This window comes from Cohnella cholangitidis (genome assembly GCF_014107495.1).
Classification (GTDB): domain Bacteria; phylum Bacillota; class Bacilli; order Paenibacillales; family Paenibacillaceae; genus Cohnella; species Cohnella cholangitidis.
In genome coordinates, this window is sequence record NZ_CP041969.1 from 4356273 (window position 1) to 4413943 (window position 57671).

Consider the following 57671-nt stretch of genomic DNA (forward strand, 5'->3'; position numbering starts at 1 on the left):
GCATGTTCGACAAGTATTTTCAGCAAATCGGCAGCGCCAGCGACGGGTCCCCCGCGGCGGGCAACGGCAAAAATTCCTCGTTGTATTTGTTATCTTGGTATACGGCGTGGGGCGGCGGATTAGGGTCCGGAGGCAATTGGGCTTGGCGGATCGGTTCTAGCCATGCGCACCAAGCTTACCAGAACCCGGTAGCGGCTTACGCGCTGGGAACGACGGAGGGCGGGCTTAATCCGACATCGGCGACCGGAAAATCGGATTGGAACATTTCCCTGACAAGGCAGTTGGAATTCTACAACTGGCTATTGTCCGCCGAGGGAGCGATCGGCGGAGGCGCAACGAACAGCTGGAACGGCAGCTATAGCGCTTATCCGTCGGGAGTCAGCACGTTCCACGGATTGGCATATCAGGAAAACCCGGTCTATCACGACCCCGGCTCGAACACCTGGTTCGGTTTCCAAGCATGGCCGATAGAACGGGTTGCGGAGATGTACTACATTTTAGCTTCCAGCGGCGACACGTCGTCGCAAAATTTCCTAATGGCCAAGAACGTCATCTCGAAATGGATCGATTGGGCGCTCGATTACACGTTCGTCGACCAACGGCCGGTTTCCGACGCAGACGGCTACTATTTGAATGCATCCGGCAGCCGGATTCTTGGCGGGCTCAATCCAGCCGTGGCTACCGTCGCGGCGCCGGGCGAGTTCTGGATTCCAAGCGGCCAAGAATGGACGGGGCAACCGGATAGCTGGAACAGCTTCTCGACCTTTACGGGCAATCCGAATTTCCATGTGATTACGAAGAGCCCGAGCCAAGATGTCGGCGTGCTGGGCAGTTACATTAAAGCTCTCTCTTTCTTCGCGGCGGGAACCAAAGCGGAAACGGGTAACTTTACGACCTTGGGCAATCAAGCCAAGACGACGGCCGACGGTCTTCTGGGCACGGCTTGGAACTATAACGACGGGATCGGAATCGCGATCGACGAGCAAAGGAGAGATTATAGCCGCTACTTCACGAAGGAAATTTACTTTCCGGCGGGGTGGAGCGGTACGTTCGGACAAGGCAACGCGATTCCAGGAACGGGAGGCATTCCGTCCGATCCGGCCAAAGGCGGCAACGGAACGTATATCAGCTATGCTCAGCTGCGTCCGAAAATCACGCAGGATCCGAAATGGTCTTATCTCACTAACCTTTATAACACATCCTTTAATCAGTCGACGCAAACGTGGGACAACGGAGTACCGACGTTCAAGTATCATCGGTTCTGGTCGCAGGTGGATATTGCCACGGCTTACGCGGAGTACGATCGTTTGCTTGGCTCCGGAACGACGACGCAGCCGACGGTACCGGCAGGCTTGACCGCCGCGGCCGGCAACGCTCAAGCGACGCTAAGCTGGACGGCGTCGAGCGGCGCTGCAAGTTACAACGTGAAACGCGCGACGACAAACGGCGGACCGTATGCGACCGTAGCGACGGGCGTAACCGGAACGAGCTACGCGGATACGGGATTGACGAACGGAACGACGTATTATTACGTCGTGAGCGCCGTGAACGCGGCGGGCGAGAGCGCGAACTCGGCGCAAGCAAGCGCGACTCCGATAGCCGTGCCGACGGTGCCGGCAGCTCCGACCGGGTTGACCGCGACGGGCGGCAACGCCCAAGTCGCATTAAGCTGGACGGCGTCGAGCGGCGCTGTAAGCTACAACGTGAAACGCGCGACGACAAACGGCGGGCCGTACGCGACCGTAGCGACGGGCGTAACCGGAACGAGTTACGCGGATACGGGGATTGACGAACGGAACGACGTATTATTACGTCGTGAGCGCCGTTAACGCGGCGGGCGAGAGCGCGAACTCGGCGCAAGCAAGCGCGACTCCGATAGCCGTGCCGACGGTGCCGGCAGCTCCGACCGGGTTGACCGCGACGGGCGGCAACGCCCAAGTCGCATTAAGCTGGACGGCGTCGAGCGGCGCTGTAAGCTACAACGTGAAACGCGCGACGACAAACGGCGGGCCGTACGCGACCGTAGCGACGGGCGTAACCGGAACGAGTTACGCGGATACGGGATTGACGAACGGAACGACGTATTATTACGTCGTGAGCGCCGTTAACGCGGCGGGCGAGAGCGCGAACTCGGCGCAAGCAAGCGCGACTCCGCAAAATGTCGGCGGCGGCAGCCTGGTGGCGCAGTATAAGGTCAACAATGCTAACCCGACCGACAATCAGATCATGGCGCAGTTTAACATTAAGAACAACGGTTCTTCGGCCGTAAGTTTAAGTACGCTCAAGCTTCGGTACTACTTCACCAAAGACAGCGCGAACGCTTCGCTCAGCTTTTGGTCCGATTGGGCTCAGATCGGAAACGGCAACGTGAGCGGCGCGTTCGTAACGATGGCTGCACCGACGACGGGAGCCGATACGTATTTGGAAATTTCTTTCTCCGCCGGCGCAGGCTCGATCGCGGCGAATGGGCAGAGCGGAGAAATCCAGGCTAGATTCGCCAAGAACGATTGGTCGAATTTCAACGAGGCGGGGGACTACTCCTACGACGGCACGAAAACCGCATTCGTCGATTGGAGCAAAGTGACTCTCTACCAGAACGGAACATTGGTATGGGGAACCGAGCCTTAACAGGAGCTCTATGAACGGAGATAAGGCCAAGGATCTCAACCGCCATTAATCGTTAAAGCCTTCAACTCCGCTATCGTGTAACGGAGTTGGAGGCTTTCACGTATTCGGCGGAAATTCGCGGGGATGGCACGGAAAGAAGTCATTAAAGTGCTAAGTCGGTCACCCCGGTAGATAGTTCGATTCCGCCCTCTTCTAATATAATGGATTTGAGGTCTGCCTTAATCCACTGCTTTAATGGCTGGACCCGCGAAAGGAGGGCGATAGGCAACTAGCGGAACCTTAGATAAACGAAGCGAGCGAAACACCGACTAATCACATCCGTTTCTGATTGGGACGGTTACGGAGAAGGAGGGAATGATGGAGTTTGCAGGATCGGAGAGCAGTTGGATATTGCCCATTCGGATTTCGATAAGAAGATGGCATATTCCCTTACCCGATCGTGATCGCAACCTACTGGAATATGCTCTATGCAATGCGTCCGACGAACTGATCAGGTACCCGTTATCGGGGGCGACGATGCGCGTCCGGCACGGGACGGCGGTTTTCCTATTCGGCTTGCCTACCTCCAATCCGTTGATAACCGGATTGGAGCATCGCTGCAGGCAATTGCAGAAGGTTGCCAAAACCTACTTGTACGCGGATGTAGAGATTGAGATCGGACAAACGGTGCCTATGCGGGAAGTTGCTCCGGATAAGTCGGACGAGTCTTTGGCGGAACAGGGACCCGAACGGGAGCGAATGTTGCTTTTGAGGCAAGCCCGTCGCTCCGACGATGCCTCTTTGCGCCAAATCTTAGACTATATCGAGGATCATTTGCAAGAGCAATTGACCAGAGAAGATATCGCTCAATTCGTACATTTCCATCCTTCGTATCTCTCGCGGTTTTTTCGCAAGAAAACCGGGTGGTCGCTCTCAGAGTACATCGTTCGTCAACGAATCGAGCACGCGAAGCTGATGCTTGCGCAATCGGATCTTCGTATCGGCCATATCATGAACCAACTAGGTTACGACAATCTATCCCATTTTACCCGCACCTTCAAGAAAATGACGGGATATACCCCTCTGCAATACCGCAACAAAAAGATTCATTAGAAGCAAAAGAAGCACCGCTTCCACGTTAAGTGGACGACGGTGCTTCTTTAAGTATGATCCAATGGTTATTCCATCAAGGCTAGAACGGCTTCCGAGCACTTGGCGGGGTGATATTCCGCGTTGCGCAGAGCGAGCAGCGTATCGCGGTGCTGGTAGGCCGCGTAAGGTTCCTGGATGAGGCGGAACCAGCGGTCGATCGTCTCGTTCGACTTCATCAGTTCTCCGAAGCCGTGGGTGACGAAGTATTCGGCATTCTCTTCTTCTTGACCGGGAATCGGCTCGTAGAACAGCATCGGAATTCCTTTGGCCATCCCTTCCGTGCAGGTCATTCCGCCCGGTTTGGTGACAAGCAGATCGGAGACGTCCATGAGCTTGCTGATTTCCTTCGTATAGCCGATGACATGGATGTTCGGATGCTGGAAGCGCGCGTCGGAGAGCAGCTTATCTTTGGCTTTCTCGTTGTTCCCCATGCAGAGGATGAGCTGAATCCGATCCGCGTAAGCCGCCATGTACTCTACTAACTCTTCGCCGTATAAAAGACCCCAACCGCCGCCCATAATGAGGACGGTGGGCATATCTTTGAGTTGAAACTGGGCTAGAATTTCGGCCCTGTCGTGCGGATGCCAGAAGTTCGGGTGGACGGGGATCCCGGTCACCTCGATGGAAGTAGGCGGAACGCGCGCGCGATCAATTTATTCCGGACGGCAGGCGTACTGACCAAATAGGTGTTCACTTCGGGGTTCGTCCACGTCGCATGGGCATCGTAATCGGTTATAAGCGTATACAAAGGAACATCCAAGCCTAGCCTTTTTAATCGGCTTACGACGGCGTTAGGAATAGGATGGGTGCAGACGATGGAATCCGGCTTCAGTTGCCGGACGACATCCGATACTTGATTGTAGAATAACCGGTGCAACGCGAACTGCGTCATTCGGTTTAAGGATTTATGATAGCCGCTTCGGTACATTCTACCGACCAGCTTAGGCTGTTTGCTTACGGTTTTACGGTAGGCGGACAAGATCAAGGGGCCTATAATAGGATTAAGAAAGGTGCCCAACTCAATGACGCGCGTCTGAATTCGCGGCGATAACTGGCGTAATCCGACTGCGAGGGCATAAGCGGCTTGGGTATGTCCTGTACCGAAACCTTCGGAAAGCAGCAGAACTCGTTTTTTACGCATAAGAAATAATCCTCCACTTTTCCTACTTCCATATTACGCTGAAGCGGGATTTGGAACAAGTGGTACAATGAGAAGAATCATGTTGAAGGAGGAATCGGCGCGAATGAGCGAACTTAACGCGGTGCCGGAAATTGTAAGAATAAACTATAAGACAGGGGAATATGTCGGAGAAGCTATCGACCGAGATGAACGGAGAGCCTTGGTTAAGGTGCTTGCCGTACTGCAGCATCCAACGCAAGGGGACCTGCACAGTTCCTATGATCCGGATGCGGTTATGTTCCATGAACGCAAAGCTCTTTCTTATACGGAGAAGGTGTGGGTACCTATACAGACCGTTCAGCCTTACAAGGGAGCGATACCCGATTACCGGGAGTCGTTGCGCACGGCTTACGGCAACGAACGAGAGCGAATCGATCGCTTAAAGCGATGGTCTGAGCTCTGTTTAGAGAAGCTGGAAAGCTTGCGGAAAGATTACGGTATGTAAAGCTACAACTAAAGTAACGAAAATACTGCGGTATTCGACCGCATCTTAGTCCAATGGACCTAAGATGCGGTTATTTTGTGTCGATCTGAGCAGTTTTTTCGGTTTCCATCTTCAGGAATCTGCTCCCGAAGCCGTTATATAAGTAGAGTGTTCAAAAGAATATTGCCCATGGAGGATCCGCTTAAAAATGAAAATGTGGAGTAAAACAGCGAAACATCAAGCACAGTCGTCCCGTCCAAGCAACATTTATAATCGCATTCTCTCGATGGTGTTGGTAGTTTCCTTAATGGTCGGCGCGTTCGGCGCGGTCGCTTCCGCGGCGGACGAAACGGTAAATTCCGTTTATATTACCCCTGAAACGCAAACCGAAAAGTTATATGTAGACGATAATTCCATTGCCTTAAATGCTTACGCGAACATTTCCGGAATATCCGCGGCCAGGAACGTAACGGAAGACGCGACATGGTCTTCCACTTCTTCATCGGTTAAGGTCGTTAAAGGCGTCGTCACCGCGACTGGCGCCGTTTCGTCGGCGACGATTACCGCGAAATACAAAGAAAAGTCGGATACGTTCTACGTAACCGCCGAATATGCATACGACGAAGTGAAATTGAAAATTTCCTCGGCCGACGCTTCGGACAAGATGGACGTCAATATGGGATCGGATTTGGTATTCGCGGCAAGCGGGATCAAGACCGGCGTTGACGAGAACATTACGACGGTTTCCTCAACCCAATGGACGACGTCCAATTCCTCGGTGGCGACGGTTACCGCGGGAACGGTGAAATTGCTAGGTACGGGAACGGCTACAATCACGGTCAAGAGCAAAGGAAAATCGGATTCGATCGTCCTTACGGTTAAGACGCCTTACAAAGAGATTGATATCAGGGATAAAGATTTAAAAGCGCTTCCTAACGGCCCGATCGAAATGTACGTCGGGGATGAGGATAAGAGCCTGACTGCCGTTCCGACATACATAGACGGAGCATCGGGTTCGGGAAATATCACGGATGACGCGACTTGGACGAGCTCCAGCGCATCCATCGTCAAAGTAAGCGACAAGGGCGTATTGACGGCGGTCGGATCGGGCAGCGCCGTTATCACAGCCAAGCGCTTTGGCGTATCGGATTCCGTTACCGTCATCATCAGAACGGAATACGAAGCGCTTAAAGTGACTCCCGAAAAGGCGATCAACGTAACGTTATACGGCGCGAAAGTCGAACTAACGGCAACGGCGAGCAGCGGGAAAGAACCGAACAAGCCGGTTACGAGCTTAGCCGAGTGGAAAATCGCGGATGCCGACCAGTTGGTTGCCGTGATCGAGAAAGTCGGCGATAAAGTATACGCCGTGCCGAAAGGCACGGGAACGGCGCAAATCACCGTCTCCTACTTGGGATTAACGAAAACCATTTCGATTACGGTATCGCCAACGATCACGACAGTCGAGATCGAGAAGGATTCGCTCGACGTATTCGTAGACGACAACGCTACGCTTCCGACTGTCAAAGGCAAGACGGTCGCGGGAGATTTGAAAGATATCGGCAAATTCGTGGAATGGACTTCAAGCGATAACGAAATCGTCTCGATCGAAGATGGCAAATTCAAAGCGTTAAAGCCGGGTACCGTTACGTTAACGGCCACTTTGGAAGGAGCATCCGATTCGGATGACATTACGGATACGATTATCGTTAACGTTAACAAGAAAATTCTGACTTTGATTCCGTCAGAGGAAACGATAAGTATCGTTATCGGCAGAGAAACGGACCTTCCGCAAGTTCAGCTCATCTACGAAGATGGTACGGAAGCTCCGATCTCGGATAAAATCACCTGGAAATCCTCGACTCCTAAGCTGTTGGTCACTTCGACCAAGCTAAAAGGGCTTCTGGCAACGACGGCGACTTTGACGGGAACCTATTTGAATCAAACCGTTAAAATCAAAGTGACGGTCGAAGAGGAGTTTACCTCTTTCGCCATCGAACCTAAGAAAATAAGCACGACGTTAAAAAGATCGCAAACGATCAAAGTAACCGGAACGACGAAGAGCGGCAAAAAAGTAAACCTCGGTTCGCGGATCGACTGGCATGCGTCTTCGGATGAGCATGTTGCGATCAAAGGCGCTTCCGTTAAAGGCTTGGAGGAAGGCAACGGTACGCTGAAGGCTACGGTTCAAGGGAAAAGCTTGGAGATTCCTTACACCGTAACCGCTAAGCTGACAAAGCTCTCTGCTTCGAATACTTCCTACAAAGCCGTAATCGGAGATCAAATCAACGTTGAATTGACGGCTCTCTACGAGAACGGCAAATCCGCCAACGTGACTTCCCAAGCGGTATGGACATCGTCCAAGTCCGCGGTAGCGACCGTCGCCGACGGTAGAATATCGGTTAAAGGGAAAGGCAGCGCGTCGATCAAAGCGGTATTCGGCGGTAAAACGGTTACGATTCGCGTCTCGGCTAAGTAGAAGGGAGATGGAATCATGAGCAGCATTAGCAGCGTAGCCAATGGAATTAGCTCGGCATCTAGCGGAGCGCTCAAGCAGCAAGTAGGAATCGCGGTACTTGCCAAATCCCTTGACGTAACGGAACAGCAAGGCCGACAGTTAGTTCAATTAATGGAACAAAGCGTGCACCCGCACTTGGGCAAAAATCTAGATATTAAAGTGTAAAACACATAATAGTAAGGGCTCCCGTCGAAATGCGACGGGAGCCCTTACTATTTGTTTGATTTGGGTATGCTAACCCTATGTTTAGAAATTGATAAAGGCTGTCATAAGTTTCTTGCGGAAGACGACTTGATAATCCAAGCCTTCGCTGATGACGGCTAGCGGTACATAAGTTTTCTGGATTTTGCCCGCTTGCTGGAAGTAGGCAGGCGTATTTAACGGTTGGGCGACTCCGTTTACGATTACGGATTTGGCCCCGATCGTAATAACGACTTTACGTCCGTCCTTGGAGAACACGGCGGTTTTCGTCTTTTGCATCCATTTCAAATTGGCATGAACGGCATCGGCTACGTCCCGTAAGGCAAGGAATGTGGTGTTGTCGACGGTCACGGGTTTGCCGGGAAGCTCTTTGCCGTTTATGACGACCGAAAGCGGAACATCGGCTGCCCTTGGAGCGGGTTTCAGATATTGTTTCCAGATAACATCGGCAAAGGTTTGCGCGATAGCTTCATAACCGGCTTGCTTAGGGTGGGTATCTAATCCGTCAAAAACGTTAAAGTAAGTATAAGGACCTTCATTGTCGAAGAACTTGTCGGAGACATGGGCGATCCGCAGCGAAATTCCTCTCTGGTTAAGCTTATCCGCGATGCTGTCCAAACCATCCGCCAGCTTATTGACGGCGTCCTTCAAAGGTTCATAGAGCTCATGTTTCTTCCATAGCGGCAAATATTGATCGGCTAGCACGACTTGGGCGTTCGGCGCTAATTCGTGCAAAACAGTCATCATTTTATCTAAATCTTCTGTATATTTATTCATTGTTTTATCGAAGCTGTCCTGTATAATTTGTCGTGCGGATTCTATAGGTTTACTCTGCGTATCCTTAATAAGGGAACCGAAATCGTTGCCTCCGATGGTCAATACGACAAGATTCGCCTTGGCGAGATCGGCGGCTAACTCAGGGGTTCTATCGGCTACGGCATCTGCCAGCCGGGCTACGCGGGTGTCGTATGAGGAGAAATCCTGCAAGTCCTTGGAGCTCAGCCTTTGATTATCCTTAGCGCCTTGAAGCAATCGGCTTAACCCGGGGGTCGTTAACCCCAAGATGGCGTAGTTGCTTAGCTCGGAACGTCCGTGAAACAAGGCTTGCTCGTACAGCCGGTCGACGTATCCGTAAGGAGCCGCGGTCTGATTCACGATTTCCGGCAAAGGCTCGAAGCCGGCGCTGATCGAGTCACCGAGAGCGACTATTCTATACGTTTCTTTAGGGGTAGCGGTGTTGTCGGCGGCAGACGCCGAAGAGATTGCCGTAAAAGCGAGCGAAGCGGTTAAGAGAGCGGTAAATAATTTGCGCGATCTGATTGTCATGGGCGACAGATTCCTCCTTAAATCATCGTAAATCGTCATAAGCGTCTAACAAATGCTTATCGACATCATAAAAATATTAAATTGTCATTCTTTTCGCGGCGGTGTTAAAATAATATATCATTCAATGAATAATTATGAATAATCGCCGCGACTTGTCCACGAACACTTTTCTAAATCCTCCGTCTTCCGTAGCTTCCCTCCAATACTTTTATTCTAGGGCATATGGAAGGGGATTTGAAGCCGTCAATGCTCATTTTCCTAAACTGCGAACAGAAAGGTTGATAGATATGATAGAAATGCGTAAAGGTCTGCCTGTCAAACAGGGGATGTACGACCCGCAGTTCGAGAAAGACGCATGCGGTATGGGATTCGTCGCGCACATCAAAGGCAAGAAATCGCATGAAATCGTTGAACAAGCGCTGACGCTGCTATTCAATATGGAGCATCGCGGAGGCCAAGGCAGCGAGCCTAGCACGGGGGACGGCGCGGGCATTTTGTTGCAGATCCCTCATCGTTTCTTCCAAGCGGAAACGACGAAGCTTGGCTTCACGTTGCCTGAACCGGGCGAATATGCCGTCGGAATGGTGTTCCTTCCGCAAGAGGATGACGTTCGCCGCAACCATGAGGAGATCTTCGAAGCGATTGTCGCCGAAGAAGGTCAACGGCTGCTAGGCTGGCGTACGGTTCCGACGAACGACGAGTCCTTGGGCGAATCTTCGAAGAAGGTAAAGCCGTTCGTTCGTCAAGCGTTCATTGCACGCTCGGCTGCGTTGACAAGCGATCTGGCGTTCGAGCGCAAGCTGTACGTCATTCGCAAACGCGCGGAGAAAGCGATTCGTTTCTCCGGCATCGAGGGCGCGGACATGTTCTATTTCCCGAGCTTCTCCAGCAAAAAAATCGTTTATAAAGGGATGCTTACTACCGAGCAGGTAGGTCTGTTCTATCCCGAGTTGCATCACCCGGACCTGGAAACGGCGATGGCTCTCGTCCACTCCCGTTTCAGCACGAATACTTTCCCAAGCTGGGAGAGGGCGCATCCGTTCAACTATTTGATCCACAACGGCGAGATCAACACGCTGCGCGGCAACGTGAACTGGATGCATGCTCGCCAAACCCTGTTCAATACGGAGTTGTTCGGAGACGATCTGGAGAAGATCAAACCGGTTATCGCGCCGGACGGTTCCGATACGGCTATGTTCGACAATACGTTCGAGTTCATGTACCTATCGGGACGTTCCATGGCTCACTGCGCCATGATGATGGTTCCGGAACTTGGCAGAACGACGAGCTTATGGACGAAGAAAAAAGAGCGTTCTACGAGTATCATGCTTGCTTGATGGAACCATGGGACGGACCTGCGGCCGTAGGCTTTACGGACGGCGTCCAGATCGGCGCGGTTCTTGACCGGAACGGCTTACGCCCTGCACGTTACTACGTGACGAAGGACGATTTGATCATTCTGGCTTCCGAAGCCGGCGTCGTCGAAATTCCGCAAGAGGATATCGTCCTCAAGGACAGACTTCGTCCTGGACGTATTTTGCTAGTCGACACTAAGGAAGGACGGATCATCTCCGATGAAGAAGTGAAACGTTCGATCGTAACGGAGCACCCTTACCGGGAGTGGCTGGACGACCACTTGGTCGATCTCGAAGATTTGCCTGACGCGCCCGAGCTGCCCGAACCGGATCATGATACGGTCCAACTTCGCCAGCAAGCTTTCGGCTATTCGTTCGAGGACATTCGCAAAGTCATGGAGCCTATGGCGCTTACCGGCGTCGAGCCGTTGGCGTCGATGGGGTATGATTCCCCATTGGCCGTGTTATCCGAGAAGCCTCAACGTTTGTTCAACTATTTCAAACAATTGTTCGCGCAAGTAACGAATCCGCCGATCGACGCGATCCGCGAGGAAATCGTAACTTCGACTTATACGACGGTCGGTCCGGAGCGGAACCTGCTCGATCCCGAACCGGAAAGCTGCCGCCACATCCGTCTATATACGCCATTCCTTTCGAACGAAGAGTTCGCGAAGCTGCGGCACGTTCACCGTCCCGGCTTCAAGTCGATCACTTTGCCGATTTTCTTCTCGGTCCAAGACGGAGAGCAAGGCTTGCGCGATGCGCTTAAGCTGTTATGCGAAGCCGCTGACCGATTGATTTCCAAAGGCCACAACATTCTGATTCTGTCCGACAAAGGCATCGATGCCGACAATGCGGCGATTCCATCCTTGCTCGCGGTATCGACGTTGCACCATCACCTGATACGACAAGGAACGCGTACGAAAGTAAGCATTCTGCTTGAATCCGGCGAGCCGCGGGAAGTTCATCATTTCGCGTTGTTGCTCGGATACGGGGTCAGCGCGGTTAATCCTTACCTTGCGTTCGAGACGCTCGACGACTTGATCCGTCAAGGCATGATGCGCAATATTTCGCACGAGAAGGCAGTCAAGAACTTCATTAAAGCCGCAACCAAAGGCGTCGTGAAGGTACTGTCCAAGATGGGGATCTCCACGATCCAATCTTATCGCGGGGCGCAAATCTTCGAAGCGGTCGGCTTGAATTCGGAAGTTATCGAGCAATATTTCACGGGAACCGCATCCCGGATCGAAGGCGTAGGCTTCGATGTGATTACGCGAGAGACGCTTGCGGCTCACCTTCGCGCGTTCACCACTCAAGGAGGAGCGGAACGCGAGCTTGATTCCGGAGGCGACTACCAGTGGCGCAAAGGCGGGGAAGATCACCTGTTCAACCCGCAAACGATTCATACGCTTCAAATGGCTACTCGTACGGGCAACTACGATACGTATAAAAAATATTCGGCGCTCGTTCAAGGCGAATACGATCAGGTTCGCACGTTGCGTTCGCTTCTGCAGTTTAACTTCGATCAGCCGCCCGTGCCGCTCGAAGAAGTGGAACCGATCGAGTCGATCTTCAAGAGATTCAAAACCGGCGCGATGTCGTTCGGTTCGATCAGCAAAGAAGCTCACGAATCGCTTGCGATCGCCATGAACCGGATCGGCGGGAAGTCCAACTCCGGTGAAGGAGGAGAGGATCCGGCTCGCTACACGCCGGACAGTAACGGCGATTCGCGCCGCAGCGCGATCAAACAAGTCGCGTCGGGCCGTTTCGGCGTAACGAGCTACTATCTCTCCAATGCGGAAGAGATTCAGATCAAGATGGCCCAAGGAGCTAAGCCGGGAGAAGGCGGACAGCTCATGGGACGCAAAGTGTATCCGTGGGTTGCGGAAGTTCGGGGAACGACGCCAGGCGTCGGACTCATCTCGCCTCCGCCGCATCACGATATTTATTCCATCGAGGATTTGGCAGAGCTGATTCACGATCTGAAGAACGCCAACCCGCGCGCCCGCATTAACGTCAAGCTCGTATCCGAAGTGGGGGTAGGTACGATCGCTGCCGGCGTTGCCAAAGGCCGTGCCGACGTTATCCTCGTCAGCGGCTATGACGGAGGGACCGGGGCTTCTCCGATCGGCTCGATCCGACATGCGGGCTTGCCTTGGGAGCTCGGCCTTGCCGAGACTCATCAGACGCTTATTTTGAATAACCTGCGCGACCGCGTCGTGGTAGAAACCGACGGTAAAATGATGACGGGCCGCGATATCGCGATCGCGACGTTGCTAGGCGCGGAAGAATTCGGATTCTCCACCGCACCGCTCGTCGTTCTTGGATGCATCATGATGCGCGTATGTCAATTGGATACTTGTCCGGTTGGGGTGGCTACGCAAAATCCGGAGCTTCGCAAGAAGTTCATGGGCGACCCGGAGCATGCCGTTAATTTCATGAAGTTCATTGCCCAGGAGTTCCGCGAAATTATGGCGCAGCTCGGATTCCGCACCGTTGAAGAGATGGTCGGACGGGTAGACCGATTGGATTCGAAGCTCGCTATCAAACATTACAAAACGCAAGGCATCGATCTGACGCCGTTGCTGCATATGCCGGAATTGCCGGAAGGCTCTGCCCGGTTCAATACGAAATCGCAAAATCACTTGCTCGAAGAATCGCTTGATATGCAGGAATTGCTTCAAGCCGCTGCTCCCGCATTGGACAATAAGCAGCCAGTGAAAGGGACTTTCCCGATCAAGAATACGAATCGGGTCGTCGGAACGATCGTCGGTTCGGAAGTCACGAACCGGTACGGCAAAGACGGCCTGCCGGAAGATACGATCCAATTCCACTTCGTCGGAACGGCTGGTCAGAGCTTCGGTGCGTTCATGCCTAAGGGAATGACTTTAACGCTGGAAGGCGATTCGAACGACTACGTAGGGAAAGGCTTATCGGGAGGCAAGATCGCGATCTATCCGTCGGATAAATCGACGTTCAAAGCGGAAGATAACGTCATTATCGGAAATACGGCATTCTATGGAGCTACGAGCGGCGAAGCTTATATTCGCGGCGTTGCCGGAGAAAGGTTCGCGGTTCGCAACAGCGGCGTTAACGTCGTCGTCGAGGGCGTCGGCGACCATGGCTGCGAATATATGACTGGCGGACGCGTCGTCGTACTCGGCAAGACGGGACGCAACTTCGCGGCCGGTATGTCGGGCGGTATCGCCTACGTCGTGGATTGGGATGGCAACTTCGTCAACCGTTGCAATTTCGAGATGGTCGGATTAGAGCATCTTGAAGACCAGGCCGAAATTGCCGAGGTTCGCGCCATGATCGGCAACCATGTCCAATATACGAACAGCGATCTAGGGCGGAGAGTGCTCGAGGATTGGAACAACGTGGCGAAGAAAATCGTCAAAGTCATCCCTAAAGATTACAAGCGGATGATGGAGCAAATCGCCAAGGTACAGGCCCAAGGGCTTAGCGGGGAACAAGCGATGCTGGCTGCTTTCGAAGCCAATATGCGCGACTTGTCCCGCGTAGGCGGCAACTAAATAGAACTTAAGACTTACGTCGACAAAAGCGCCATAAGCGCCTTTGTCGGCGTTTTTGCATTTCAACGGGTTTTAAGATGGATATTTCGCTATAAATCTATTAAATTTCTTTCATTATGGTAAAATTCGGTGTAAAATGAAAGCGACTACAAGTAGTGATGGGGGCGCAAAATGGATCAGTTTCTTCTTGATGTCTCGGTCAACATCTATGAATCTATCGCTATGATGATATTGATGTTAACAATGTTTCGTTTTCCTATTAAGGATCATATATTTCATGCTGTTATCACAGCTTTAGTTATGGCACAAACATCCTACTTGTTGCGGTTTATACTTGATTTAGATATGTACACTCCGTTCTTCATGATTCTTTGGTTAGTCATCTTCTTCTGGAGATTGTTCCGAATCCATGCGTATTACGTGATGTTAGTCATTGTTTCCGGATACTTAGGTTATCTTGCAATACAATCCTGTTTGATTCTGTTGTTACAAATAAATTTTTCAATCGAGGAAATTAGCCAACCATTGTTGCATGCAAAAATATTTCAAATCGCTTCTTCGACTATTACGCTTCTTATTGCTTATATGTTGTGGCGGAAACGGATCGGGTTCTCTTTCGTACCGGACCGAATGGAAGAGAAAGTGGAAATGAATAGACTTAATATCTCCTTGTTAATAACGTCGGTGGTATCCTTCTTCATGATAACGGGACTCGTGTACTTTTTTATTGCGGTTGATCCTTTGATTGTTATTATTGGACCAATTTGTTTGTTTTCTGCATTTTTTATAATCAATTTTTCATTTAAGAAGGAGATGAGGTCATGATCGACACGATTACAGAACGGCTAAGCGGCTACATTGATCGTCATAATGACCGGAAGCATATTAGCAAGGATGTAATGAAGTTTGCGCTATACTCCATGATGACGAGCAGTTCTACTGTAATTCTATGTTTATGTGTCGGGTTCCTTGATGGAAGGTTTAAAGAAACTTGCATCGCGATGCTTGCGATGGCTTCGTTACGGGTATTGGCTGGAGGCTACCATTTAAAGTCTCCGCTGCTCTGTATCCTATTATCTACTTTGGCGGTTGCCATTGTGCCGTTTGTACCCATAAATAATCTATTTATTTACATATGTACTGCGGTAAGCGCATTACTTGTATGGAAATACGCACCAGCAGATTCAAGAGGGAATACTAGACTTTCTGACAAAGCGTTGAATTTTATGAAATATTCAGCTTTGTTAATCGTTCTTTCTAATTTATTATTCGAATCCCCCATTTTATCAGTTGCATGGTTTATCGTTTCGCTTACGCTGATACCTATTAAAGGAGGTGAGACTCATGAAAAGCAAAGTAGCTCGTTTATTGGCTAGCGGATTAGGATTAGTCGCCGTAATCTTTGTAACTACAGCTTGTAATGGATTTATCGGTCATCACCCAAAAGCACCAGCTGAATTATTGAAGAAATAAACATGATGAGAAGACTGCCGGATCAAATACGTCCGGCAGTCGCTTTTAGCAAGGGCAAACTTACATGGAGTGGAACTCATGATTCAGCCTGTCACTAGGGACCGGAACAACGATGGTGAAGTCATCATGATGGATATGGCAGATGTGTTATATATCCAGACAGAAGATGGAGCGGTTGTCTTTCATACACCCGAGGGTAGGTTTTATCCGCTCGTTCCATCGCTAAGCATGTATGCCAAGCATACCGAGAATATCGATTTTCAAAAATTAGACCGCACGAATCTAGTGAATATGAAGAAAGTCAAAGTATTCGACGAGAAACGCGGCATGGTGTTTTTCGAGGACAATGCAGGACCGAATAGCCAAAGCGCTATCGTAGCCTTCATGAATATCGGAAAGCTTAAAGACATGATTCTTTCCTGGATAGAGCGAAATCTCAAATGAACTGGCTCGTTTACGAGACTGGTTCATTTGTGTACATACAATCAAAATTGTAAATTTAAGTGATATTTATCCAGTTCGTCCCAAATAGGGTTTGTTCGACAAAAGTTCTGAATTAATTTTACGGATTGTACCCATCGCTCGACACCCTCCGCAAGTCCTATAACCTATACTATCCTTAGTGTTCAATTACCGGGATTGTAGAGAGGGTTAGGGAGCGGAGATGGAGATGGAGAGGGATATGCTTAAGGGAAATCTGAAAAGCAGTCAGCCGTTGGAAATTGATGTCCGCAAAATTCTGGAGCAGCTTGGCATTCAGAAAGAGAAGTGGCCGGAAGAATACAGAAATCCGGTCAGTCAGAACTAACCTCAAATCTATGTTCGACAAACCAGCAAAAACCTCAGCAGGATAGGGATGCGCAGCATCCTTCCCGTGAGGTTTTATTTGTTGTTATTGCTTTTTTTTTAAGAGTTGTTCATATTCCGTTCAGCGCGGACAAACGCGATAAATCGGCGAGCTTCTTCAGCCGTCAGTTTGCGTCCGTCAATCGTAAGCGCGAACTGCTCCATCAATTGTTCATCCGAAAGCTCTAATCGGTCAGAAAACTGACGAACCTCAGGATCTAAAGTGACGTTGGATTGAGAGGTTCTTCCGACCAGATAATCTATTGAAACCTGGAATAAGTCCGCGACTTTCCCTAAGGTCTCTGTATCGGGCTCTCTGCGGTTTTTCTCGTAGTGGGATAATGCCGCGCGTGAAATTCCAAGAGATGAAGCTAGTTCTTCTTGAGTTAAACCGCGTTGGTCTCTTAGAAAAGCGAGACGACTGCCGATATTCATCAGATCCCTCCCAGGATGGTCTTTAATTTCATCATAATATGGATGATTAGCTTTTGCATTATTTGCAACAAAATGTCGCATTATTTTGTTGATTTTATAGTCTTCTCCATTTTCTGCAATAAATAAACGTTAAAACATCGTGCTCCCACACAAGTTGTTCTTGACATGTTACAAAATGTATCGTACATTAAACTCAAATGTTAAGATACGATTCGTATCAAACGTAAATAGGGTTTGGTGATGATATGGATGGAGAATGGGTAGAAAATCGGCGTCAACATCTCCGTTTTCAATTAACGGTTCCTTTATTCGCTGAATTGTCGCTTTGGCAGATTAGGGAGAGAGAGATGCGGAGCCGATCCCAGAGAGTGATGCTTAACAATATTAGCGTCGGAGGGTGCCTATTCGCCACGGCTTTAGTTCTTCCCGTGCGCGATGACGTGGAGTGGCTACTGAAGCTGCAGTTAGGCCATTACACGGTTAAAGCAAGAGCGGTCATTCTCCATGCCGGACAAGAGGATGGTTTGTCTCGTTACGGAGTGCGTTGGATCATGTCCGGCATGGAGCGGCAAGCGTTTCAATATCGATTAAACGAATATATGCGCATGGTTCTCGTATCCAGCCCTCATATTCATACGTTATATAACAAAATCTCGGAACGAAAAGCGGACGGTCAATTCAAGAAATTCGACATTACCTCCTAGAGCGGAAGGGGCAACTTAAGTTGAAGCGGAAAGCAGGTATTCGGATTGTTGTCTATTCGCTATTGTTTCTCCTTGCCATTGCGATTCTAAGCGGGGGATACCTATGGTACTCGATGCGTAAAACTATGGATGCCATCTATGAGCCCCTTCCTTCCATGAAGTGGGAGGAGCCTATATTTGAATCGGATATTATGCAGCAAGATGAAGATTCTCTTAAAAGGATTGTCGTTCAAACGTCCCCGTCCGAGAAAAAATTGGGCTCTCCGGCTACGGAAACGGATCAATCGACAAAATCGGCGGAGATCGTAGTTGAAGAAAAGGAAGCGGATAGATTGCGCCATCCGGATCTTCAGCATGAAGATCCCTTCAGCCTTTTATTGTTAGGAGTCGATGAAAGGGCGGGGGATCGGGGGCGCAGCGATACGATGATCCTGTTGACGGTTCAACCCAAGGACGGAACGGTTATCGCGATATCTATTCCGCGCGATACGAGGGTGCTTATGCCTCATACCCGCAAGTACGACAAAATCAATCACGCGTATGCTTTCGGAGGGACTACCCTTGCGGTTCGAGCGGTCGAGCAGTTGTTTGGAGTTCCGGTCTCCTATTATATGAAAACGAATATGGAAGGGTTTGTGAAAATCGTCGATACTCTTGGCGGCGTGGATGTCGTGAACAAACACGAGTTTACGATGGAGTATCATTTTCCGCAAGGCTCGCAGCATCTGAACGGCGAACAAGCTTTACTCTATATTCGAATGCGCAAGGAAGATCCGCAAGGGGATTTCGGCCGAACGCAGAGGCAACGCGATGTTCTCGCAGACGCAGTGGATCGGGTGACGAACGTAAGCTCGATCGTTAAGCTTCCTCAGTTGCTGTCTCTACTATCGGATAACGTAAAGACGAATTTAACTACGCAAGATATGCTGGCATTGGTTAAGGATTATCGTCCGGCCATTCATCATATCGATACGTTGAATATGAAGGGTAAAGGGCAAATGATCGAAGGAATCTATTACTTCACGGTCGGGTCTAAGGAACGGCAAGAGGTGCGGAATAAGATGCTTGAACACCTTCAAGCTTCATAGACGCAAGTAAAAGCAAATGCCAAGGAGGGAATAAGATGGAACAATCCGTATTATTCTATTGCGTGAAATGCAATCAACTGAAAACGATGGAGCAAGCAGGGGTACTGTTCCGAACAGGGTATTATCGCGCTCAATATCCGCTAGGCTGCTGCGTTCATTGCGAGCATCTGTCCAGAGGCTACTAAATGCTCAAATGATTAAATTTTCGTAAAATTAGCACTGGGCTTCCTGCAATTGGTATAATTATCGGGTATGTATCCTATTGTCGGAGGTTAGCTCATGTCACAAGCTCCCGTCGTTCGCTTGCAGAACGTGACCAAGGTCATTGGCAAACGAACGATTATCGACCGCGTGTCCTTTGAGGTTCAGCCGGGAGAAGTATTCGGTTTCCTAGGACCCAACGGATCGGGTAAGACGACTACGATTAGAATGATCGTCGGATTGATGGGAATGACCGCAGGGGATATCCATGTAGGCGACCATAGCGTCCGTACGGAATTTAGCAACGCCATTAATCAAGTCGGCGCCATCGTGGAAAATCCGGAAATGTACAAGTACTTGACCGGATATCAGAATTTAGTTCATTACGCGCGAATGAATCCGTCGATTACGAAGGAAAGAATTCAAGAAGCCATTGAGCTAGTAGGTCTGCAAGGGCGTATTCACGACAAAGTGAAGAAGTATTCGCTCGGAATGCGTCAGCGTCTCGGCGTAGCGCAAGCGATCATGCACAAGCCAAAGCTTCTCGTTCTGGACGAGCCTACGAACGGGTTGGATCCCGCGGGTATTCGCGAGTTGAGGGACTATTTGCGACGTTTGGCGCAAGATGAAGGCACGGCCGTACTCGTCTCCTCGCACCTCTTGTCGGAAATGGAACTGATGTGCGATCGGGTAGCCATCCTGCAGAAGGGTCAGATTATCGATGTGCGCTCCATCCGAGGCCAGGATGCAAACGGATCAGCGGCGTTGGAAGAAGTGCATTTCGACGTGGATCATCCGGATGCGGCTCTTGGCATTCTGGAAGGCCACGGAGCGGGACGTATCGTTGACGGCTTGCTCGTCTTGTCGTCCGATCGGACAGGCATCGCCGCCATAAACCGCCGGCTAGTGGAAGCGGGATTGAATATCTACGGAATTCGTGTGAAGACGAAGTCGTTGGAAGACCAATTCCTCGAGATGACGGGGAGTGAAACCATTGGCTAACTTTATGAATCTCGTTCAAAACGAGAATATGAAAATTTACAGCAGAATCCGGACTTGGATTATGCTAGGGCTTATCGTGCTCATTCCGATATTGATATCAATAATCGTGCTATTGGCTGGCGGGGGAGACGATACTTCCAGCTGGAGCATGATGTTGTTGGAGAGCATCTTTGTGTTCATGCTTATCACGATCTTCACGGTAGTTGTGGCTTCCGATTCGGTGGCGGGCGAGTTTTCCCAGGGGACCATCAAACTGCTCTTAATCCGTCCATGGAGCCGTTCGTCTATTTTGTTATCGAAATACATTGCTACGATCCTGTTCGCTATCGGGTTTACGATCGTAGCTTTCGTCGTCATGCTGCTCGTGAACATAGCCTGTTTCGGCTATTCCTCCGGCTCTCAAGAGTTATCGGATGGGATGCTGACGGGGATATCGGATTGGAATTTCATTCTGCAAGTTTACTTGTTCAGATTTATTACGTTGATCCTTATCGTCACGTTCGGGTTTATGATGTCCTCCGCCTTCCGAAGCAGCGGTCTTGCGATAGGTTTATCCATCGCCTTCTTGCTCGCGGGAAATATCATTACCGGACTGTTCGCAATGGCGGACAAGCCATGGGTCAAATACGTTTTGTTCATGCATCTTGATCTGAGCTCTTACATCAACGGAGGATCGGGACCGATTCCGAATCATCCGACGACATTAGGGTTCTCGCTCGCTGTCCTCGCCGTCTATTTCGTTATCTTTAACGCGATCTCATGGACGGTATTCACGAAACGGGATGTCGCCGCTTAAATGAAAGCGGATCGGTAGGAATGATCAAAGGGTTGCGCCCCTGCTCTGGGAGATAATGAGCGGGAGGCGCAACCCTTTTTCAGCTTGATTTCGTTTGCAGACTATCTTTCGTCCGTTCTAGTATTTTGCCGACAGCGGACTTAATGAAGTATCCGTTAATGACCTTATTTTGCATCTCCGCGATATTTTCGCGATAGGCAGCATATGTCTCCTCGTCGATCCGGTTCATTTTCTCTTCTAATTCCTTTAACGAAGCTACGGCAAATCCGATTCCGTTCTCTTCCACGACCTTGGCGATTGCAGCCTCGGACCAGACGATAACGGGGAGTCCGGACGCGATATACAAGCTAAGCTTATTCGGATTATTGTACCGCGTATATTCCCCAAGATCGCCGGAACAAGTGTCGATACTGTCGCCGTCCCATACTAATCCGAATGCTCCCTCTAGTAGCGTATGCAGAACATCCGGCTCATAGCTGCCTTTATAGTCGAGGAAACCATTGCTCGAATCTATTCTGCTCTGATCGATATTCGGACCGTATACGTTTAGCTTTATGCCGTTTACTTGTTTGCCGAACTCGTAAATAAATCCGCTTTTATTCAAATTCCCCGCGAAACACATACTTTTGAAGTCCGATATGGACCGATCGGCTTTCGCCTCGGCCTTATAGTCGAAGAGCTCCAGATCGGATACGACGGGTTTAACCTTCTGATCGGCGAGCCACTTACTCATTCGCGAGTTGTGGGAAATAATATAGTCGAATAAATTCAATTGCTCCAGATCGTGCTCGATCTTATCGTGATCCGTTCTTAACGAGGGGATATCCTGTATGATGCTGACTAGAGTAATTTTACGATAGAGCTTCCGGATCAGCTTTAGCTCCTTAACCCTTAATCGGGAATGAATCGGATATTGGGTCAACAAAATCGTGTTGTTATCCAGCTTCCCGATATTGGCGAAGATGTTTGCGAGTTTGGACAGCTTGGAGTTTGTCGTGCTTAATTTATATAAAGGCTTAAAAGCAATTTGTTCCACGAAATACTCGACGTCCAATACCCCTTTAGTACCGGCGGTATGATCTCTCTCGACGTATTTTTGCAAATAGTATTTTTTCATAGTTTCCCCTCCCGGGTTCCTTATAAGTGAAAGACGATTGACAATGATACAATTTGTGTCATATAGTGGAATTATAATACGTTTTGTATCATTTATTCAATAGTCATTGTTTTGCGGACGGAGGGGACAGAGTGGGTATTCCATCTCACGAAATGTTAGGAATTAAAGTACATGTGCTTAATGAGGATGATCTCATTCGGTACGTTCACGAGAGCATTCAATTGGGCAACGATATCCGTGTAATCGGCAACCATAATCTTCACAGCCTGTACCTCGTTCATCATAATAAACCGATGAAGAGATACTACGAACGCGCCGATCTCATCCATATCGACGGGATGCCGCTTATCTGGCTTGGCAGATTGTTCGGTTACAAGGTGAACAGAGACAACAGGCTGACAAGCTTGGATTGGCTGCCTCGTTTGTTGAAAGACTGCGAAAAGCATGGTTACAAGGTGTTGCTGTTGGGTTCGGAGCCGGGCGTGGCGGACAAGGTTGCGGAACGGTTCGCTTCCGAAACGCCAGGATTGCGTATTAAGGGGTATCATGGTTACTTCGACAAAACGGAAGGATCGGCCGGCAACGAGCAAGTACTCCAACTGGTGAGCGAATACGAACCCGACATGATCCTCGTTGGAATGGGCATGCCCATCCAGGAAAATTGGATTTCGAATAACGTTGACCGTTTGAAAACGAAAGTGGTCTGGAGTCTAGGCGCTTTTATGGATTACTATGCGGATATTAAACCTTTGCCTCCAAGATGGATGGGGAGAATGGGGCTGGAGTGGCTCTATAGACTACTCTCCGAGCCGAGAAGGCTCTGGAAAAGATATATTCTCGAGCCCTGGTTTATCGCGTTTTTGTTGCTTAAGACATTAGTAAAAAGATAAATAAGGTTAATCATTAAGGTTAATGCTCAAGTCGTTCTATTGCAGAGAACGGCTATTTTTATTGGATATAGACGCAGCGATTTTATCCCATTATTAAATTTAAATGAAAGCGTAACGCACGGAAGAATACTTATTGACAATGATACATAATGTGTCGTATTGTTGATTTCATAGAAGGAAAGATACAATACGTATCAAAAAAAACAAATTAGCAAAATGGAGTTCGATTGAAACATCATTACAACGTATCGTAGAACTCTTCGGAAGATTCGATAGGCGTTCTGCGGAAAGGGTGGGTAGGAGATTACATATGCTGGAAGCTTCACAATCTGAAGTCGTAGATTCCTCTTTCGTTAGTCGGACATCGAGTGTCGGGACGGTCAGATCGCCGGACGGATTTTACGTGCATTTTATGAAACCGTGCATGGATATTTCGTTTGCTTTAGTTCTGTTGTTGCTGGTACTGCCCTTGTGCGTCGTTATCGGCGTAGCGATCAAGCTGGATTCGAAAGGCGCCGTATTCTTCATGCAGGAGCGTTACGGCAAGAACGGAAATTTATTTCGAATCTACAAGTTTCGAACGATGCACTCGAATGTTCCGAAAGAAGGTCGATCTCCTGATAGCAAGAACGATCCCCGGGTGACGAGGGTCGGCCGAATTTTACGCAGAACGAGCTTAGACGAAATTCCCCAACTTCTTAACATCCTGCGCGGCGAGATGAGTTTCATCGGTCCTCGTCCGGAGCAAAAGTCGATCGTCGATCAGAACTATACTTCGCTGGATAGACAAAGATTTATGGTCACTCCGGGAATTACCGGTCTCTGGCAAATCAGTCCGGACCGCATTGCGCCCATTCATGAAAATTTACATCACGATTATGAGTACATACGGGAAATTTCGATCGTGACGGACATGAAAATCATTTATCGGACGCTCAAGGTCATGATTAAAAGCAATACCCACTAGTAGCGGTAGATAGAGGAGAGGAAGAGGAATCATGAAAAAAATCGTCGTTACGGGTGCGGCAGGATTTCTAGGATCGCAAATGGCAAGGGATCTCATCAAGCAGGGCCATTGCGTAATTGGCATAGACAATCTATCGACCGGGAAAAAAAGCAATCTGGATAGCATCATTAACCATCCTCTATTCGCTTTACTCGAGTTGGACGTTTCGAACCCGACGGTTGTCGATCGGCCCGAACTTGAGAAAGTAGACGAAATCTACCATCTTGCTTCGCCGGCTTCGCCCAAATTTTATCAAGCGGCGCCGCTTGAAACGATATTCGTGAACACGATCGGCACGCAAAACATGCTCGAACTTGCCCGTATCAACGATGCGAAAATCGTCTACGCAAGCACAAGCGAGGCCTATGGCGACCCGGAAGTTCATCCTCAAGCGGAAGATTACCGAGGCAACGTCAATACTTGGGGACCGCGAGCTTGCTACGACGAAGCGAAACGGCTAGGGGAAGTATTCTGTTATGAATACAACAGATTATACGGAGTACGTGCCAAAGTCGTGCGTATCTTCAATACTTACGCGGCAGGGCTTCGCAACGACGATGGCCGGGTTATCTCCAATTTCGTAACGCAAGTACTATCGGGCCAAGACATTACGGTCTACGGCGATGGCAGCCAAACCCGTTCCTTCTGTTACGTGGACGATACGCTGAGGGCATTGAGACTTATGATGGACTCCGATCTTGCGACCGGAGAAATCATTAACGTAGGCAATCCCAATGAATATACGGTACTAGAGGTGGCTCATATGGTGAAACGGTTAACGGGCTCTTCAAGTCCGATCACGTTCCATCCGTTGCCGCAAGACGATCCTAAAGTTCGCCGTCCGGTCATCGATAAAGCCAAGAAGCTGCTTGGATGGGAACCTGAGATCCAACTGGAAGAGGGCTTGCTTCGTACGATCGAAGCCTATAAACAACGTCTAGAGCCAGTGGAAGCAAGTACTCGATAGGAGGGGATGGGTATGAACGTAGTATGTATCGGTTCCGGTTATGTAGGGAGCGTTACGGGGGCGGCTTTCGCCGCGATCGGCCATCGGACGACAGTGCTCGATATTGACGAACACAAGATCGGCCTGCTTGCCTCCGGACTGAGCCCCATCTATGAACCGGGGTTGGATCATTTGATCTCCACCTTTATAGGCGAAACGTTGTTCGCGACTACCCATTACGAGGTAATCCGGTCGGCGGATGTCGTATTTATCGGAGTAGGAACGCGTCGAAGCCGGACGGAACGGCGGAGTTGAAAAATATTAAGCTTGCGGCGCAAGGAATCGCCAGAAACCTTAACCCGGATTCTTTTACGGTTATTATCAACAAATCCACCGTTCCCGTAGGAACCGCGGATCTGGTCTCTTCTATTATCGAAGATCATTCGGGGTTATTGGCGAACGTGCATTTCGCGGTCGTCAGCAATCCGGAGTTTCTTAGAGAAGGTTACGCGTTGGAGGACGTCTTCTATCCCGATCGAATCGTCATCGGATCGGATAACTCGAAGGCGAACGAAGTCATGAGAAGCTTGTATTACAATCTGGTCCATCGCGTACATTACGACGAGCTTCGCCAGCACTTTCTGTTTAATCAGCCGATCCACCCGAGGACTCCCGTATTCTACGAGACGGACGTTAAAAGCGCGGAAATGATTAAATACGCTTCTAACGCTTTCCTAGCCGTTAAGATCAGCTACATTAACGAAATCGCAAGATTATGCGAGCTGCTTGGCGCGAACGTAACGTCGGTAGCCTCCGGCATGGGATTGGACACCCGGATAGGAGACAAATTCCTGCAAGTGTCCAGCGGATGGAGCGGAAGCTGTTTTCCCAAAGATACGGCGGAGCTCCTCGCCACGGGCCGGAAGTACGGCTGCGATCTATCCGTCGTCGAGGCGGCGATTAAATCCAACCTTCAGATGCACACCCACGTCGTGGATAAAATCAAACGGAAGCTGAAATCGCTCAATGGCAAAACGATAGGCATTCTGGGGCTGACCTTTAAACCGAATACGGACGACGCGAGGAACACTCAGGCTTCGGTCATTATCCAAGAACTGTTAGGCGTTGGCGCTAGGGTGAAGGTGCACGATCCCAAAGGAATGAGCATGTTCAAGGCTTTGAATCCGCATCTGGACGTAGAGTATTGCGAGGAAGCCCCGAAGGCGGCATTGAATAGCGACGCGCTCATTCTGCTTACCCATTGGGAAGAATACTCCCTTCTTAGATGGAAAGAAGTGTATGCCTCGATGAAGCAGCCTTATCTATTGGATACGCGCAATTTTTTGGATCCGTATTACTTGAACCAGGTCGGTTACGAATACGAGGGAATAGGAATCGGAGCGCTGGATTTCGTAAGAGACGCGGATCAGGTAGCAATGTCGTACTAAAATACTTCTGTTAGAAAGTGGGATGATGATGGAATTAAAGGAAATATTCAGAGTCGTGTGGAACAGGGCAGGTCTTATTTCGATCATTGTAATTCTAGCTTGCGTGGCAACGGGGTTGTCTACTTATTTCCTCATGGAGCCAAGATACGAGGCTTCCACTAAGCTGATCGTCAACAAATCCTCGGAGCAACCAAGCGGCAACTATGGAATCACATGGGACGAAGTTACGGTTAACGTACAGCTTATCGCGACGTATAAGGAACTGATCCGTACGGAAGCGATCATGGATCAAGTGCTGAGCGAGAATCCAACGATCGGTTTAAGCAGCGCAGAGCTGATCGACAAAGTAAAAGTCAGCTCCGTCAACGCGACTCAGGTCATGACGGTCGTCGTCGAGGACGAAACTTACGAGAGAGCCGCATTGATCGTGAATGCCGTTTCCACGGCGTTCAAATCGAAAGTGGTAGAGATTATGAAAGTCGATAACGTATCGATCCTGAACACGGCCGATATGGATGCGAACCCTTCTCCCGTCTCGCCGAATCTCGTCATGAATATTTTGATCAGCTTGATCCTTTCGTTCTTATTCAGCATTGGAATCGTGTTCTTGATCCATCACATGGACGACACGTTACGGGATGAGAAGGAAATCCTCAAGACGTTGGAGCTTCCAATATTAGCAACGGTTAAGCAGATCGAGAAAAAGGACCTGTACAGGAATCGCGCAGGCAAATCGTCCAGGAAGGCGGCTGAGAACGTATATGTCACGGCAAACCAATGATTTTGCACTGCTCACCGAAATTAGCCCGAAGTCGTCGCTTTCGGAGACTTATCGGACGCTTAGGACAAATACCCACTATTCGGATACCGACGGTTCACCCCGAACGATATGCGTAGCCTCTTGCGTTCAAGGGGAAGGAAGAACGATCACGGCGGCCAACTTGGCGATAACATATGCCCAAGAAGGCAAGAAGACGCTGTTGGTCGATGCCGATTTGCGCAATCCGGTGTTGCATAAAGTATTCGGAACGAATAACGGCTCGGGATTGACTCAATATTTGCGGACCGCGAATCCGCTCCAATCGTTCGTCGTATCGACGTATATCGATCATTTATTTCTACTGCCGTCGGGACCTACTCCGAAAAATCCTTCGGAACTGCTCTCTTCCGCCAGAATGGACGAACTGATGAACGGCTTGTTCGAAGAGTACGAGGTTATTATTTTCGACACTCCTCCCGTGCTGCTGGTGACGGATGCTCAAATTGTCGCCGCCAAGAGCGACGGCGTCTTGTTGGTCATTGGAGCGGGAAAAGTAAAGCGCGACGCTGCGGTCAAGGCGAAAAAGTTGTTGGAGCACGTTCAAGCGAACATCCTCGGAGTCGTATTTAACGGCAAGAAAACACCATCTACGGAGCTTATGTACAAACGATATAAAGCCGCTGCGGAATAACTTGGAACGGAAGGAAATGGGGTCATGGAAACACTAAAGGCTAAACCCGACGTGTCGATTATCATCTGTACGTATTCCAGGGCTGCTCTCTTAAGGGATACCTTGCTGTCATTGGAGAATTTATCGTCCATTCGGGATGCGGAAGTCGTTGTCGTAGACAACAATTCGCCCGATGATACGGCGATCGTCGTTGCGGAGTGCATTGCCCTGTTAAAAGGCAAAGTACGCGTTAAATATATATTCGAACCTAAGCAGGGGCTATCCGTTGCCAGGAATAGGGGAGTGCAGGAATCCGCGGGAGCTTATCTTGCTTTCCTGGACGACGATGCCATTCCTTCGACGGAGTGGTTATCCCATATCCGCGATGCCTTTGCGCGGCACCCGAAGGCAGGCGCGATCGGGGGAATTATTCGTCCGAACTTCGAAACCGGAAGGCCCGATTGGCTCGTCAAGCAGCTTGAGCTTGGATTTACGATCGTGGACTTCGGGAACAAGGAACGGAAGTACCCGCGCAGATTCCACCCTTACGGGGCGAATATGGCGATCCGCAGGGAAGTATTCGACGGCCTGCTCTTTCCCGAATCTTTAGGACGCAAAGGAAAGTCGTTATTATCGGGCGAGGAATCTTGGTTGTTCGCGCAGATGAGGAAGAAGGGGAGCCAACTCGTCTACGTTCCCGGAATGAGCGTAATCCATTTTATTCCCGATGACCGTTTGCGTCAGGAGTGGATCAAGCGCCGGTTTTATTTTCAAGGGGTGTCGCATGCCGTATGGGGCGATCGGTTTCCTCTGAGAATAAAGCTGTTGTGCATCCTTCTACTGAAGCGAATCTATCTTCTAGTGAACTCCATGTTCATCCAGACTCCCGGTCAACGGCTGTTAAAAGAATGCAGATTGGAGAGCATCCGGGGTTCCGTCGATACTTTGCGAAGCCGCGGGGCGATCGTTGACCTATGAGCAGAGGGGCGTTCGCTAACGGAAACCTAAAAATAATCAACGTTCTGTTCCTGATGTTAGGGGCTATGTTGATCGGATTCGCCGTGCCGAAGGAGCCGCTCCTCGTATTCGCGGGCGTAGCCGGAATTACCATATGCCTGATGTCCATTATTTTTCCGGTCGGGATGAGTTATTTGTTGCTAATCGTGTCCGCGATATCCATTCAGTATATTTTCGTGCTGGAAATGATGGGCTTGGATTTGCAGTCTCTCTACAAGCTCGGACTTATTCTACTGAGCGTGCCTGCCATGATCCAGTACGGCATACACCGCAGAAGATCCGCTCCGATACTGGCCATTATCGCGATTTTTATATTTACTTACGTATTCGCGGACCGACACCCGTTATTGACGGACGCGGCACCTGTCGTAACGTTGATCGGAATGACGGCTCCGTTCATCTTCTTGTTGATTCGATGGCCACAGAACGTAGCGCAAATGCATATACGCATCGTCTGTTTCCTGCCGATGGTCAGCGTGGCTTGCGGCGTATTGTTCCAATGGATGGGCCTCAATACGATGTTCGTTACCGAATACAGCGGAGCGGTGCGGTTGCAGGGGGCTAATATACCGGCGCATCTCGCGTTCCTGGCGTTCATCGCGTTTCTTGTCGCAATCATCGAAGTGAAACGCAATCCGCATAAAATTTTGTTCTACTATTTCATGATGGGCGCGAACTTCCTGATCTTGCTGTTGACGGGCACAAGAGGCCCCTTAATAGCGGCGTTGGCCATGGTTCTGGTTTTCGTCTTCGATCTCATCAAACAGTTCTTTAAGGGGAAAACCGGATTGATCATCCCTTTGATCGGATTCATCGCGATACTGATCGTGTCCGCGTGGCTGCAACTGGATAACTTTAAGAAACGTTCATTCGTGCAGCAATCCGACTCGGCCGTTAATTTATCGGGCAGATCCGAAGCGTGGGAGTTCTATCTTAACGGGGTGAAGGAATCGCAATGGTTCGGCCGGGGCTTGGGATCAGTCCTTGTCAGCAATGACGGTTCCATCGACGGTTCGTTCTCGGTTCCTCATAACGAGTACATCCGCTTCTATTACGACGGCGGAATCATTGGCGCGATTCTCTTGTTCGGCGCGCTGCTCATCGTCTTCCGGGACGTATTGCGAAGAGTGCCGTCGGACATCAAGCTATACATGTGGGCTTTCCTCTTCGGATTTTTCATTTATTCCATTTCGGACAATACGATCTCGACGATCCAATTTATCGTTCCGTTCTGCGTTTGTCTAAACGCGTTCGCCAGTGTCAACAACCCATATTCGAGGAGGACAACACTATGACAAGAGTCAGGAAAGCGATCATCCCCGCCGCCGGCCTAGGAACCCGCTTTTTACCGGCGACTAAGGCGATGCCCAAGGAAATGCTGCCGATAATCGATAAGCCGACCATTCAATATATCGTGGAAGAAGCGGTCGAATCCGGAATCGAGGACATTATTATCGTTACCGGCAAGGGCAAGAGAGCGATAGAGGATCATTTCGATACCGCATTCGAGCTGGAGCATCGGTTAAACGAGTCCGGAAAGCTGGAGTTGCTGAATGCCGTGCAACGATCGTCCAAGGTGGATATCCACTATATTCGGCAGAAGGAGCCGAAAGGGCTGGGCCATGCCGTATGGTGCGCGCGTAGATTTATCGGCAACGAACCGTTCGCGGTGCTTCTCGGCGACGATATCGTATCCGCGCAGGTTCCATGCTTGAAGCAGATGATCCAACAGTTCGAGCAAACGATGGCGTCGGTCATTGCCGTTCAGGCGGTACCTGACGATCAGACGCACCGTTACGGCATTATCGATCCGGCCGAACAATTCGGAAGGCTAATGGCCGTCAAGCATATGGTGGAGAAACCTCCGGCGGGCGAAGCGCCTTCCAATATGGCGATCATGGGCCGCTACATACTCACCCCGGAAATCTTCGATTTTCTGGACTTGCAGGAGCAAGGAGCGGGAGGAGAAATTCAGCTCACGGACGCGATCAGAAGGTTGAACGAAGTCCAGCAAGTGTATGCCTATAACTTCGAAGGAGTTCGTTACGATGTCGGGGAGAAGCTCGGCTTCATCTTGACCGGTCTGAACTTCGCCTTGTTGAACCAAGAGCTGCGTTATCCTTTATTGGAAGCTATCGAAGAGATCATGCACAGGGAGAAACTGTCGGTAAGGTTGAGCAGACATGGCTAGTACGAGGTCGACAGTGGCGCTTAAGCAAGTCTCTTCATCGTTGGCGGCCGTATTTCGCGGCAAGAACCTGCTGAACGAAACGGTTAAGACGATGGTGATCAGCATCGGAATCATGTTCCTTAACATGGCTACCGGTATCATTACTGCCCGCTCGCTTGGACCGGAAGGACGGGGGATACAGACCGTCCTTATTTTATGGCCGCAGTTTTTGGCGTTCGCTACGACTTTAGGTATCCATAGCGCTTTGTTATATCACATGAAGAAGTCCAAGGAAGAGGAAGCGGACCTCTATTATTCATCGCTTTTGCTGACTTTGGTTGCGGGAACGGGAGCCGTCCTCTTCGGAATCTTCTTCATTCCTTTATGGTTGGGCTCGGAATCCCAGGCCGTCATTACGCACATCCAATGGTTTATGGGAGCTACTCCTTTCATGCTGCTCTTCTTCATGCATAATTCTTTGTTCCGAGGGCGCGAGGAGTTTCATCTGTTTAACCGGATGAGGTATTTGGTTCCGTTTATCACATTGTTGCTGCTTGTCGGATTGAGCATGATCGACCGGTTGACCCCATATACATCGGGAATCGCTTATTTAGTTCCTTATTTGCCGGTGACTTTATTCGCAATCGCGCGCGGATTACGTTTGTATCGCCCGAAGTGGGACGGAATCCGCGCCTCTTCGCGTAAGATCATCTCCTATGGGTTAGGCGCTTACGGGATCGATTTGTTGGGCAACTTCATTCTGTATATCGATCAAATTATTTTGATCGGCTTGCTTGCCCCGGGGCCGTTGGGCTTGTACGTCGTTGCCGTCAGCTTATCCAGAATGCTGAACATTTTCTCGTCCTCTATCGTGATGGTATTGTTCCCCAAACTTTCCGGACTTGAGAATAAGGAAGCCGCGCTGCTCAGTCTTCGCGTGTTCAAAATCACGACGATCGGCGCATTGCTGTGCGCTGCCGTTCTTATGCTGGCAGCGCCCGTATTGATTCAATTGCTGTACGGGAAGTTGTTCTTGGATTCGATCCCCGTGTTCTCGCTCTTGGTACTCGAGGTCATACTCGGAGGCTCCGCGATGATTCTGGCACAGGCGTTCATGGCATCGGGGAAACCGTTCGTCGTGACGATCTCCCAAGCGATCGGAATCGTCCTGGTCATTCCGCTTATGTACTTGCTCGTACCGAGTTATGGTTTAATCGGGGCAGGCTTTGCCTTATTGATTCCTTCCACGATCAGGCTGTCGTACGTAATCATTGTCTTCCAAAGAAAGTTTCGGTTCGGTCTTAGGGAGTTCATCATAGCGAAGGCGGACTTCGTATGGGTGAAAAATATGGCTAGGGGCGCGAAAGCTTCGGCATCCTCGTCTTCCTAATAGAGCAGGCGGATTCAACAAGCTGACATCGGCGAATAACCGGTGTCGGCTTGTTTGTCCTACTTGCGTTAAAGCGGAATAAGACATTCGTCAGAGGAACGCCAGCCAGCAATTGTATATAATATTAGGTCACGATTTCATGCTGAAGGAGTGAGAGTAATGGCTGGACGACCACCCGTGAACGGGAATGCTTCAGGGCAAGCAAAACAATTGTTATCTTATCTGAATACCTTATCATCTAGTCCGAATACAGGGATGCTTACCGGACAGCACAATTGGCTGGGCGATCCGACAGGCAACATTACGAACCTCGTTCTTCCCATATCGGGAGGGAAATATCCCGCGATTTCCAGTTTCGAGCTCGGAGCGATCGGAGGGCAAAGCGATGCGATCGTCAACAGCCAACGGCAGGAAACGGTCGATGCCGCGATAGCTTACCGGCAAGCGGGCGGAATTCCCGCTTTCTGTTGGCATCAGCAGTTCCCGTTGACGGCGAATACTTGGGCTAACGTCTGGAACGACACGAACAAAAACGGGTATAAGACGCAAGCCGAGTTTAACCAATGCGTCACGCCCGGTACCGCCCAATATAATTGGCTGTTGGCGGAATACGATAAAGTCGCCGTGCACCTGAAGGTGCTCAGAGACGCAGGCATACCCGTCTTGTTCCGACCGTATCATGAGATGAACGGGTATTGGTTCTGGTGGGGCAAGAAAAACAACTACAAATTGCTTTGGGAGCTCATCTATGACCGATTCGTCGTTTATCATGGCTTGAATAATCTTTTGTTCGTATGGAATACCCATTGTCCTAGGGCGGTAGATCCCTACATCGCCGATTTTCGGCTTTATTATCCGGGAACGGTGACAGGGGGCGCGCGCGCGACGGGAAGGTTGACGTCATTACCCATGATATATACGAGAACGAGTTTCTGCAGAGCCATCACGACAATCTTTGGGCTTTCGCCGGAGGAAGACCGATCGGACTGTCCGAAGTAGGCGGCCTGCCGAATATGCAGACGATGCAAACGAGCCAGTACCGTTACGGCTTCTCGATCGCTTGGGGAGAAGATTACTGGTCCAACGAAAATACGGATGCGAATAAAAGGCAGTATTATTCCCACGCATACGCGATTACGAGGGAGGAGATCGATATTCCGGCTGCGGATAAACGGCTTCAACTTAGCGGTAATAGAAGGTTTCTTGTCACTTCCGATGGAGCCCCGTTCTTCTGGTTGGCCGACACGGGATGGGAAACGATGCAGCGTTTGGTAAGATCCGACGTGACCAAATACTTGAATAGCTGCGCGGAGCAAGAATTCAACGTCGTTCAAGTCGTCGCATTGGCGGAAACGTGGAATAAAACCGTGCCTAACATGCAAGGCGACTTGCCTTTAGCGAATGCGGATCCCAACCAACCGCTGACGACGCCGGGCAACGATCCTTCGGACGCGGCTCAATACGATTATTGGGATCATGCCGATTACGTTATCGATACTGCCGCGTCGCTAGGCTTATATGTCGCGCTGCTGCCTACTTGGGGCAAATATATCATCGACAATAGCGGCCCTCCTTTCAACCAGCCGTATATGGGCATATTCGATAATTCGAAAGCGTATAACTTCGGCAAGTGGATCGGAAGCCGGTACGCGAAAAGAAACAACATCATCTGGGTGCTGGGCGGCGACCGGGCTCCGGATACCGAACCGAAACGGGAGCTCATCAGGCAGATGGCCAGAGGACTTACCGACGGCGGGGGAACGCAACTGAAAACTTTTCATCCGATCGGCGGGAAATCATCCTCGGAGTGGTTCCAAAACGAATCATGGCTCGACTTCAACATGTATCAGTCGGGGCACGTCTCCCAGAACTTGCCGAACTATAACATCATTGCTTCCGACTATGCCAAATCGCCGGTTAAACCGGTATTGGATGCCGAACCTCGGTATGAGAACGCCGGAATCAACTTCGATTCCGCCAATGGCCGATTCACTCCTTACGATGTTAGGCAAGCGGCTTACTGGTCGGTGTTCGCGGGTTCGTTCGGGCACACTTACGGCCATGGCTCGATCTGGCAAATGTACGCGCCCGGACGCACTTCGGACGAGAACGTCTATTGGTACGACGCTCTGAATGCCGAAGGCAGGACGGATATGAAATACGTGCGGAGGCTAATCGAGTCCAGACCGTTCCTCGAGCGGATTCCGGACCAAACGTTGGTTACGAATGCTCTATCGGGCGGCGACCGTATTCAGGCGACGCGAGGCTCGGGTTACGCGATGATCTACACCCGGCAGGCGGTTACGGTTAATATGGGCAAAATATCGGGCGGCACGGTGACCGCTTATTGGTATAACCCGCGTACGGGCGCCAACACCTTGATCGGAGAATACGCGAATACGGGGACGAGAGCGTTTACCCCTCCGTCAACCGGAGTCAACAATGATTGGGTGTTGGTACTGGACGATAAATCCAAAGCCTATCCGCCTCCGGGTCAGGGGGATACCGACCCGCCTCCGGTGGATACGACGCCTCCGACCGCGCCGGGCAATCTGGCGTTGGTGTCGAAGACACCCGATTCGGTGACGATGAGTTGGACCGCCGCAACGGATGCGAGCGGAATCGAAGTGTATGACATCTATAAGGACGACGTCTATTTCGGATATACGCAAGACTTCGCCAATTTGCGGTTCACGGCAACGGGCTTAACCCCTAGCACGACCTACACGTTTAAGGTCAAGGCCAAAGACAAAGCGCAGAACTGGGGGCCGTTCAGCAATCCGTTAACGGTGACGACGGATGCGGCACAAGGAGTCGATACGACGCCTCCAACAGCGCCGGGTAATCTGGCGTTGGTGTCGAAGACGTCCGATTCGGTCACGATGAGCTGGACCGCGGCGACGGATGCGAGCGGAATCGACGTGTACGACATCTATAAGGACGATGTCTATTTCGGATATACGCAAGACTTCGCCAATTTGCGGTTCACGGCTACGGGTCTAGCTCCGACACGACCTATACGTTTAAGGTCAAGGCTAAGGACAAAGCGCAGAACTGGGGACCGTTCAGCAATCCGCTAACGGTGACGACGGATGCGGCGCCGGGAGTCGATACGACGCCTCCGACCGCGCCGGGCAATCTGACGTTGGTGTCGAAGACTGTCGGTGACGATGGGCTGGACCGCGGCAACGGATGCGAGCGGAATCGACGTGTACGACATCTATAAAGACGACGTCTATTTCGGGTATACGCAAGACTTCGCCAATTTGCGGTTCACGGCTACGGGTCTAGCTTCGAGCACGACCTATACGTTTAAGGTCAAGGCTAAGGACAAAGCGCAGAACTGGGGGCCGTTCAGCAATCCGCTAACGGTGACGACTGATGCGGCGCCGGGAGTCGATACGACGCCTCCGACCGCGCCGGGCAATCTGACGTTGGTGTCGAAGACGGCTACTTCGGTGACGATGAAGTGGACGGCGGCAACGGATGCGAGCGGAATCGAGGTGTACGATATTTACCGCAACGGCGTTTACTTCGGGTACACGCAAAATTTCTCCAACTTGCAGTTTACCGCGACGGGGCTCACGGCTAATACTTCGTATACTTTCACGGTCAAGGCTAAAGACAAAGCGCAGAACTGGGGACCTTTCAGCAATGCGTTAGTGGTGAGAACCAATCCTAGGTGAACATAGTTGGGGGCTGCCTCAAGGGTTAAACTCTTGAGCAGCTCTTTTTTTATCTCTTATGGCATTACATGATTTCCAAGTATGACGAAGTGTGAGGAAACAATAGTACCGTGTGGCGGTACTTTTCCGCATAAGATTACGCTCGCGAGCTCAATAGTACCGCCGTACGGTACTATTCCGCGCATGAATACGCTCGCGAGCTCAATAGTACCGCCGTACGGTACTATTCCGCGCATGAATACGCTCGCGAGCTCAATAGTACCGCCGCACGGTACTATTCCGAATAAGATTACGCTCGCGAGCTCAAGCAGCGGCTAACCTAAAATGAGAAAGCGTTGATACAGGAATAACCCCCTGGACCAACGCTTTTTCGGTTTGAAGATACTTTTTTGGCCTTCGAGCGTCAAGGCGCGGGGAAACCGGCGGCTTTGTCATCGATGATCAGGACCCAATCGTTTCCGGCGCCGCCGGACGGAGGCTGGAATCGTTGTACGCCGGTATTCGCGTATTCCCCGATGAACGTACTCTCTCCCGTTCTCGGGGAATACCAGCTGGCCGTCACCGCATCGCCCGTTATTGCGCCGAAATTGACGGAGAACGAAGCGCCCCTCGGGGTATAAATCATGGCGTAATTCGTTCCCCTCGTTGCCCGGATATGTTCTCCGCCGGTCAAGGCATCCGCCACGAGCGACTGATCCGGCACGCGTTCAAGATAAGGCCTTGATTCTATTAATTTCCGTAAATGTTTCATCTGCGTTCGTCCTTCGGCGCCCAGTGCATCGTACCAGTAAAACTTTTCGTCCGCTTTGCGGCCCGGCGCGTGCATTTGCCAGATTGCCCCGTTGCCGTACGCGTGTCCGAAGGCGCCGGCGAACACCGACCAATACGCCGCTTGACGGACGTCGTAAGCCGAAAAGCGACCGTTCGCGGAGCTGAAGTTGATCGCGCTGTTCTCGTATCTCGGTTCCGCGTCCAACACAGGTTTCGTAGGCGCTTTAGAATAATCGGAAGAGATGACCTTGTAATTAGGGTAATCCACCGATAGATGACCGGATTGGTACATATTGAAGTCCAACCATGCTTCTTGTTGGAACCACTCCGAAGAGGACTTCGTTCCTATAGGATGAAAAGTCGTTAATTGATTACCTCCTCCGTCATGAATTCCTCTGGCCATCTGCCTAATGAGCTCTTTTTTCGGTTCGGTATCCGGAGCTCGGTCTCCGCCAAGAACCCATACGATATTGCTTCTGTTCCCATAACGGTTTCCTATCCATTTGCCGAAGCCATAAGCATTCGATTGGTCGAAGATCCCTTGATAAGGCTGGTTAAATGGCGAACCGCTGTTGTCAATGATGTACTGGCCCCATGTAGGCAGCAAGGCGACGTAGATCCCGAGCGATGCGGCAGTGTCGATTACGTAATCGAGGTGATCCCAGTAGTCGTATTGCGAACCGATCGAAGGGTCGTTTCCCGGCGTCGTCAAGGGAGCGTTCGGATCCGCCCCCGCAAGAGGCAAATCCCCTTGCGCATTCGGCACTCCGCGGTCCCAGAAATGGGTTAATGCCGTTACTTGAATCACATTGAACCCTTGCGCGGCCGCATTGTTCAAATAGGTTTCCGCTTCGGCGCGATTCAATCTCTGCGCTAGCTCCCAAGCCGTATCCGCCAACCAGAAGAAGGGGGCGCCGTCAGAAGTAACCAAAAACCTTCCGTTTTCGCTAACCTTTAGAGCAGCAGGATTCAGATCAGGGTGGAGCGAAGAACGCCAGCTCAGTGTTGTTTCGTTGCCTTTCGTTGCGACCGTGCTATTCGTCAAGCCGGCCCACGTCTTTAGCGGAATCATTAATGCCCCGTTCTTGATTAAGGCAGCTGCCGGACCCGCTTGCTGAGTCCCGTTCACGTTAACGAGATTGCTGCCCGCCTTGAATCGGAATTCCAGAGATCCCGATCTTGCGATCGCTTCTCTCGCGGCCGCATTGTAAGAAAGCTTGAATCCGAATGGTTGGGCAATGCCGTTAAGGGCGACATAGGCCACTCCGTTCAGGAAGACATGCGGTTGCGAGGCAATGATTTGTTTATTATTATGCAGCATTTCCTTCTTGTTCTTCGTAAGGACAAGCCGATTGGCGGCGCTATCGTTCGCGTGAAGAGACTGTAATTGTCCGTATAGCGGAAGCAAGGCCAACGATACAATCATCAAACAAACGACGATTCGATTTCTTCTCAATGAACACACTCCTTTATCTTTTATACATGAGACAAATTGTATCATAAAAGCCAAGCGTATGCGAAAAACAACAATACATATAGTATCTTTGATGACAGCGTTACCACTAAGGGTTTAGCGATTTTGGCGTTATCTTCTCTAAAAAAGCTATTGACATGATACTAATTGTATCATAATGTAAAGAAAGAAATTGATACATATAGTATCATACAAACTGTAAATCGAGGAGATAGCCATATGGAACATGCGAAGAGAATTGGCGTAGTCGGCACGGGATTGATCGGAAAGGGATTGATTATGGCGCTGGAAAATGACCCTTCGTTCGTCATTTCCCGCATATTGACCCGCAGAGACATCGAGTCGATGGAAGGATTCCCTAGTTACGAGAAATTAACGAACAGCGTGGATGAGCTGGTCATTCATTCCGACCTCATCGTGGAATGCAGCGGGGACGTCATCTATGGGACGGATGTCATCGATCAAGCGATACAAGCCTCTCTTCCCGTCGTAACGATGAATTCCGAGCTCCAGGTCACAACGGGTTCTTATTTTGCCCGTCGCGGGCTTATAACCGAGGCGGAAGGCGATCAACCGGGCTGCTTGGCGGCGCTGCACGAGAATGTCGTGCAAATGGGTTTTCGGCCGCTCGTATACGGCAACGTGAAGGGTTTCCTGAAGCTCGACCCGTCTCAAGAAGAAATGGAATATTGGTCGGGCCGCAACGGTACAAGTCTGGAAATGACGACGTCGTTCACGGACGGTACCAAAGTCCAGATCGAGCAGGTTTTCGTGGCGAACGGATTAGGGGCGACGATCGCGGAAGACGGCTTGCTCGGCGTGTTATCCGATGACGCTCATTCAGGCGGCGTGCAGCTGGCCGACAAAGCGAAAGAGATCGGCCATGCGGTGGCAGATTATATTTTATCTCCCAAGACGCCTCCCGGCGTATTTATAACGGCCGAGATCGATCCTCGCCACAAGGACGCGCTGCGTTATTACAAAATGGGCGAGGGCCCGTATTATACGATGCTTGTTAACTACCATCTCTGCCACTTAGAGATTCTGAAGACGATCCGCAGAGTATTAAGCGGCGGCGGGGTTCTATTGAACAACGGCGTAAATCCGAGAATCAGCGCGGCCGCGGTCGCGAAGCACGATCTGCAACCCGGACAAGAGATTAAACGGGGAATCGGCAGCTTCGACGTGAGAGGAATCGCGGTAGAGATAAGCCGCCATAGCGAGCACGTACCGATCGGGCTGCTATCGGACGCGGTGATTACGCGTCCCGTCAAAGAAGGCCAAATCCTCACCTTCGACGACGTGAAGCTTCCTCCGAGCTTAGCTCTTCGCGCATGGCTCGAGGTAAGAGAGAACGCGCTTTACGTTGCTGCCAGATGAGTATCCGCTATTACGATTATCTCATTGTCGGAGGCGGCATCATCGGACTTACGATTGCCCGGGAGCTCAAGCAAAGGTTTCCCGACCGCAAAATCGCGATCTTGGACAAGGAAGCGGACGTAGCGAAGCATTCCAGCGGCAGGAACAGCGGGGTTCTGCATGCCGGCTTCTATTATACGGCGGACAGCCTCAAGGCCAAATTTACCCGTGAGGGCAATCAGGCGATGACCCGCTATTGCGAAGAGAACGGGTTGAAAATCAATAAATGCGGCAAAGTCGTCGTAGCCAGCGACGAAGAGGAACTGACGGGCTTATACGAATTGAAAAGACGCGCGGACCGTAACGGCGTAGAGCTTAACTGGCTTTCGGAGAAGGAACTTCAGTTGATCGATCCGAACGTGAAAACATTTAAGCGAGCTCTGCACTCCCCGTCGACGTCGACGGTCGATCCCGTCGAAGTATGCAACAAGCTGAAGGAAGACATTGCGGCTAACGGAGTCGATCTCTATTTCAATTGTCCGTACAAGAGTCGCAAGGACAATTTCGTAAAGGCCGGGAATGAAACGTTCGAATGCGGATATTTCATTAACGCGGCCGGCTTATACGCGGATAAGATCGCCCACGAAGGGGGCTTCGGATCGAAATACACGATAATTCCGTTCAAGGGCATCTATTTGAAATACGCCAAGAACAAATCGGATGTCGGAACGAACGTCTACCCTGTCCCGAATTTGAAAAATCCGTTTCTTGGCGTTCATTTCACGAAGACGGTCGATGGCAGCATCAAGATCGGTCCCACCGCGATTCCGGCTTTCTGGCGGGAAAATTACAAAGGCTTAAGCAACTTCAAGCTTGGCGAATTTTTTACGATACTCGGCTTTGAGATCAAATTATTCCTAACGAATGCATTTAACTTCAGAACGCTTGCGTTCGAAGAGATGAAGAAATACGCCAAGCGGCATTTCATCGGATTGTCGCTCAAGATGGTCAAACAAATCGACAGCGACGGATTCGGGGATTTCCTTAAGCCCGGCATACGCGCTCAGTTGCTGAATAAAGAAACGTTGGAACTGGTTCAAGATTTCGTTATCGAAGGGGATCATCGGTCGATGCACGTGTTAAACGCGGTTTCCCCCGCGTTCACCTGTTCCTTTCCCTTCGCGCAATACGTTGTAAATTCGATTTGCGAAAAACAAGGAGGCCAGAGCGTTGAAGCTGGTTGAGACGAAACTCAAAGACGTATTTATTATCGAGCCTGCCGTACACGGCGACCATCGCGGATATTTCATGGAAAGCTACAACAAAACCAAGTTCGAGGCTCTGGGGCTGCAATTCGACCTGATCCAGGATAATCACTCGTTATCGACGGAGGTCGGAATCCTTCGAGGGATTCATTTCCAGAAGAGTCCGAAGGCGCAGACGAAAATCGTCAGAGTGCTGACGGGAGCCATCTACGACGTCGTAGTGGATCTGCGGCACGAATCGGAAACTTTCGGTCAATGGATCGGGGTCGAGCTTTCCGAGGAGAACAAACGCCAATTAGTCGTTCCAAAGGGATTCGGGCATGGATTCTGCACGATAGCGCCGAATACCCAGGTGCTCTATAAGGTAGATGAGTATTATTCGCCCGAGCATGACAGCGGAATAATATGGAACGATTCGGATCTCGGCATCGATTGGCCGACCGCGGAACCTATTCTGTCGGATAAAGACCGGAATCAACCGTCATTCCGGGATTACGTGAAACAACTCGAAACCCAATATACGGAGGCAGGATGAAATGGTGAAAAACGTATTAGTTACCGGAGCGGGCGGCTATATCGGCAGCGTGTTAGTTCCTAAGCTGTTGAACAAAGGTTATCAAGTGAAAGCAATCGATAGATACTTCTTCGGCACGGATAAATTGCCTGAGCATCCTAACTTAACGATCGTCAAAGAAGATTGCAGAAGATTGACCGAACGGTATTTCGAGGATGTCGACGCCGTGATCGACCTAGTGGCGATTTCGAACGATCCAAGCGGGGAATTGTTTCAGGACGCGACTTACCAGATCAATCACCTGGCCCGGGCGAATACGGCCAAACTTGCCAAGCAAAGCGGAGTAAGGCGTTATATTCTTCCTTCCTCCTGCAGCTTATATGGATTTCAAGATGACGGCGTGATCGTCAACGAGCAATCGCCGACGAATCCGTTAACGACCTATGCCAAAGCAACGGAACAGGCCGAAAGGGATATTCTTCCGCTTGCGGATGCCACGTTTACGGCTGTCGTGATCCGGCAAGCGACGGTGTACGGTTATTCTCCCAGAATGAGATTCGATCTGGCGATTAACGGCATGACGCACGGCGCTTGGGAGAAAGGCGTAATCCCTTTAATGCGCGACGGATCGCAATGGAGACCGATGGTTCACGTGCAGGACACGACGGATGTCATGCTGTTGTTGCTTGAAGCGGATGAATCGGCGATTAACGGCCAAATCTTTAACGTCGGCTCCGACCGGAACAACTATCAATTAGGTCAACTGGCGGAAGAAGTTTCCGAAGCGTTGCCGATCGACGTAAGCATTTCCTGGTATGGCGATCCGGATCACCGTTCTTATCGGGTCTCCTTCGACAAGATCGAACAAACGTTGAAGTGGCAAGCGAAATGGACGGCGGCGGATGGCGCGCTCGAGATCTATGATGCGTTAGTGACGGGCAAGTTGGTCAAGGATGACCAGACGATCACGTTGAGATGGTACCAGGAGCTCGCCAAGTGGCACAAAATCATTAAAGAATGCGAGATGTACGGCGGAATGATCGCGGGTATCGGGGCAAGAAATTAATGACAGGCCCGGAGAAGAAAAAGCTAGTAAGCATCATTATTCCGATCTATAACGGAGAGCGCTATATTGAAGAGACGATTCGTAACGTGCTGAACCAGACGTATACCGAGTTGGAAGTGCTTTGCATCATCGACGGGACGACGGATGAGTCCGCCAACATCATTCGACGTCTCGGTGATGATCGGGTCAAAATCGTCATGCAGGAAAATAGCGGAGCGACTCGCACCCGCAATCGAGGCTTGTCCATGGCGACCGGAGAGTTCATCCTGTTTCTCGATCAAGACGACGTGATCAAACCTGAATTTATCGAGCTGACCGTACGGGAGATCATTCGTACGAACAGTTCGGGGGTGGCGGTAAACGGACACCTTATCGACTCGGATGGCAAGATCATTCGCCGGATGTATCGGGTCAACAAACCGAAGCTGACGCTTAAATCGCTCTTGAAAGGGAACCAGATGTATACTCCTTCCCAAGTACTGTTAAGGCGAGAGAAGCTTGCCGAGATCGGCGCATTCGACGTGAAGGCGGATCAAGCGGACGATTGGGATATGTGGATTCGTCACGCCCGCAGCGGCAAACTCGTGTTCTTGGACCGCTACTTAATGGGGTACAGGATGCACGATGCTAACCAGTCGCTGAACCGAGACAAGATGCTGCGCAGCGAGCTGCACATTGTAGAACGAAAACTGGCGGACATCGGCAAAGCGGAATTTATCAAGAGTTATTCGTACATGCGTTACTCCAAAGGAGCCGGGGACTGGAACGCTTTGGCGAAAGCCGTGCAGTTGAACGGCATGCTCGTGCTGAAACCCCGGTTTTATGTCACGCTATGCCAAGTAGCTTTAAGACGCAGGAAGATAAGAAAGGAGGGGGGATAAGTGGCCAAATGGATCGGGACGTTGCACGGGAAGCTTCGAAGCCTTATGAATAAGGCGTTTACTTTGCTCTGGTATCGATTCCTATTCCACCGAATCGGCGAAAAAAGCTCGATTAGTACCCCCTTCTACACTTATCGGCCTGATGCCATCGGGATCGGCGACCAAGTTTCCATGGGGCCTGCGTGCAGGCTTGAAGCTTATCCGGAAGATCCCCTGGCTCCTCCCCAAATGCCGATGCTCAAGATCGGAAATAGGGTCAGACTCGAACATAGGGTGATGATCACCTGTCTATATTCCGTCGTTATCGAGGATGATGCGTTAATCGCCAGCGGCTGCTACATTAGCGACAATAATCATTCTATAGATCCGGAAGGGCCGAGTTATTCCCAGCAACCGTCTACTTACGCCCCGACGAGGATCGGAAAAGGGGTATGGCTTGGGCAGAACGTTTGCGTTCTGGCCGGCTCCGAGATCGGAGAGAAGTCGGTAATCGGCGCGGGCAGCGTCGTGAAAGGGGTCATTCCTCCTTATTCGATTGCCGTAGGCTCGCCGGCTCGCGTTGTCAAAAGATATTGCTTCGACACGAAAACGTGGGTGAAAGCCGAGCTAAGAGAGTCCGTAGTCGTCTGAAGGAATGTTTCCGTTAGGCGTATTAGCAATTGACGCCGCGAGCATGTAATTGAATCCCTTTGCTATAAGGGATTTTTTTAACTTATGAGGTTCCGAGGGGAAAACCCCTCATTACGCGGGAAGGCGGACAAGAAGATGAAGGAACGTTTCGTTCAGTTGGATGCGCTTAGGGGGCTGGCTTCTTTAGCCGTATTGTTCAGTCATATTCTTCTCATAACGGGCCCATCGAGCATGGGGTACGTTGTCTATGCTTTGTTGACGAGAACGTACTCTCCGTTTCAAATTTTCGTCAACGGCAACGGGGCCGTCGTGTTATTTTTCGTGTTGAGCGGTTTTGTCCTTTCGCTGCCCTTCTGAACGATTCGCGCCAGTCTTACTCCGGGTATTTGGTGAAACGCTTTTTTCGAATCTACGTGCCGTACATCCTGAGCTTTTTCGTTGCGTTGATGCTGCTGTCCCTTTCTCCGAAATTAGGCGGCCCTCTCCCTTACCTATCGGATTTTTATAACCAAAGGTGGACTCATGGCATCAGCATGGACATCATTGTGGAACATGTACTGGGGATCGTGAACGTTCATACGATGGAATTGAATGATGCTTATTGGTCATTAGTTCATGAAATGAGGATTTCCATCTTTTTCCCGTTTGTCGTGCTTCTGCTTCGCAAAGTCCGCTGGCAGTACACCGGGTTGATCGGTATCGCCTTATTTACGCTGGCCGTTCTTAACGAGGTTTTCGGATTTCAAAAGTCCAATGGTTTAAATACTACTTATTTGCACAGCATGCACTATTTGTCCTTCTTCATTTACGGGATGTTCCTCGCCAAACATCGATCCGAAATCGTGAAAGGATTCCAGGCTTTGAAGCGTCGGTACAAATACGGCATTCTAGTCTTCTCCCTCATTTGCTATAACAGCTCATATGCGGTAGTCAAGCTGCTTGCCAAGTTAGGCATCGACGTCACGTTCGAAAGAATTTTCAGAGAACAAATCATCGCGATCGGCGTTATCGGCTTCGTCATCATCGCCTTGTCCTCCAAGAAAATCGGGAGCGCCCTACGGTCGCCGATCCCTATATTCTTAGGGAATATCTCTTACAGTCTGTACTTGTATCACATGGTCATCTATCTGGCGCTTATGCACGCATTTCTAGGCGTTATCCCGCTTCCTTACTTGCTGATCTTAGCCTTCGTCGTCTCGATGGCCGTCGCCTATGTCGGTTGGCTGGTGATCGAGAAGCCTACGATGGCGATAGGCAAGAGAATCGCCGATCGTATTCAGAAGCGTACGTCCATACCGATTCAACGAACCAATTTGAACGGGTAAAAAATATGCCGAAGGAACGCATCGGAATACCTAGTGAATTCGACATGTTGATACAATAGCTTACAAAATACCACTATTTACCATTAAAGAGCGGTTTTGATACAATAAGTCGCAAGAAAGGTTGCTCCTGCCGCCAATCTATGGATGGGGGAAACGGCAGGTAGAATTTAGACGAGAGAGGAGAACACAATGAAACTTGTCAGCAGGATTGGACTTATTATCGTATTATTGTTTGCGCACGTTACGGTTTATGTCTCGAATGCAGCGCCGGAGGAAGGGGCTCCAAGCGAGTATGGCGAAGAACTCATAAGCAATGGTAAGTTCGATGGGGGAATTGAAAGCTGGGGAACCTATCCGGCTGCCGACGAGATCGGAGTCGTACCGTCGCCGAAGCCCGTAATCGGCCAACCCGCTAATCCCGTGCTCAAAATTCACACGGATGGCATACCCGTGAAGTGGGGAGTATCGGAAGCCCATCAGTGGGTAAAAGTGCAGCCTAATCAGCCATACACGCTCTCGGCGGACGTTTTCTTCGAATCGACCGTGGATGCCATGGTGACGATGCGAATCGATTTTTACGATTCGACTCTGGACCGCAATGCCCCTTCCAGCGCATTTATTTCCCATAAGTACAAGGATATTTATCATCCGAACGGCGGCTTTGAGACTATCACGATTTCCGGTATCGCTCCGGAAGGGGTGTATGAAGCCAAAGTCGAGTTCGACATTAAAGCTTTCGAAGCAGGTGCGAAAGGAACGACTTACGTCGATAACGTTCAGTTGCGTCATCTGTGGGCTCCAACGAAGTTAAGGGCAACGAATCAGACCGATACTTCTATTTCGCTAGAATGGGACAAGCCCGCCTTCGGCGGCCCTTATCGTTATGAGGTCTATGAAACCTTCGGAGAAAGGGTTGGAGAAGCAAAGAAGCCGGACGCGTTGATCGATTCGGTGGAGGGCACGACCTTCACATGGTCGGGATTGCCTTCCGCGAGCGCCGCTTCTACGATTGCCGCGCATTCGCTCTATGTCGTGGCCAAGCCTGTATCGGACTCGACTTTGAAGTCGGAGCCAAGCAATATTCTCCGCCTTGCGAGAACTAAACCCGACGGTGCGATCACGATTTTGCCGCTGGGCGATTCCATGACCGTCGGCATATACAACGGCGGAGTCGTACCGGGAGGTTACCGGGGTTATCTATGGGAATTAATGCAGGACAAATACTCCAATATGTTCTACGTGGGCTCCGAGAATTATAATCCGATTTCCGACGCCCGTTTCAACCCGGACCATGAAGGTCACTCAGGCTATCAGGTATCCAGGATGAACGATGAGCTGGTAGACGATCAGATCGCCGTATATGCTCCCGACTACGTCATCGTTCATGCAGGAACGAATAATATGTGGGACATTAGAAACACCGACGAGGAGCATATGAAAGAAGAGCTGCTCATGCATATGAACGAATTATTGGCCAATATACGGAGAGCTCTTCCGAATACTTACGTGATCGTCGTTTCCATCCCGGGCATCTATGAAGATCGGGACAACAACGGCGCCTATGAGCTGCTGCCTGTTATTGCGGCTTATAACCGTAATTTGAAAGAGTTGGTCGATTCGTTAAACAGCCAAGGCCATAAAGTCGGATTCGTGGATATGGGAACGAGGGTATCGGCACAGTATTTCGCAGATCCGGACAACGATCATATTCATCCGAATGCCGCCGGGTATAAGGTCATGGCGGATATATGGTACGACGCTTTGGATGCGGTCATTACGACCGGGGACGTCTCGGGAATGTACCCCGGGAAGCCCCTGCTGAAGCCTCCTGTGCTGAATTCGCAGGATACCTCGGTCTCCTTGTCCTGGGATGCGGTCGCCGACAACATCGGCGTTGACCGCTACGAAATCTTCCGGAATAGCGAGGAAACTCCGATTAGCGTGACAACCGTGACTTACGGGGCCATTGCGGGACTAGCGCCGGATACCTCCTATGATTTCTCGGTAGAAGCGATTGACAAGGCCGGCAATAGAACCCGCAGCAATCCGCTTACGGTAAAGACTACGGCGCTTCCCGACGTAAGTCCGCCAACGGCGCCGACGGAACTGTCAACGGCCCATCTCGCGCACGATAGCGTTACGTTATCTTGGTTGCCGAGCGCCGATGACGTTGGCATTCGCGAATATGAAATCATGTACGGTAGCAAAACCGTTAGCGTTGCTAGCGCCGTCTATGGCAATGACCAAAAGCTCAGCCATGTGATTAAGGGCTTAACGCCGGAAACTTCATACACGTTCTCCGTTAAAGCGATTGATCATGCCGGGAATCCGTCTCCGAGCGGCACGCCGATCACTGTCGAAACGCTGGCGGCGCCGCCGGCAAATCTGCACGTGGCCGAGAAGTCCGTGACGAGCGTAAAGCTGGCATGGACGCCTACGACAGATAAGGATGGGATTAAAGGATACCGGGTCTATAAGGACGATTCGTTGCTGACGACGACTTCAGCGGCTTCCATTACGCTTAATGACCTGGTTCCAGGCAAGACATATACGTTCAAAGTGACTGCCGTCGATCAATTGGATAACGAAACGTTGCCATCCAACGTGTTGTCGCTCGCGAACGTTCTGCAGCCGCCGACGGGACTTGCGATGTCGAGCAAATCCTACAACTCGATCAAAGTTCTCTGGTCGCCGGTCGAGGGAGCTACGGGATATAACGTATATATCGATGGCGTAAAGAAAGCTACGGTAACCGGAACCGAGTATTTGGCGCAAAATTTGATTCATAATACGAAATATTCGTTTGCCGTGCAGACCGTATTCGGTGCCAATCTGGAGTCCGCGATAGGCGATCCGATCGAGTTCATGACCGATCCCGTCCCAGAAGTTCCTAGAGGATACGGGGGAGGCGGCGGAGGCGGCGGGGGTTCGGACAGCAAAGGAATCGTGGAGTACAGCAAAATAGACAAAGGCATAAAACTGCGGTTCGTACCGGACGTCCTGTCGGCCAAAATTTCGTTAAACGGATCTGGCGATCAATGGTTGCTAGAGGTTCCGTCCGATAAGCCGTTCGATCGATTGGAGTTGGAATTGAGCGGAGAAGTGCTGAAGCTTGCGGCGAGCAAGCAGAAGCCGATCGCCATCCAAATCGGAGCTCTTACCCTTGAAATTGCCCCGGGCTGGTTGAAAACCGAGAACCAGGATAAAGTCGCGATTAATGTCTTCATTCGGGGTCTCGAGCAAGATGCCGCGGCAAAGAAGCAGTCGCTTAAGCCGTTATCGTCGGGCTATGATTTCGAGGTCAAGGTGAACGGGAAGGCTGTAGCATCTTTCGATAAACCCGTTAAGCTTAAGATTAAGTCCAATAACGCGCAAGGCTTGGAAAGCCCGGGCTTCTTCTCGCTTGATGAGTCCCAAGGCAAATGGATTGCGCACGACAAAGCGAGCGCGGTTGGCAATCAAATGACTTTGGAAGTGTCTCATTTCTCCGAATATGCGGTTCTTGCGGAAGGAAGCCAGACACTTAAGACTTTCTCGGACATTGTCTCCCATTGGGCCAAGGAAGATATCGAGTTCCTTGCTTCCCGTAACATCGTCAAAGGGTTGTCCGACGGACGCTTTAATCCGTCCGGAGAAGTGTCCCGAGCGGAGTTTGCAGCCATGCTGGCCCGAGCTTTCAAGCTGAACGCGGGGAATGGAAGCTTGCCGTTCGAGGATGTCGCCGACAAAGCCTGGTATCAAGCGGAAGTGAAAGCGGCCTACCAAGCCGAATGGATCCAAGGAATCAGCGGAACCCGCTTCGCCCCGAATGATCGCATTTCACGCGAACAGATGGCGGTCATGATCATGAAAGCTTATTTGCATGAGACGAAGGGCGCTCTGAAACCGGAGGATGCCGAAGACGATCTGCCATTCAAGGATGCACCTGATATTAGCAGCTGGGCTAAAGAGTATGTCCGCTTGGCATCGGAACAGAAACTCATCCAGGGCATAGACGCAAGCTTCAAGCCTAGCTTGTACGCCGATCGCGCGCAAGCGGCGGCCATGATTAGCCGGCTTCTTAAGCTTTTGGATAAGCAGTAACTAATCGAACAAAGGTGAGGCTGGACGGAATTTATATTCCGCCCAGCCTCTTTTGCGCGACGCTGAACTTGGTCGTTTCGGGAGTCTTGCCTCTTGCGCAAAGGCGGAAACCTGCACATGGACTGGATTAAGCCGCTGGGAGCGGTCTAAAGGGCGGAAAGAAAATAGAACCTACAGCTGGCACCTTATCGGACAATCCGGAGGCGATGTCAGCTATAGGCTCTAACGAACGTCAAAGGAGATGCGTACCCATCTTCGCAACCAAGCGGACAGGAAGGGCAAGCGAACGATTACGCTTCCCCATGAAACCATCCCTCGGCTGGCCGAGAATATCGTGCGGTTCTTCCCTCCGTTGCTTTTCCGTTCGATGGACGTCAGCTTCCCGATAATACGGTCGAACGGGACCGATTGATCGGGATGGAGATTCGTATCTCCCTTGCAGATATAGCTGCGATTCGCGAGAGTTCCTTCCACCCGAACGAGCCGATGGCCGATCAGCAAGCCGTCTCTATCCCCGAATAAGAGGATGTCGCCGACACGCAAGTCCGATTCATTCGCTTGAGAGAAATGACATTCATCCTTGGGGCGAATGACCGGGTACATGCTATATCCGTTGGAAGGAATAATCATCGATCCGCTAGAGGCGATCAGCTTCTTGGCAAGGGTTAGAGGGATGTTAAGCAACATTCTCGATCAGTCCGCAATCGATGAGCTGGGCCGCGAATACGAGAATATCGTTTCTGGCTTGCTCTTCGGAGATTCCGTATTCATCGATCATCGCTTGCGCGAGCCGATCCAATCCATCGCCGGCTTGAATGCGGGCGTATATCCAACCGCCGACTTCGTTTAATTTGGTAATCAAATATTTCTCCGCATCCAACACGATCCATTCGCCATCCATTTCTACCGCTTCCGTATGATTCGCGCATTTCCACATTAAGAGATCCTCTCCCAGAACAAGTCGTTTTTTTGAAACTTAAGGCGATAGCCCGATACTTGCTGGGCAATCTTGCGGCACATGCCTAATACCTTAAGGGTATCAGCGGGCGTATGCGCCCAGTAGAAAATTTTGTCCATTAATCGCAGCACGGTTTCGGCTGGCGGAATGGGTATCCGTTCGATGTGCGGCGATTGCTCAAGCAGGTGAATTCCGGCAAGCTTCCGGCTCTTCTTATCGTAATTAGAGACGGAATCGCTGCGGAAGGGCGAATCGTAGGCGACGATCGCGTCAGGCTCGATCTTGATGAGAGTAGCTTCGTCGGATAAGATCTCTCTAGGCTTGGAGAGCATGGCTACCGTAGATTTGCCGGCTCCGGAAGGGCCCGCGAACAGGTAAGCTTTGTCGTCGCTGACAATGCACGAGGAATGAATCATGAGTCCCCAGCCGTGATGAACGATAAAGGCGCTGAACAAGGTCATCAAACCGTGCTTCAAGGCGAGTTCGTCATGCACTTGCAGCTTGGCTTCCCTATATGTGCTGATCGTCTCCAGCAGGAAATCCGCTCTCTCGTACAGGACGAGGTCGCCCTCCTTGCGAATTTGCACGTTGAAGTCTATGAAAGGGACGCCGTAGCCCTTATGGATATTGATATACATATCCGGCGCGGTTACGCCCCAGAGATCTTGGTTAATGACCTTGAAATGAATCGAGGTCCATTGATGTACGGACTCGTCGTTCGTGCTGACGAGCACGAAATGATCGCCGATTTGAAGTTTGTTGATATACATGGTTCACGCTCTTTTCCTGGATAGTTCAATAAAGGTTGGAATAAAACAGGGGCGCGCTTGCGCCCCTATTTGCCCTGTGCTCGCTTCCTAGTGGCGTCCTGGTCTGCCCGGTCTGCCGGAAATATGAGTTTCGAAAACAAAAGCGCTTTGCTCGATTACTGCCGGAGCGGAGTATGCTTTTTTCATAGGATGGGTTCACCTCCTTTCATAGAGTCTGGCGTATCTTCCGTTGCGCTGCAGCAATTCCTCGTGCGTTCCGTGTTCTTCAATCCTGCCTTGATGAAGATACAGGATTCGATTCGCTTCGCTTACCGCGGATAGGCGATGGGCGCTCATCAGCACCGTGCGGTGCATCATGAGGCGGCTTAACGCTTCCTTGACCAAAGCTTCGGATTCCAGATCGAGCGAAGACGTAGCTTCGTCGAGCAACAGGATGGGCGCGTTCTTCAGGATCGCGCGGGCGATCGTAATCCGCTGCCTCTGCCCCCCCGATAAGTCGCCGCCCCGCTCCCCGATTACCGTCTCGTATCCATACGGGAGCTTCATAATAAAATCATGGGCATTGGCGGCGCGAGCGGCTTCCACGATGTCCCGGTCTGGCGCCTCCGGCCTGCCGCCGGCGATATTCTCGCGAATCGTTCCCGTGAACAGATAGGGTTCCTGAGGAACGTAAGAAATATAGCTTCGCCATACGTCCGGGTTCGCAAGAGCGAGCTGCTCGTTATCGAAGCTGATGCTCCCTTGGGACGGCTGCAGCAGTCCCGCGAGAAGCTGCAGCAAAGTGCTCTTGCCCGAGCCGCTGGGACCGACGATCGCGACGGTGTCTCCGGCAGGTATGAACAGGTCGATGCCGCTAATGGCGTTGCCGCCGTTGTCGTATGCGTATTGAAGGCGGCGAAGCCGGATTCCTTCGTTCAAGGATGGAGGCGGCACGTAGACGGGCATGCTCTCCCGGTCCGGCTTCTCGTCCAGCACGTTCCATATTCTCTCGACGGAAGCCAGCGACTTCTGCAAGCCGCCCCATTGCCCGGCAATTCCCGAGAACGGGTAAATCATATATTGAATGAGCGTAACGAAGGCGAACAACGAACCGATGGACAGTTTGCCGAGCGCTACGAAGTAAGCTCCCAATCCTAGGCTGAAGAAGAAGGCGGTAAGGGACAACATCCCCGAACCGGCATGAAGCCAACCTAGCAGCCTGGCTTCCTTGCGTTCCATCGTCAATACGTCGTTGCAATAGGAATCGTAAGATCGCGACAGCTTGCGCTCCATGGAGAACGCCCTCATCACGGAAAATCCGGAAAAAATATCATGGAGCAATGCGTTTACCCTGCCTAGTTGAGATTGCAGCGATCGTCTATTGTCCCGGACTCTCTTGCCGAACAAGCCGCCGATTAACAATGCGGCAGGTCCTAGCAGAATGCAGATGAGAGCCAATTGCCATTGAATAGCCAGCAAGTAAGCGAAGGAGGCGGCAGCCAGCAACGGCATTCGAATCAAGTTGAGCAAGTTGGGCCCGATCGCTCCTTCGATGCCGGTGACGTCTTGGGTTAACCGGGATACGAGATCGCCGGAGTGATTGGCCGAGAAGTAACGGGTAGGCAAGCGCAGCATGTGGTCTAATAACGTCTGCTTCAAATCTCTCCGTATTCGGTTAACCGTCTCGGCCTGCAGCACGGATTCGTAGAAGTCCGATAGGAAGGCGAGGATGACGATGCCGGCGCCCAAAACCATTAACCACACGATGGTGCCGACTTCGCCGGCGATGGCGGCATCGGCGGCCCGGCTCACGAACCAAGAGAAAAATAGCGTAAGCCCGATATCGAATAACATCAGCGAGCCGAGCAGGCCGTAAATTTTGCGATATTTCGCGATGTACGGAACGAGTCGGACGAAAGGCCGCTTCATTTCGTCGAATCCGAGAAACTTGCGCATCCGGATTCCGGCCATCGCGGAGCTTTTGGCCATGATGAGAATGACACGCATAGACTTGCTCTCCTATGCTCCTCCGAATATTTTGCGGAGGCGCTGTTTGTATAGCCGGTAGTAAAGCTTAGGCAACGATGCTGGAGGACCGGCGGCATCCAAGCTGTAGCGGGCGTAGGACCTCGAAGGGAATACCGTTTGCCAGAGATAGCGTAATCGATATTTCCATGAATCCATGACGGCCAACGTATAGAGGGTTCTCCAAGCCGGATGGGGCAAGGCTGGCTGCCTAGTATATAGGAACGGATTTTTCGGTTCGAAAGGAAGCTTCTTCAACCGATTCAATTCCGGGAAAAGCCGATAGGTCGTCGTTAACGCGGCTATGACCCGTCTTCTCGTGCGGTCCGATTCGGATTGTTTCCAAATCCAATCGATGTCGATATTTTCATGATCGCTATGCAGGAGCTGGTACAGATCCAAGGCATGCTTCAGGGAATCCATTTGGTGGCTGGCTCCGTGCAAACATAGGGAATAGAAAGTATAAGTCGTTCCCAAGGTTCGGGCCTTCTTATAGCCGACCATAGGCTCCGAGCTCTCCCAAGCGGCGGCCATATTCATCCGGGAAGTGCTTCCGGGAGCGAAACTCCAGTGGAGCTCCACCGGAAGAGGTTCCGGGAGACCGGGCATCGTTTTCACCCATTCCCGATGATAGTGTTCCGGGTTCTCCTCAAGCGGAGTAGCGTAACCGGCTCTGGCAATGCAGACAAGGGCCGTTCTCATGTGCTCCGGTTTAATCAGCAGATCGATATCCGATGTGCCGCGCGCGGCGAAATGCCCGAAATATCGTTCGGCAAGCGTAGTCCCTTTGAGCGGGATGACGGGAATGCCGTTTTTATCGAACTCGCGAAGCAACAGTTGCGTTTCGTGTCGAACCAGCATGTTTTGCAGAAAGCAGGCTTGATAGATTTGCGAGAGCTTCTCCCGGAAAAAGGAGGGGACGTGCCACAAGCGCCCGCTTGATTTTAATAGGGAATAGACCTGAGAGCCGATCGAGGCTTGTACGATACTCTCCAACATTTCTTCATAGTCCTTATCCGAATAGTCCATAGAGCCTTCGGCGTCGTACAAAGCTCTTAGAAAGAGGATAATCACGGCTTGTCCAACTCCTTGAACGAGACTTTCTAACCACACTTTAAGATACATTTTGTATCATGTCAAGACTAAAAATGTCACGTTTTGTATCTGGAGCGGACGATGAAAAAAACATTGACATGCTACTATATGTATCATAAATTAGATAAATAAGATACGATTTGTTTCAATAACGATACAAAGGAGAGGTAGGAGCATGAAGGGGATTTTATTGGCTGGAGGAAGCGGGACTCGGTTATATCCGTTAACGAGGGCGATGTCGAAGCAATTGTTGCCGGTTTACGATAAACCGATGATCTATTATCCGTTATCGGTGTTTTTGCTTGCGGGGATCACGGACATTCTGATTATATCGACTCCTGAAGATACGCCCAGATTCAAACAATTATTGGGAGACGGTTCGGATCTGGGAGTTTCCTTCTCTTACGCCGTTCAACCTTCCCCGGACGGGATAGCGCAGGCTTTCCTGATTGCCGAATCGTTTATCGGGAAAGAATCCGTGGCCTTAATTCTAGGGGACAATTTATTTTATGGGAACGGAATGCAGCTCATGTTGGACCGGACGGTGAGAAGGAAAACGGGGGCGACGATTTTCGGCTATTACGTCAACGATCCCGGCCGTTTCGGAGTCGTTGATTTCGATGATGCGGGCAAAGTAGTCTCAATAGAAGAAAAGCCGGCAAACCCTAAGACGAATTATGCCGTAACGGGACTATATTTCTACGATAACCGCGTCGTGGAAATCGCCAAATCCATTCAACCGTCCGCGCGCGGAGAATTGGAAATTACGGATATTAACAAAGCGTATTTGGAGAAAGGCGATCTGCACGTCGAAATCATGGGACGGGGATTCTCGTGGTTGGATTCCGGGACGCACGAATCTTTGCTCGAAGCCTCGCAGTTTATCGAGACGATCGAAAAAAGGCAAAGCTTGAAAATCGCCTGCTTGGAGGAAATCGCTTATCAGAAGGGCTACATAACGAGAGAGCAATTGCTCAACCTCGCGGAGCCGATGATGAAGAACGAATATGGCAAATATTTGGCGTTCACCGCGGAGTACAGCGACAAGAAACGGAAGACGTTGCCGATCTCCGTGTCCAGCGCGAATATGCTGAATCCGGAAACGGTGTGAGCCTATCAATAGGTACAGAAGCAGGCGGGACAATCCCGCTTGCTTCTTTGTTATCCATGATTTCAAATCATCGCGATGGGTAATGATGGTATAATGTCCTTATGTGCGGACAACCGCGACACATTATGAGACGGCGAGGGTAAGCGAATGATCGCGCTGGGGCTTTGTATTCTATTGTTATCCTTTATCTTTCAAGCGGCAACGATTTTGGTACTCGAATTTCGCAGACCGGCGCATGCCACGGCGTGGCTGTTCATCTTGTTCCTGTTTCCGCTTGTCGGCTTTATTCTTTATTATTTCTTGGCTACGGAATTCCGCAGAAGCCGCAAGGCTCGCCGCAGGGGCAGCTTGGATCAGCGCCGCAGGGCGAAGCTGCTGAAGCTGAGCCGGAACGTGATGAGTCCCGATCAGCTTCCGGCATCCGAATTCTCCTCCCAGGCCAGGTTGTTCCGGGCGTTGCTCAAGCGAGGGGAACTGCCGATATCGGCTCGTAACCGAAGCGATATATTCAATAACGGCATGGATACGTACGAGGCGATGCTGAAGGCGATCCGAAGCGCGAAGTCCCACATCCACTTGTCTTCCTACATCGTCAGGGACGATGGGGTCGGCAGGGATTTTCAACAGGCGTTGATTCTCAAAGCCCAACAAGGCGTGAAGGTGAAATTGTTATACGACGGGATCGGCAGCATTAAGCTAAAGGATTCGTATGTTCAGACTTTGCAAGAGGGGGGCGTGGATTGCGCCTGCTTCTTCCCGCTAAGGCCTTCCTTTCTGAAGAAAAGGATGAATTACCGGAATCACCGCAAAATTATCGTAGTGGACGGGCTGGTCGGATTCATCGGGGGCATTAACGTAGGGGACGAGTACATAGGGAAGCATCCGCGGCTTGGTTATTGGAGGGATACCCACATTAAGCTGGAAGGGGATTCCGTCTATTGGCTGCAAGAAGTGTTTCTGAAGGATTGGGCCATCGCGACGGGCGAGAAACCGGATGATCCGGATTTCTTTCCCGAGCACGACTGCCGGCATGAAGAGCCCGTGCAGATCGTTCCGGCTGGACCTAACCGTAGAGGGGACGCGATCCATGATTCCGTGTTCGCGATGGTGTCGTCCGCGAAGGAAAGAGTGTGGATAACGACGCCTTATTTCATCCCGAGCGCCAGTATCGCGATGGCGTTGCACGATGCGGCAATAAGCGGGTTGGACGTCAGAATCATCATTCCCTACGTTCCGGATACGTGGCTCGTACACTTCGCGACGATGTCCTACGTAGAGGAGATGATGCGGTCCGGAGTTCGGGTATGGCAGTACAAAAAAGGTTTCGTGCATGCCAAAACGCTCGTGGTGGACCGGTTCGTATCCGTCATCGGTTCGGCGAACATGGACCTGCGCAGCTTCTATAGCAACTTCGAGATTAACGCCCATCTATTCGATCCTGCTGCCATTACCCGGGTGGAGCAAGACTTTATGCAGGATTTGGCGGATAGCGAGGAAATTAATTTGCAGAGGTTTCTGAAGCGCTCGCGCACCCGGAAAGTGAAGGAAGCTTTGGCGCGAATTCTGTCCCCATTGCTTTAGCCGTTATCGCTTGCGTAATTGATCGAGGATCGGGGCGAGCGATTGGCGGGGAGCGGCCGCAAGCAGGTCTCCCCGTGTGCGCAGCCTTTCCTTGATGTTCAGTAAATGAAAGTCAGTCGGCTTAACGTCCTGGCGTACTTCATCCCAAGCTAACGGAGTCGAAATCGTAGCGCCGGGCCGGGCGCGCGGGGAATAGGCGGCAGGCAGCGTCTTGCCGGCGTAATGCTGCAGATAGTCCAAATAAATCCGATCCCCCCGATCCTTCTTCAACCTTTCCACGGTGAACAGCCGGGGATTTTTGGCGACCAAATATTCCGAGAGAAACTTGCCGAATTGCCGAAGTTGATCGAAGCTCGGTCCGCGCTCGATAGGCATGACGATCTGTATGCCGGTAGCGCCCGAAGTTTTAGGTACCGCATGGAGCCCTAACGAGCGGAGCAAATCGCCGACGAGCGAGGTTGCTTCCATCAGTCGCGGCTCATCCTCCAGCGTCGGATCCATATCCAGCATCCATGCATTCGGCAGAGGCTGGTCTATTTCGTCCGAGGAGACGTGGAATTCAAGGCTATACAGGCTTCCCATCCACAGTAAAGCAGGCACCGAATCCAGGACGACATAGCGGATGCTGCCGTCCTTGGCGGTGCGAACGAACTCGGGAGTCGGCTCCGGACAGTTTTTCTGGTAGAAGGAAACGCCGTGTATGCCTTCTGGATAGCGGATCGTGGTCAGATATCTTCCGGCGGAATAAGGGAGTAGATAAGGAGCAAGCTCGGCTAGCAGTTGTACGTATTGCAGCTTCGTTATGCCGACTTCCGGCCAGATCATCTTATCCGGGTGGGA

The 57671-nt window shown here is 50.8% G+C and carries 49 protein-coding genes and 3 pseudogenes (2 of these 52 cut by a window edge); 41 read left to right on the forward strand and 11 right to left on the reverse strand.

Annotation, left to right across the window (positions count from 1 at the left end):
• The 3 genes from FPL14_RS20075 to FPL14_RS20085 all read left to right on the forward strand — a co-directional run.
• Positions 1–1829: the 3' portion of a glycoside hydrolase family 48 protein gene (locus FPL14_RS20075; protein WP_182299435.1), read on the forward strand. It extends 898 nt beyond the left edge of the window; the window shows 1829 of its 2727 coding nt (coding positions 899–2727); its start codon lies off the left edge, out of view; it ends in the stop codon at positions 1827–1829.
• Positions 1786–2628, forward strand: coding sequence for a cellulose binding domain-containing protein (locus tag FPL14_RS20080; protein ID WP_407644625.1), 843 nt, complete (start codon positions 1786–1788; stop codon positions 2626–2628). The genes FPL14_RS20075 and FPL14_RS20080 overlap by 44 nt, the downstream gene beginning before the upstream one ends.
• Before the next feature lie 354 nt (positions 2629–2982).
• A complete protein-coding gene (locus FPL14_RS20085; protein ID WP_182299436.1) occupies positions 2983–3720 on the forward strand; it encodes a helix-turn-helix transcriptional regulator in 738 nt (245 codons plus the stop codon).
• Positions 3721–3785: 65 nt separating this feature from the next.
• On the opposite strand, the pseudogene FPL14_RS20090 reads toward FPL14_RS20085, so the two are convergent.
• Positions 3786–4900: pseudogene (locus FPL14_RS20090) on the reverse strand (MGDG synthase family glycosyltransferase).
• 103 nt (positions 4901–5003) lie between these two features.
• Here FPL14_RS20090 and kapB point away from each other — a divergent pair.
• The 3 genes from kapB to FPL14_RS20105 all read left to right on the forward strand — a co-directional run bounded on the left by kapB (position 5004) and on the right by FPL14_RS20105 (position 8046).
• A complete protein-coding gene (kapB, locus tag FPL14_RS20095; RefSeq protein ID WP_182299437.1) occupies positions 5004–5384 on the forward strand; it encodes a sporulation phosphorelay system protein KapB in 381 nt (126 codons plus the stop codon).
• A gap of 187 nt (positions 5385–5571) precedes the next feature.
• On the forward strand, positions 5572–7842 hold the full coding sequence (locus FPL14_RS20100; RefSeq protein WP_182299438.1) for a hypothetical protein: 2271 nt from the start codon (positions 5572–5574) through the stop codon (positions 7840–7842).
• Between the two features lie 15 nt (positions 7843–7857).
• Complete coding sequence (locus FPL14_RS20105; RefSeq protein WP_182299439.1) at positions 7858–8046, forward strand: YjfB family protein; 189 nt, start codon at positions 7858–7860, stop codon at positions 8044–8046.
• Positions 8047–8127: 81 nt separating this feature from the next.
• On the opposite strand, the gene FPL14_RS20110 is transcribed toward FPL14_RS20105, so the two are convergent.
• Positions 8128–9408 carry an SGNH/GDSL hydrolase family protein gene (locus FPL14_RS20110; protein WP_182299440.1) on the reverse strand — a complete coding sequence of 427 codons (1281 nt, stop codon included), beginning with the start codon at positions 9406–9408 and terminating at the stop codon, positions 8128–8130.
• 287 nt (positions 9409–9695) lie between these two features.
• Here FPL14_RS20110 and gltB point away from each other — a divergent pair.
• From gltB to FPL14_RS30365, 5 genes and pseudogenes are all read left to right on the forward strand, one after another.
• Positions 9696–14299 (forward strand): annotated as a pseudogene (gltB, locus tag FPL14_RS20115) (glutamate synthase large subunit).
• Between the two features lie 821 nt (positions 14300–15120).
• Positions 15121–15675 carry an accessory gene regulator ArgB-like protein gene (locus tag FPL14_RS20120; protein WP_182299441.1) on the forward strand — a complete coding sequence of 185 codons (555 nt, stop codon included), beginning with the start codon at positions 15121–15123 and terminating at the stop codon, positions 15673–15675.
• Complete coding sequence (locus tag FPL14_RS20125; protein WP_182299442.1) at positions 15644–15772, forward strand: cyclic lactone autoinducer peptide; 129 nt, start codon at positions 15644–15646, stop codon at positions 15770–15772. The genes FPL14_RS20120 and FPL14_RS20125 overlap by 32 nt, the downstream gene beginning before the upstream one ends.
• Before the next feature lie 78 nt (positions 15773–15850).
• Positions 15851–16216 carry a LytTR family transcriptional regulator DNA-binding domain-containing protein gene (locus FPL14_RS20130; RefSeq protein WP_182299443.1) on the forward strand — a complete coding sequence of 122 codons (366 nt, stop codon included), beginning with the start codon at positions 15851–15853 and terminating at the stop codon, positions 16214–16216.
• 238 nt (positions 16217–16454) lie between these two features.
• Positions 16455–16580, forward strand: a complete 126-nt coding sequence (locus FPL14_RS30365; RefSeq protein ID WP_267875382.1) for a hypothetical protein — start codon at positions 16455–16457, stop codon at positions 16578–16580.
• A 98-nt stretch (positions 16581–16678) separates the two neighbouring features.
• Here the strand turns inward: FPL14_RS30365 and FPL14_RS20135 are convergent, their stop codons facing one another.
• Positions 16679–17053 carry a helix-turn-helix domain-containing protein gene (locus tag FPL14_RS20135; protein WP_182299444.1) on the reverse strand — a complete coding sequence of 125 codons (375 nt, stop codon included), beginning with the start codon at positions 17051–17053 and terminating at the stop codon, positions 16679–16681.
• 245 nt (positions 17054–17298) lie between these two features.
• On the opposite strand from FPL14_RS20135, the gene FPL14_RS20140 reads away from it, so the two are divergent.
• The 5 genes from FPL14_RS20140 (at position 17299) to FPL14_RS20160 (ending at position 20844) form a co-directional block, all read left to right on the forward strand.
• On the forward strand, positions 17299–17757 hold the full coding sequence (locus tag FPL14_RS20140) for a PilZ domain-containing protein (protein ID WP_182299445.1): 459 nt from the start codon (positions 17299–17301) through the stop codon (positions 17755–17757).
• Positions 17758–17777: 20 nt separating this feature from the next.
• Positions 17778–18845: an LCP family glycopolymer transferase gene (locus tag FPL14_RS20145; RefSeq protein WP_182299446.1), complete on the forward strand. Its 1068-nt coding sequence runs from the start codon at positions 17778–17780 to the stop codon at positions 18843–18845.
• Between the two features lie 35 nt (positions 18846–18880).
• Complete coding sequence (locus FPL14_RS20150; RefSeq protein ID WP_182299447.1) at positions 18881–19030, forward strand: hypothetical protein; 150 nt, start codon at positions 18881–18883, stop codon at positions 19028–19030.
• Between the two features lie 94 nt (positions 19031–19124).
• Positions 19125–20048, forward strand: a complete 924-nt coding sequence (locus FPL14_RS20155; RefSeq protein WP_182299448.1) for an ABC transporter ATP-binding protein — start codon at positions 19125–19127, stop codon at positions 20046–20048.
• Positions 20032–20844, forward strand: coding sequence for an ABC transporter permease (locus tag FPL14_RS20160; RefSeq protein WP_229263595.1), 813 nt, complete (start codon positions 20032–20034; stop codon positions 20842–20844). Before FPL14_RS20155 ends, FPL14_RS20160 begins: the two co-directional genes overlap by 17 nt.
• 79 nt (positions 20845–20923) lie before the next feature.
• Here FPL14_RS20160 and FPL14_RS20165 read toward each other — a convergent pair whose 3' ends face one another.
• Entirely contained in the window at positions 20924–21961 is a 1038-nt protein-coding gene (locus FPL14_RS20165) for a glycosyltransferase (RefSeq protein WP_182299450.1), read from the reverse strand.
• A gap of 131 nt (positions 21962–22092) precedes the next feature.
• Between FPL14_RS20165 and FPL14_RS20170 the strand changes: the two genes are divergently transcribed.
• From FPL14_RS20170 to FPL14_RS20230, 14 genes and pseudogenes are all read left to right on the forward strand, one after another.
• Positions 22093–22851, forward strand: a complete 759-nt coding sequence (locus FPL14_RS20170) for a WecB/TagA/CpsF family glycosyltransferase (protein ID WP_182299451.1) — start codon at positions 22093–22095, stop codon at positions 22849–22851.
• 310 nt (positions 22852–23161) lie between these two features.
• Complete coding sequence (locus tag FPL14_RS20175) at positions 23162–23818, forward strand: sugar transferase (protein ID WP_182299452.1); 657 nt, start codon at positions 23162–23164, stop codon at positions 23816–23818.
• Positions 23819–23849: 31 nt separating this feature from the next.
• A complete protein-coding gene (locus FPL14_RS20180; protein WP_182299453.1) occupies positions 23850–24824 on the forward strand; it encodes a UDP-glucuronic acid decarboxylase family protein in 975 nt (324 codons plus the stop codon).
• Between the two features lie 12 nt (positions 24825–24836).
• A pseudogene (locus tag FPL14_RS30045) lies at positions 24837–25333 on the forward strand (UDP-glucose dehydrogenase family protein); the annotation flags it as partial.
• Between the two features lie 177 nt (positions 25334–25510).
• Complete coding sequence (locus tag FPL14_RS30050; RefSeq protein ID WP_229263998.1) at positions 25511–26251, forward strand: nucleotide sugar dehydrogenase; 741 nt, start codon at positions 25511–25513, stop codon at positions 26249–26251.
• 22 nt (positions 26252–26273) lie between these two features.
• Positions 26274–27032 carry a YveK family protein gene (locus FPL14_RS20190; protein ID WP_182299454.1) on the forward strand — a complete coding sequence of 253 codons (759 nt, stop codon included), beginning with the start codon at positions 26274–26276 and terminating at the stop codon, positions 27030–27032.
• A complete protein-coding gene (locus FPL14_RS20195) occupies positions 27013–27702 on the forward strand; it encodes a CpsD/CapB family tyrosine-protein kinase (protein ID WP_182299455.1) in 690 nt (229 codons plus the stop codon). The genes FPL14_RS20190 and FPL14_RS20195 overlap by 20 nt, the downstream gene beginning before the upstream one ends.
• A gap of 24 nt (positions 27703–27726) precedes the next feature.
• Positions 27727–28659, forward strand: coding sequence for a glycosyltransferase (locus FPL14_RS20200; RefSeq protein ID WP_182299456.1), 933 nt, complete (start codon positions 27727–27729; stop codon positions 28657–28659).
• Complete coding sequence (locus tag FPL14_RS20205) at positions 28656–29993, forward strand: O-antigen ligase family protein (RefSeq protein WP_182299457.1); 1338 nt, start codon at positions 28656–28658, stop codon at positions 29991–29993. Before FPL14_RS20200 ends, FPL14_RS20205 begins: the two co-directional genes overlap by 4 nt.
• Positions 29990–30889 carry a UTP--glucose-1-phosphate uridylyltransferase GalU gene (gene galU / locus FPL14_RS20210; protein ID WP_182299458.1) on the forward strand — a complete coding sequence of 300 codons (900 nt, stop codon included), beginning with the start codon at positions 29990–29992 and terminating at the stop codon, positions 30887–30889. The genes FPL14_RS20205 and galU overlap by 4 nt, the downstream gene beginning before the upstream one ends.
• The gene (locus FPL14_RS20215; RefSeq protein ID WP_182299459.1) at positions 30882–32258 is read left to right on the forward strand and encodes a lipopolysaccharide biosynthesis protein; all 1377 of its coding nucleotides are present in this window, start codon (positions 30882–30884) and stop codon (positions 32256–32258) included. The genes galU and FPL14_RS20215 overlap by 8 nt, the downstream gene beginning before the upstream one ends.
• 159 nt (positions 32259–32417) lie before the next feature.
• Positions 32418–33257 carry a glycosyl hydrolase gene (locus FPL14_RS20220; protein WP_182299460.1) on the forward strand — a complete coding sequence of 280 codons (840 nt, stop codon included), beginning with the start codon at positions 32418–32420 and terminating at the stop codon, positions 33255–33257.
• A gap of 14 nt (positions 33258–33271) precedes the next feature.
• Positions 33272–35338 carry an apiosidase-like domain-containing protein gene (locus tag FPL14_RS20225; protein ID WP_182299461.1) on the forward strand — a complete coding sequence of 689 codons (2067 nt, stop codon included), beginning with the start codon at positions 33272–33274 and terminating at the stop codon, positions 35336–35338.
• A gap of 90 nt (positions 35339–35428) precedes the next feature.
• Positions 35429–35944: a fibronectin type III domain-containing protein gene (locus tag FPL14_RS20230; RefSeq protein WP_229263999.1), complete on the forward strand. Its 516-nt coding sequence runs from the start codon at positions 35429–35431 to the stop codon at positions 35942–35944.
• 403 nt (positions 35945–36347) lie between these two features.
• Here the strand turns inward: FPL14_RS20230 and FPL14_RS20235 are convergent, their stop codons facing one another.
• On the reverse strand, positions 36348–38171 hold the full coding sequence (locus FPL14_RS20235) for an apiosidase-like domain-containing protein (protein ID WP_229263596.1): 1824 nt from the start codon (positions 38169–38171) through the stop codon (positions 36348–36350).
• A gap of 237 nt (positions 38172–38408) precedes the next feature.
• On the opposite strand from FPL14_RS20235, the gene FPL14_RS20240 reads away from it, so the two are divergent.
• The 9 genes from FPL14_RS20240 to FPL14_RS20280 all read left to right on the forward strand — a co-directional run bounded on the left by FPL14_RS20240 (position 38409) and on the right by FPL14_RS20280 (position 49312).
• Positions 38409–39569 (forward strand): SAF domain-containing protein, encoded by a 1161-nt coding sequence (locus FPL14_RS20240; RefSeq protein WP_182299463.1) that lies wholly within the window; start codon positions 38409–38411, stop codon positions 39567–39569.
• Positions 39566–40792: an L-2-hydroxyglutarate oxidase gene (gene lhgO, locus FPL14_RS20245; RefSeq protein ID WP_182299464.1), complete on the forward strand. Its 1227-nt coding sequence runs from the start codon at positions 39566–39568 to the stop codon at positions 40790–40792. The genes FPL14_RS20240 and lhgO overlap by 4 nt, the downstream gene beginning before the upstream one ends.
• Positions 40779–41348, forward strand: coding sequence for a dTDP-4-dehydrorhamnose 3,5-epimerase (gene rfbC / locus FPL14_RS20250; RefSeq protein WP_182299465.1), 570 nt, complete (start codon positions 40779–40781; stop codon positions 41346–41348). The genes lhgO and rfbC overlap by 14 nt, the downstream gene beginning before the upstream one ends.
• Before the next feature lies 1 nt (position 41349).
• Entirely contained in the window at positions 41350–42393 is a 1044-nt protein-coding gene (locus FPL14_RS20255) for an NAD-dependent epimerase/dehydratase family protein (protein WP_229263597.1), read from the forward strand.
• Complete coding sequence (locus tag FPL14_RS20260; RefSeq protein ID WP_182299466.1) at positions 42393–43274, forward strand: glycosyltransferase family 2 protein; 882 nt, start codon at positions 42393–42395, stop codon at positions 43272–43274. Before FPL14_RS20255 ends, FPL14_RS20260 begins: the two co-directional genes overlap by 1 nt.
• A complete protein-coding gene (locus FPL14_RS20265; RefSeq protein ID WP_182299467.1) occupies positions 43275–43904 on the forward strand; it encodes an acyltransferase in 630 nt (209 codons plus the stop codon).
• A 135-nt stretch (positions 43905–44039) separates the two neighbouring features.
• Positions 44040–44261, forward strand: a complete 222-nt coding sequence (locus tag FPL14_RS30370) for an acyltransferase family protein (RefSeq protein ID WP_182299468.1) — start codon at positions 44040–44042, stop codon at positions 44259–44261.
• Positions 44262–44293: 32 nt separating this feature from the next.
• Positions 44294–45229, forward strand: a complete 936-nt coding sequence (locus tag FPL14_RS20275) for an acyltransferase family protein (RefSeq protein ID WP_182299469.1) — start codon at positions 44294–44296, stop codon at positions 45227–45229.
• A 189-nt stretch (positions 45230–45418) separates the two neighbouring features.
• A complete protein-coding gene (locus FPL14_RS20280; RefSeq protein ID WP_182299470.1) occupies positions 45419–49312 on the forward strand; it encodes a fibronectin type III domain-containing protein in 3894 nt (1297 codons plus the stop codon).
• Positions 49313–49534: 222 nt separating this feature from the next.
• On the opposite strand, the gene FPL14_RS20285 is transcribed toward FPL14_RS20280, so the two are convergent.
• From FPL14_RS20285 to FPL14_RS20305, 5 genes are all read right to left on the reverse strand, one after another.
• Positions 49535–49999: a S24/S26 family peptidase gene (locus tag FPL14_RS20285; RefSeq protein ID WP_182299471.1), complete on the reverse strand. Its 465-nt coding sequence runs from the start codon at positions 49997–49999 to the stop codon at positions 49535–49537.
• On the reverse strand, positions 49989–50249 hold the full coding sequence (locus tag FPL14_RS20290; protein ID WP_182299472.1) for a PqqD family protein: 261 nt from the start codon (positions 50247–50249) through the stop codon (positions 49989–49991). The genes FPL14_RS20285 and FPL14_RS20290 overlap by 11 nt, the downstream gene beginning before the upstream one ends.
• Positions 50249–51040: a hypothetical protein gene (locus FPL14_RS20295; RefSeq protein WP_182299473.1), complete on the reverse strand. Its 792-nt coding sequence runs from the start codon at positions 51038–51040 to the stop codon at positions 50249–50251. Before FPL14_RS20295 ends, FPL14_RS20290 begins: the two co-directional genes overlap by 1 nt.
• A 195-nt stretch (positions 51041–51235) precedes the next feature.
• Positions 51236–53026, reverse strand: a complete 1791-nt coding sequence (locus FPL14_RS20300; RefSeq protein ID WP_182299474.1) for an ABC transporter ATP-binding protein — start codon at positions 53024–53026, stop codon at positions 51236–51238.
• 12 nt (positions 53027–53038) lie between these two features.
• The gene (locus FPL14_RS20305) at positions 53039–54118 is read right to left on the reverse strand and encodes a nucleotidyltransferase family protein (protein ID WP_182299475.1); all 1080 of its coding nucleotides are present in this window, start codon (positions 54116–54118) and stop codon (positions 53039–53041) included.
• Between the two features lie 196 nt (positions 54119–54314).
• On the opposite strand from FPL14_RS20305, the gene rfbA reads away from it, so the two are divergent.
• Together rfbA and cls are read left to right on the forward strand one after the other, a co-directional pair.
• Positions 54315–55250: a glucose-1-phosphate thymidylyltransferase RfbA gene (gene rfbA, locus FPL14_RS20310; protein ID WP_182299476.1), complete on the forward strand. Its 936-nt coding sequence runs from the start codon at positions 54315–54317 to the stop codon at positions 55248–55250.
• 147 nt (positions 55251–55397) lie between these two features.
• On the forward strand, positions 55398–56831 hold the full coding sequence (gene cls / locus FPL14_RS20315) for a cardiolipin synthase (RefSeq protein ID WP_182299477.1): 1434 nt from the start codon (positions 55398–55400) through the stop codon (positions 56829–56831).
• A gap of 3 nt (positions 56832–56834) precedes the next feature.
• Here cls and ligD read toward each other — a convergent pair whose 3' ends face one another.
• Positions 56835–57671, reverse strand: the 3' portion of a protein-coding gene (ligD, locus tag FPL14_RS20320; protein WP_182299478.1) for a non-homologous end-joining DNA ligase. Its footprint extends 51 nt past the window's final position; only the last 837 of its 888 coding nucleotides appear in the window; its start codon lies off the right edge, out of view — the gene reads right to left on this strand; it ends in the stop codon at positions 56835–56837.

Excerpts from the sequence above, each read along its gene's own strand:
- FPL14_RS20085 (WP_182299436.1), top strand. The coding sequence starts at position 2,983 with ATGATGGAGTTTGCAGGATCGGAGAGCAGTTGGATATTGCCCATTCGG.
- kapB (WP_182299437.1), top strand. The coding sequence starts at position 5,004 with ATGAGCGAACTTAACGCGGTGCCGGAAATTGTAAGAATAAACTATAAG.
- FPL14_RS20100 (WP_182299438.1), top strand. The coding sequence starts at position 5,572 with ATGAAAATGTGGAGTAAAACAGCGAAACATCAAGCACAGTCGTCCCGT.
- FPL14_RS20105 (WP_182299439.1), top strand. The coding sequence starts at position 7,858 with ATGAGCAGCATTAGCAGCGTAGCCAATGGAATTAGCTCGGCATCTAGC.
- FPL14_RS20110 (WP_182299440.1), bottom strand. The coding sequence starts at position 9,408 with ATGACAATCAGATCGCGCAAATTATTTACCGCTCTCTTAACCGCTTCG.
- FPL14_RS20120 (WP_182299441.1), top strand. The coding sequence starts at position 15,121 with ATGATCGACACGATTACAGAACGGCTAAGCGGCTACATTGATCGTCAT.
- FPL14_RS20125 (WP_182299442.1), top strand. The coding sequence starts at position 15,644 with ATGAAAAGCAAAGTAGCTCGTTTATTGGCTAGCGGATTAGGATTAGTC.
- FPL14_RS20130 (WP_182299443.1), top strand. The coding sequence starts at position 15,851 with ATGATTCAGCCTGTCACTAGGGACCGGAACAACGATGGTGAAGTCATC.
- FPL14_RS30365 (WP_267875382.1), top strand. The coding sequence starts at position 16,455 with ATGCTTAAGGGAAATCTGAAAAGCAGTCAGCCGTTGGAAATTGATGTC.
- FPL14_RS20135 (WP_182299444.1), bottom strand. The coding sequence starts at position 17,053 with ATGAATATCGGCAGTCGTCTCGCTTTTCTAAGAGACCAACGCGGTTTA.
- FPL14_RS20140 (WP_182299445.1), top strand. The coding sequence starts at position 17,299 with ATGGATGGAGAATGGGTAGAAAATCGGCGTCAACATCTCCGTTTTCAA.
- FPL14_RS20150 (WP_182299447.1), top strand. The coding sequence starts at position 18,881 with ATGGAACAATCCGTATTATTCTATTGCGTGAAATGCAATCAACTGAAA.
- FPL14_RS20155 (WP_182299448.1), top strand. The coding sequence starts at position 19,125 with ATGTCACAAGCTCCCGTCGTTCGCTTGCAGAACGTGACCAAGGTCATT.
- FPL14_RS20165 (WP_182299450.1), bottom strand. The coding sequence starts at position 21,961 with ATGAAAAAATACTATTTGCAAAAATACGTCGAGAGAGATCATACCGCC.
- FPL14_RS20175 (WP_182299452.1), top strand. The coding sequence starts at position 23,162 with ATGCTGGAAGCTTCACAATCTGAAGTCGTAGATTCCTCTTTCGTTAGT.
- FPL14_RS20180 (WP_182299453.1), top strand. The coding sequence starts at position 23,850 with ATGAAAAAAATCGTCGTTACGGGTGCGGCAGGATTTCTAGGATCGCAA.
- FPL14_RS30050 (WP_229263998.1), top strand. The coding sequence starts at position 25,511 with ATGATTAAATACGCTTCTAACGCTTTCCTAGCCGTTAAGATCAGCTAC.
- FPL14_RS20190 (WP_182299454.1), top strand. The coding sequence starts at position 26,274 with ATGATGATGGAATTAAAGGAAATATTCAGAGTCGTGTGGAACAGGGCA.
- FPL14_RS20195 (WP_182299455.1), top strand. The coding sequence starts at position 27,013 with ATGTCACGGCAAACCAATGATTTTGCACTGCTCACCGAAATTAGCCCG.
- FPL14_RS20200 (WP_182299456.1), top strand. The coding sequence starts at position 27,727 with ATGGAAACACTAAAGGCTAAACCCGACGTGTCGATTATCATCTGTACG.
- FPL14_RS20205 (WP_182299457.1), top strand. The coding sequence starts at position 28,656 with ATGAGCAGAGGGGCGTTCGCTAACGGAAACCTAAAAATAATCAACGTT.
- galU (WP_182299458.1), top strand. The coding sequence starts at position 29,990 with ATGACAAGAGTCAGGAAAGCGATCATCCCCGCCGCCGGCCTAGGAACC.
- FPL14_RS20215 (WP_182299459.1), top strand. The coding sequence starts at position 30,882 with ATGGCTAGTACGAGGTCGACAGTGGCGCTTAAGCAAGTCTCTTCATCG.
- FPL14_RS20220 (WP_182299460.1), top strand. The coding sequence starts at position 32,418 with ATGGCTGGACGACCACCCGTGAACGGGAATGCTTCAGGGCAAGCAAAA.
- FPL14_RS20225 (WP_182299461.1), top strand. The coding sequence starts at position 33,272 with ATGCAGACGATGCAAACGAGCCAGTACCGTTACGGCTTCTCGATCGCT.
- FPL14_RS20230 (WP_229263999.1), top strand. The coding sequence starts at position 35,429 with ATGGGCTGGACCGCGGCAACGGATGCGAGCGGAATCGACGTGTACGAC.
- FPL14_RS20240 (WP_182299463.1), top strand. The coding sequence starts at position 38,409 with ATGGAACATGCGAAGAGAATTGGCGTAGTCGGCACGGGATTGATCGGA.
- lhgO (WP_182299464.1), top strand. The coding sequence starts at position 39,566 with ATGAGTATCCGCTATTACGATTATCTCATTGTCGGAGGCGGCATCATC.
- FPL14_RS20255 (WP_229263597.1), top strand. The coding sequence starts at position 41,350 with ATGGTGAAAAACGTATTAGTTACCGGAGCGGGCGGCTATATCGGCAGC.
- FPL14_RS20260 (WP_182299466.1), top strand. The coding sequence starts at position 42,393 with ATGACAGGCCCGGAGAAGAAAAAGCTAGTAAGCATCATTATTCCGATC.
- FPL14_RS30370 (WP_182299468.1), top strand. The coding sequence starts at position 44,040 with ATGAAGGAACGTTTCGTTCAGTTGGATGCGCTTAGGGGGCTGGCTTCT.
- FPL14_RS20280 (WP_182299470.1), top strand. The coding sequence starts at position 45,419 with ATGAAACTTGTCAGCAGGATTGGACTTATTATCGTATTATTGTTTGCG.
- FPL14_RS20285 (WP_182299471.1), bottom strand. The coding sequence starts at position 49,999 with ATGTTGCTTAACATCCCTCTAACCCTTGCCAAGAAGCTGATCGCCTCT.
- FPL14_RS20290 (WP_182299472.1), bottom strand. The coding sequence starts at position 50,249 with ATGTGGAAATGCGCGAATCATACGGAAGCGGTAGAAATGGATGGCGAA.
- FPL14_RS20295 (WP_182299473.1), bottom strand. The coding sequence starts at position 51,040 with ATGTATATCAACAAACTTCAAATCGGCGATCATTTCGTGCTCGTCAGC.
- FPL14_RS20300 (WP_182299474.1), bottom strand. The coding sequence starts at position 53,026 with ATGCGTGTCATTCTCATCATGGCCAAAAGCTCCGCGATGGCCGGAATC.
- rfbA (WP_182299476.1), top strand. The coding sequence starts at position 54,315 with ATGAAGGGGATTTTATTGGCTGGAGGAAGCGGGACTCGGTTATATCCG.
- cls (WP_182299477.1), top strand. The coding sequence starts at position 55,398 with ATGATCGCGCTGGGGCTTTGTATTCTATTGTTATCCTTTATCTTTCAA.